The sequence below is a fragment of the Streptomyces sp. 6N223 genome (genome assembly GCF_052246635.1).
Classification (GTDB): Bacteria; Actinomycetota; Actinomycetes; order Streptomycetales; family Streptomycetaceae; genus Streptomyces.
Window position 1 is genome coordinate 1 of sequence record NZ_JBQQCA010000061.1, and the last position, 43,167, is coordinate 43,167.

Sequence of the window (43,167 nt, forward strand, 5' to 3'; positions counted from 1 at the left end):
GTGGCTGGACAACCTGGGCCTGGAGATGCCCACGACCACGGACGAGTTCCGCGAGGTGCTGCGCGCCTTCAAGAACGACGACCCCAACGGCAACGGCAAGTCCGACGAGATCCCGCTGAGCGGCAGCACCGCGGACTCGCTCATCCCGTTCCTGATGAACGCGTTCGCCTACGCCCCGGCCCCCCTTACCACCACTGATGTGAACCCCACCCTCTTCCTGAACGACGGCCAGGCCGACATCCAGGCCAACAAGGAAGGCTGGCGCGAGGGCCTGAGGTACATCCAGTCCCTCTACGACGAGGGCCTGTTCGACGACACCGTCTTCACCCAGAACCCTGCGGCGTACCTCCGGCAGGGCGACCACGCGGGCGACGTCATTCTGGGCGCTGGCGCGGGATTGCAAATGCCCCTGACGCGCGAGCAGGAGGACGGCCGCGACCTGGACTACGCCGCGGTGCCGCCGCTGACCGGTCCGGACGGCGCCAGCTACACCACCTACTCCTCCGCGCCCGGCGGAGCGACCTTCGTCCTCACCACCCAGGCCACGCAGACCGAGCAGATCCAGGCCATCAAGATGCTCAACTACCTCTACAGCGACGAAGGCCGGCTCAACGGCCAGTTCGGCCTCGAGGGCACGGGCTGGGTCGAGCCCGACGAGGGCGACATCGCGCTCGACGAGACCATGGAGCCGACGCACCGCACCGCGGAAGGCGATGGTGGTGCCTGGGACGCACTGTCGCAGTACTACCACACCGAGGAGTTCCGCGGCTCGCAGGTCGTGGCCGCCGACCCGATGACGCCAGAGGGATACGAACGCCGGCTGTTCGAAGCCACCGAGCTCTACGAGCCGCACGTGGACCAGGAGCTGGTGTTCCCCATCGGGGAGACATGGGTCGACGGCACCGTGGCCAGTGAACTCGCCACACTCCAGACGAACCTCGGCACCTACATCCAGCAGAGCGCGGTGCAGTTCATCATCGGGGAGAAGTCCCTCGACTCCGACTGGGACTCCTACCTCGGCGAACTCGACAGTCTGGGGCTCGATCGCTTCCTGGAGATCTACCAGCAGTCCTACGACGCGTCACACTGAGCGTGCGGTGGCCGGGCCGCACATCCCAGCATGCGGACCCGGCCGCCACCCCGGCCACCTCACGGATCCCACAACGGTCAACAACGACGACCCGGCAAGGAACGACGTGCCGTCCCCGCTCGTAGCCCTGCCGCCTCGCCGGGCTGGCCGCCGATGGGCCGGCCCACCCCCGTTCCGTCCTCCATCCACCATCACCATCCACCGTGAGGAGAACCTTTGCCTGCCTTCATCCCGCATGCCGCGGGTCTGGAAATGCGCACCGCGCACGAGGTGTTGCGGATCGAACCATGGGGCCCCCACTCGGTGCGGGTCCGCGCCGCCGTCACCGCGATCGAGACCGGGCTGCCCGGCGCGCTGGAGGCGTCGGCGCCGGCCTCGCCCGCTTCCGAGCCGGCCGTCCTGGCCGACGGGTCCGCCCGTCTGGTCAACGGCCGGATCACCGCTGAGGTGGACACCGGCGGCCGGATCCGTTTCCTCCACACCGCCACCGGCCGGGAACTGCTCGCCGAGAAGCGGCCGTACACCTGGTACCCGGGCCCGCGGGTGCAATGGTGATCGACCTGGTGCAGGGGAACACGGTTGCCAGCATCCCATTCCTGCACTCCTCGCGGGGCTACGGGTTGCTGTGGCACAACCCGGCGATGGGACGGGTGGAGCTGGGTGGCGACACCACGCGCTGGGTCGCCGACTCCGGCCGCCAGATCGACTACTGGATCACGGCGGGTGACACGCCTGCCGACATCATGGCGTCCTACGCCGACGCGACCGGCCATCCGCCGCTGCTGCCGGAGTGGGCCACCGGGTTCTGGCAGTCGAAGCTGCGCTACCGCACCCAGGAGGAACTCCTCGCCGTCGCCCGCGAGTACGCCCGGCGCGAGCTGCCGTTGTCCGTCATCATCTGTGACTTCTTCCACTGGCCGAGGATGGGCGACTGGCGCTTCGAGGACAGCGAGTGGCCCGATCCGGAGGCGATGACCAAGGAGCTGGAGTCGCTCGGCGTCAAGCTCGCGGTATCGGTCTGGCCCCACGTCGAGCTGACCAGCGAGAACTACGAGGCCCTGCGGGCGGACGGGCTGCTGGTCCGTGACGCCGGCGGCGGGCTGCTCACCGTCCGCTGGCCGGCTCGCGGCCACGGGGGGAACCACCAGCCGATGGCCCTGTACGACGCCACGCATCCGGACGCCCGCCGGTTCCTGTGGCAGCAGCTGAGCGAGCACTACCGCTCCCGCGGGGTCACCGCCTTCTGGCTGGACGCCTGCGAGCCCGACCTCGCGCCGGCGCCGGACGCCCGCCCCGTCTACGCCGCAGGTCCCGGAGCCCAGGTCGGCAACATCTATGCGCTGCTGCACGCGCAGGCCGTCGCCGACGGCCTGCGCTCGGTCGGCGACGACCGGCCGCTGTCCCTGATCCGATCCGCCTGGGCAGGCAGCCAGCGGCACGGAGCGGCGCTGTGGTCCGGCGACATCCATGCCACCTTCGAGTCCCTGGCCGCGCAGATCCGGGCGGGGCTGAACGTCGCGATGAGCGGCATCCCGTGGTGGAACACCGACATCGGTGGCTTCGGCGGTGGAGATCCGGACGACCCGGCCTACCGCGAAGTGATGATCCGCTGGTTCCAGTACGGCACCTTCTGCCCGATCATGCGGCTGCACGGCGACCGCGCGCCCAACTACCCCACGTTCTCCGCGGACATGACCGGCGGCCCGAACGAGGTGTGGTCCTTCGGGCAGGAGGCGTACGAGATCCTCACGGAGCACCTGCGGCTGCGGGAACGCCTGCGCCCATACCTCGCGGAGCTGTCCGAGGCCGCCCACCGCACCGGCGCCCCACCGATGCGGCCCCTGCTCTTCGCGTTCCCCGAGGACGAACGGGCCTGGGACGTGGACGACCAGTTCCTGCTCGGACCGGATGTCCTGGTCGCACCGGTCGCGGAGGCCGGGGCCCGCGGCCGGACGGTCTACCTGCCGACCGGGACCCGCTGGCTCGACCCGGCCACCGCCACCCTCCACGAGGGCGGCACGTCCGTCGAGGCCCAAGCCCCGCTGGAGCGCATCCCCGTCTTCGTGCGCGAGGGCGCGGCCGTGGCCGCCGCGTTCGGCACGTGGACGTGAGCACCCGCCCCGTCGAAACGGTGATCGAGCTCGGCGCGGCCAAGCCCGTGGCCTACGCCACCGCCTGCCGGCGGATGCGGACGGACCCCGCGCAGGCGGTCAACGTGGGCGACATGCTGGAGAGCGATGTGAACGCAGCCGCCCTCGCCGGGCGGGCTCACCGGCATCTGGCTGGACCGCGGTATCGACGTCGTCACCGGTGGACCATCGCCGACGGCAGACGAGACGGTGCTCCGCATCGAACGGCTCACCGACCTCCCCGACCACCTGTCACTCACGGACGCCTGACCGGCTCTCACGGCCGCCGTAAGTGAGCAGCGACCCGGGTCAACGCCTTCCCCGGGGGCAGCGTCAGCTGGTTCCAAGAACCATCGCCGCGGAGCTGGCCGAGTCCAGGCGCCGTGGGCGGCAACACGGCGCCGCGACCGACCTTGGCGCCGGCAGGTGCGCCGGCGCCAAGGCGGCTGGTGTCAGGCATGAGGTGTCAGACGTCAGGCGTCAGGCGTCAGTAGCCGTAGATCATCTTGTAGGCGACCTCCGGCAGAAACGTCCCGGCCGTCGAGCCCGCTCCGACGCCGCAGTCCCCGTCGGATTCCCCCGGGGTCTTGATCCACAGGAGCATCTCGGCGCCGCCGCCCCCCTCCTGGGTGGGCGTGCCGATCCTGCGGCCACCGGGGTTGCACCACTCGCCGTTCGCGCCGTTGCCGTTGCGGCTGGTGTCCACGACGAACGGCTTGCTGTAGCCGTAACGCTGGCCCAGCACCTGGTTGACGCTGCCGGCGTAGGACGCGTTCTCGGAGGTGGTGAAGTAGTTCGAGACGTTGAGGGCGAAGCCCCTGGCTTGGCTGAGGCCGGCGGCGTGGAGACGGTCGGCCATGGTCGAGGCGTCGACCCAGCCGGGGTTGCCCGCATCAAGGTAGACCCAGGCGTTCGGCGCCGCGGACCGGAACTGCGAGAGGGCGTTGGTGAGCATGCCCTGCCGCTCGTCGATCTGGGCCTGGGACATGCAGCTGTAGTCGCCGAGGGCGTCGGGCTCGAGTATGACAACGGCCGGACGGCTGCCGATAGCACGTGCGAAGGCGGCGATCCAGTTGGCGTACTCGGACGGGGAAGCGGCTCCGCCCCCGGAGTGCCCACCGCAGGCGTCGCGGCCGTACATGTTGTAGGCGACAAGGATGGGCAGCTTGTCGGCGGACTCGGCCGCACTGACGTAGGAGCCGGCGGCGGAGCCGATGTCGCCGCTCCAGGAGCCGAACCAGCGGGCCATGGGGGTGTTGGCGATGGAGTCGCGGATCGCGGAGGCCCGTCCGTCACCGGGGTTGGCGGCCGACCAGGCCGCAGGGCTGGAATTCGGGTCGACGTAGAAGCCGCTGGTCTGGGCGAGCGGGGTGGGTGCCGCCTGCGCGGATGGCGCCGAGGTCAGGAACAGTGGCAGAGCGAGGAATGCTGCCACTGCCCCGCGTATGAGTCTTCGCATGGATGAACCTCATTCATGGGGGGAAGCGCCGCGCGGCTTTCGTCCTGAGCCGGCGGCGTGAGGGTGCGAGGGAGCCGAGCCGCAGCCCCCGAGCGGTGGCGCTTCGGGAGCTGTGGGCAGAGGAACTTGGGAGCGCTCCCAGCCGCCGAGGCGATGCGAGGGTAGTGCTGTCGGTATGGTGTGTGCGCTGCTGAAGCCTGTCAAGGGCTGCCGCGCGACGGCCCTTCACCGGAGGACGAGGAGCCGCTAGGGTCCGGAAACTGGAAGCGCTCCCAAATCCGAGGGCATCCCGGCAACGCCAGCGACGAAAGGGCCCGCCGTCCATGTCAGATGTTCCGCGCCGGCAGCCCACACTCGACGAGGTGGCCGAGCGTGCCGGCGTCTCCCGTTCGGCGGCCTCCCGGGTGCTCAACAACGCGCCCCACGTCAGCCCCGCGAAGCGTGAGGCGGTCCAACGGGCCATCAGGGAACTCGACTACGTACCGAACACGACGGCGCGGGCGCTGGCGACGCGCCAAAGAGGCGTGGTCGCTCTCGTCATCTCGGGAGAGACTCCGTCGATCTTCGCAGACCCGTTCTTCGCCAAGGTGATCGTCGGCGCGTCCGCCGCCCTGGAGGAGGCCGACCTGCATCTGATGCTGTGTCTGGCGGCTTCCGATCGCAGCCGGCAGCGCCTGGCGGAACTGCTGCGCGCCCGGGGCGTCGACGGCGTCATGCTCATGGCCGTCCGGGAGAACGACCACGTGCTCCGCATCGTCCGGGAGGCGGAGATACCCGTGGTGTTCGGCGGGCGCCCGGCGGGTTCCGAACCGCCGTGGTACGTAGACGTCGACAACGTCGGTGGCGCGCGCCAAGCCACGGAACACCTGCTCGCCCGCGGGCGCAGGCGGGTGGGCATGATCTGTGGGCCGCCGGACACCCAGGTGAGCCGAGCGCGCCATCGCGGCTACCGGGAGGCCGTGATCCTCGCCGGGCTGGAGCCCTTCCTCCCGGAATGCGGAGACTTCACCGAGCCCAGCGGCGCCGCCGCCATGGCCGAACTGCTGAAGCGGCATCCGGATGTGGACGGGGTGTTCGCCGCCAACGACAACATGGCGGCCGGCGCCCTGCGCGCGCTGCGGGGCGCGGGCCGGGCGGTCCCCCGTGATGTCGCGGTCGTGGGCTTCGACGACCTGGACGTCGCGCAGATCGCCGAACCGCCGTTGACCACGGTCCACCAGCCCATTCAGGCCCTGGGCAGCGAGACGGCGCGCATGCTCGCCGGGCTCATCGCCGGCGAGGAGCCCAACTCGCTGATCCTTCCGACCCATCTGGTCGCGCGCTCCAGCACCTGATCGGCATCAGCGGGCCGGGAGCGGACACGGCGGCGAGTTCCGTCCACTGCCCTGCTCGCGCGACCGGACTGAGTCGTGCCCAGCTTCGCACCTTCGCGCGAAAAATAGGTACGACGTATGTTGAATCTGACCCTGCTGTGCCTACCATCTGTAGATCTGATGACCCGCCTGGCGTTCGATGTGCCGACCGCCGGCCGGCTGTACCGGCCTGTGCCCGTCCCACAGGCCATCACAGAGCAGTACGTGCGCCATCATCCGTTTTGTTCCGGTGAGGCTCCCCCACCGCACGCCAGGTCGCCGGGCTCCTGAGGACAGGGTTGCCGTGTGGGTGGGCCTTCCGGCTGAGCCGCCATGGAGTTCGCCCGTGCCTTCCTCAGCACGTCGTACTGGCCCGCTGATCGCCGCGCCCCGCACAACCGCCGCAACCCCCTCACCCCACACGAGGAGCCACCCATGTCGATGAGAAGACGCTCGTTCCTGAGCCTTGGCACCGCCGGAGCGGTCGGCCTGGGCGCGACCCTGCTCGGCTCCGCGCCGGTGCAGGCACGCGCCCCGCGCAGCACCAGACAGGCGCCCGCTCAGTCCTTCGCCATCGGAGTCCGGGAGTACTCCTGGTCCCGCGGCGGCCGTTCGCTGTTCACCAAGGTCTACTACCCGACCCCCGGCAGCCCCGGCGGCACGCCCATCCGCAACGCGCCCGTCGCCGACGGCGTCTTCCCCGTCGCCGAGTTCAGCCACGGCATGGGCTGCAACTCCGACTGCTACGCCTCGCAGACCAACGGTCTGGCCTCCGCGGGCTTCATCTGCCCCGCCCCCTCCTTCTCCGACAACACCAACATCCAAAGCGTCTACGGCGGCGAGTGGTCCCGGGACGTCTCGGAGGTCATCACCCGGACACTCGCGCTGAACAACGCCTCGGGCGACCCGCTCGCCGGGCACATCGACACCGAGGCCGGCGTCGGCGTCTCCGGCCACTCCATGGGCGGCATGACCACCCACGGCCTGGTCAGCGCGTTCCCCGACGACCGCATCGCCGCCGCCGTCCCCATCGCCTGCGTGGACATCGGCAACCCCGACGGCACGGTCACCGCCAACGTGCTGTTCATCCACGGCGACCAGGACCCCACCTGCAACATCAACTCGGCCCGCACGGCGTATGACGAACTCGCCGCGCCCAAGGCCTTCCTCACCCACCTCGGCGCGGACCACGGCGCCTACCTCGTCCCCGGCTTCCGGACCTACCCCCAGACCGAGAACACCTTCCTGGACTGGTTCCGCTGGAGCCTGTACGGCGACACCGCCGCCCGCGACCGCCTCGCCGCCGACGCCACCAGCGGCGGAACCCGCTGGGAGGCCGCGCTCGCCACCTACCCGTCGTCCATGGTCAGCCTGCGCTCCCGGGCCAACAACCAGTACGTCTGCGCGGAGAACACCGGCGCCTCCCCGCTCATCGCCAACCGCACCACCATCGGCGCCTGGGAGCGATTCGACCTGGTGGACCTTGGTGAAGGTGCCATCGCGCTTCGCTCCCGGGCCAACAACCAGTACGTCTGCGCGGAGAACGCGGGCGCCTCCCCGCTCATCGCCAACCGCACCGCCATCGGCGCCTGGGAGACCTTCCAGCGCGTGAACAACGCCGACGGCTCCATCAGCCTGCGCGCGCAGATCAACAGCCAGTACGTCTCCGCCCCGAACGGCGGAGCCGACCCCCTCGTCGCCAACCGTGCGTCGATCGGCTCCGAGGAGTCGTTCGACCTGATCAACGGCTGATCAGCCACAGCTCTCCCTGAAGAACGCCCGTGCAGGGAAGTCACGTGGTCTCCCCGCCCGGCTCGGCGGCCCTGTCCGCCGGGCCGGCTTCGGCGGGGGAGAGCGCTCTGGTGTGCTGCTTCCCCGTCAGATGCCTCTCGAATACCTCTCGAATACCTCTCGAACAGCGCCACGAATCCGCCCCCTACTGTGGCGACCCCACCGTGGCGACCCCACAGCTCCGGAAAGGGACACCATGCGCACTCGATCTCGATCTCGATCACGCAGACGCCTGCCGCTGCTCGCGGCCCTCGTCTCCGCGCTGGCCCTCTTGCTCTCTCCGACGCAGGCCACGTCCGAGGCGCAGGCCGCGCCCGGCAGCCCGGCGCTGACCCCGCCCATGGGGTGGAACAGCTGGAACAGCTTCGGGTGCGGCGTCACCGAGTCGATGGTCCGCGAAGCGGCCGACGCGATGGTGCGCTCGGGGATGCGGGACGCCGGTTACGAGTACGTCGTGGTGGACGACTGCTGGTTCGACCCCCAGCGAGACGCCCAGGGCAACCTGCGCGCACATCCGACGAAGTTCCCCAGCGGCATGAAGGCGCTGGGCGACTACATTCACAGCCTCGGGCTGAAGTTCGGGATCTACCAGGTGCCCACCGAACGCACCTGCGCCCAGCGCGTCGGCACGCATCCCGGCTCCACCGGGAGCATGGGGCACGAGGTGCAGGACGCGAACGCCTTCGCCTCCTGGGGCGTCGACTACCTCAAGTACGACTGGTGCTCCCCCGACGGCACCCGCGAGGAGCAGATCGCCCGGTTCACCCTCATGCGGGACGCCCTTCGCGCCACCGGCAGGGACATCGTCTACAGCATCAACCCCAACAGCTTCCACGCCATCACCGGCTCCACCTACAACTGGGGCGAAGTCGCCGACCTGTGGCGCACCACCGAGGACCTGCTGGACATCTGGCAGAACGGCAACACCAACAGCTACCCCATGGGCGTGGGCAACGTCGTTGACATCAACGCCCCCCTGGCTGCCCAGGCGGGGCCCGGCCACTGGAACGATCCGGACATGCTGGTGGTCGGCAGGCCGGGGCTCACCCTCACCGAGTCGCGGTCGCACTTCGCGCTGTGGGCTCTGATGGGCGCGCCGCTGATGGCGGGCAACGACATCCGCACCATGTCCGCCGACGTCAGCGCGATCCTTCGCAACGCGCGGCTGGTGGCCGTGAACCAGGACGAGCTGGGCGCGGGCGGCCGGCGGGTGCGCGACGACGGCGACGTCGAGGTGTTCGCCAAGCCGCTGGCCGACGGCTCGGTCGCCGTCGGACTGTTCAACCGCGGCAGCGGCACGACCACCGTCAGTACCACGGCGGCGCAGATCGGGCTGTCGGGCTCGTCGTTCACACTGACCGACCTGTGGACCGGCGCCACGTCCTCCACCAGCGGCCAGATCACGGCCAGTGTGCCGGCGCACGGCGTCGCGGTGTTCGAAGTGTCCGGAGGCACCCCGCGGGCCAGCGAGACCGGCCAGCTGCGCGGCGTGGGCTCGGGCCGTTGCCTGGGCATCGACAATGCCTCGACAGCGCCCGGCGCGGCCACGTTGATCTGGGACTGCCACACCGCGGCGAACCAGTTGTGGACGACCTGGGAGGGCGGAGAGATCCGCGTCTACGGCGACAAGTGCCTGGACGCGTCCGAGCAGGGCACCACCAGCGGAACGCCCGTGATCATCTGGTCCTGCAACGGTCAGGACAACCAGAAGTGGACCCTCGCCGACGACGGCACCATCCGCAACGTCCACGCCGGGCTCTGCCTGACCGTCGACCAGGGCGGCACCGCGAACGGATCGAAGCTGGTCCTGGCGACCTGCGACAACCAACCCAACCAGAGGTGGACACGCGCGTGAGGGCGAGCGCCCGGCCACCGGCGCACGGCCGTGTCGGCGACGGTCCGATGCGGCCGGGGTAACCCCTGGTGGCGGGGGCATTGCTCCGCTGGGTGCCGGGATGCCGCAGCCCCACACCTTCAGGTGACGACAAAGGCAATCGTCATCCGGCAAGACTCGCCCGATTCCCAACCCGCTTGACGTATTCCGATATAGGCATATGATCGCTGCCATGGCACGAGCAGCGACGACGTCGGACGCGTTCAACGCGATAGCCGAGCCGCAGCGCCGGGACATCCTGGCGCTGCTGCGGGCGGGTGAGTGGCCGGTGACCGACCTGGCCCAGGAGCTGGGGATGAGCCAGCCGCGGGCGTCCAAGCACCTGCGGGTGCTCCGGGAGGTGGGGCTGGTGCGGGTCCGCGGGGCGGGCAAGCAGCGCCTCTACGGCCTGGACGCCCGCGGGTTGCGGCCGGTCCACGAGTGGGTCGGCGGATTCGAGCGGTTCTGGAACGAGAGTTTCGACCGGCTGGACACCTACGTGCAGGACCTTAAGCAGACACGGCAGGAGGGATGACCGATGGCAGGGGAAAGGCAACAACCGCGGGCGGAGCCGGCGACGGCCGACCGGGAGATCGTGATCTCCCGGGTCATCGACGCCCCGCGGGAGCTGGTGTTCGAGGCGTTCACCGAGGTCCGGCACCTGTCGCGGTGGTGGGGTCCGGAGGGGTTCACCACCACCACGCGGTCCTTCGAGTTCCGCGAGGGTGGGGAGTGGGACTTCGTGCTGCACGGGCCGGACGGGACCGACTACTCCGAGTGGATCCGCTGGCTGCGGATCGCCCCGCCGGAGCGGATCGCGCTGCTGCACGGTGAGTCCCGCGACGACCCGAACGCCTTCGAGTCGGTCCTGACCTTCGCGCCGGACGGCGCGGCGACCCGGATCGTGATGCACACGGTGTTCCCCACCAAGGAACTGCGCGACGAGGCGGTCGAGAAGTACCACGCGATCGAGGGCGGCCAGCAGACCCTGAGCAGCCTGGCGGCCTACGTCACCGACCTCGCGCGGAAGGGGGCGGAGGGCTGATGGCCGGGAAGGTGTTCTTCAGCGTGACGATGTCGCTGGACGGCTTCATCGCGCCCGAGTCCGTGCCCGTCGACGACTTCTTCGCGCCCGACAAGCAGGACGACCCGGCCGTTCAGCGCTGGATGGCGCAGTGGATGGAACTGCAGCAGTGGGCCTTCCCGCTGCGGTTCTTCCGGGAGAACCTGAAGCTCGGCGAGGGCGGCGAGGAGGGCCGCGACAACGACATCGCGCGGGAGACGTTCGAGCGCACCGGCGCGAGCGTCATGGGCAAGCGCATGTTCGACGCCGGCGAGCAGGCATGGCCGGAGGAGGCGCCCTTCCACACCCCGGTCTTCGTCGTGACGCACACCAAGCGTGACCCGTGGGAGCGGCCCGGCGGCACCACGTTCCACTTCGTCAACGACGGCATCGAGCACGCCCTCGACCAGGCCCGCGAGGCCGCCGGCGACCGCGACGTCCGCATCGCCGGCGGCGCCGCGACGATCCTGGAGCACCTGAACGCCGGCCTGATCGACGAGTTCTCGATCACGCTGTCACCGGTGCTGTTCGGCACCGGCACCCGCCTGTTCGACGGCGTGGACGCGTCCAGGATCGCGCTGAGACCGGTCCGTTCGGAGCCGTCGTCGCGGGTGACGCACCTGACCTACGCCGTGCACCCACGGTAGCCGCGCGCGCCACCACTCCACCCCAGCGACCCGACCACCCACGGCGCACACGCTTGCATCAGCAGGCCACCACGGCAGGTGGTCGAATGCTCGCTCCACGACCGAGTTGTTGGGTGCCGAGTCCGGAGCCGTGCTCGGTGCCCCGGCGGGCGATCAGCGGCTTCACGCCGAGATCCCAGACCACGCGGCGGCACTTGCCCTGGTCGTAGCCGCGGCCGCCCAGCACCACGTCCGGGCGGCACCGGGGTCGGCCTCGCTTTCCCCGCACCGGTGGAACCGCCTGAAACAGTGGGATCAGCTGGGTGACGTCGTCGCGGTTGCCGTCCGATCCGGCCGCAAGGCCGAACACTTCCTCGCCTTCACCGCCATCGCCTGCACCCTCATCTGCTACCGCAGACTCACCAAATGTTCCAGTACGCGGTCGCCGAGGGGCTGCCACGCCGCTGTATGCGCACTCGCCGCCGTTCCGCAAGGGCCGGGCCCGCCAAGGTGAGATCCCTGCAGATGGGCTGGCCTAGGCAGGCTTCGAGGTCTTCCGCTTGCAGGGGACGTACGTCATCACCACCGACATCGCGGTGTTCCCTGACTACGCGGACGGGATCGCAATCTGCCGGAGCCTGCCGGAACGCTGAGGCGGCGTGGTCGCCGTCCTCAACGCCGGTTTCTGCGACGGCCCAAGGCCAGCCGCCGCCAGGTCCGCCGCGTGTTCGGCAAACGCGAGGAGGTGCGCGCCTCAAGGGTTTGGCCGGAAACGCGGCAAGCTGACGTCCGCCTGCGACGGCGAAGGTCGGCCCCGGCAACGACGAGGAGTACGAGAACTGACACGGACGGGGGAACGGCCTTTCATCAAGACCGGCCCCGCTCAGGGAGCACGGTAGCTCGTGCCGCCTCGGCGACGATGGGCGAGGTGGCGAAGGCACGCGAGACACGAGCGAGCCATTCCCGTTCGTCCAGCCCGTCAACGGCACTGGCCGTGCGGGCGGACTCCGGTGCAGTGTCCGCCAGGACCGCCGCCGGGCCCCGCTGCGGCTCACCACGCCGGGCGGCGAGGTCGGCCAACGCTCCCTTCAGCAGGGCGGCCTCGATCACCACTGCCAGGTCGACTGGGGAGAGGCATCTCTGGTGGCCCAGCGCCCGAGCGCGTCGGGCGACGTGCCAGTCGGTCCGCGACCACAGGGCGAGCCGTCCGTCGTTGATCTCGGCGAGGCGCCGGGTCAGCCGCACATGCAGGTCCCACCAGGGGATGCGGGCGGGGAGAACGATCGTGGGCACGGCCGTGCGCAGTGCGTTCCACAGTGGGTACAGGGCGCGGTAGTCGCGGTAGGACTCGACCCCGCCCCGGATGCGCGTCAGGTGCTCGCCCCACGCTGGGAGCGCGAAGCCGAGCGCGCCGAGGGTGAGTCCGGCCATGGCGCAGACGACGGAAGCCACGGTGTTCAGGGCGTCCCAGTTGGCGCCGAACCAGCGCGCCGCCATGGCCGTGCCGCGCAGAGCGCTGACGCCGAGTCCGAAGACCGAGCCGGCGATGATCAGCCGAAGCCCGCGCCTGAGCCACGGATCGCCCGCCAGCCGGGCCCAGCGCAGGCACCCGCGGATGACGCTGACCAGCGCGACGGTTTGGGCGGCCAGGTAGAGCAGGATGAACTCGGCTATGAAGGAGGTGGTCGCGTAGTAAGTCTCGAAGTCGGTGCGCCGCTCGACGGGTGCGTCGCCCACCCAGAACAGGACGGCCATGGCGAGCACCACGAGGCCGTATCCGAGGATCCAACGTCTTGCGACAACATTTGCGTTCGCCGCATCGCCCGGTTCCTGCCAGTAGACGATGAGGATCCTCACCGAGGCCGCCATGACGACCACGAGCGAGAATGAGACGAGGAAGGCCACGTTAGGCAGCCCGACGAGGTCGTTGATGGCACCGAGTGTCGTGGGGGCGCTGACGGTGAGGATCGCCGCGCAGGAGAAGATCGTCGCGCACACCGCCTGACGCATCAGGTCGCCGCGCGCCCGCCGCAGACCGGCCAGCTTCCCAGCGAAGAGGATCCACAACGGCAGGGCGCACGCCCAATAGCCGAGGCTCCGTGCCATCAGACGGCCTGTCTCGTCATAGGAACTCCTCGTCCCGCTGACTGAGCAGCGTCCGCTCCACCCGGTGCACGGCCGCGTCGGGTGGGTCGACGTGGGCGTCGGTGCCGTGCCGGTCCGGCCTTGGCAGGCGGCGGGTCAGGCGGGCGATGAGCAGGGAGGCAAAGAGATCCGCCTCTCGCTCGGCCGCGTCGTCGAAAGGGCCGCGCGTTCCCAGGATGCGGCCGAGCGCCGAGTCATCGAGCGAGGTCAGTTCCACGCCAGTCAACGCTGACGCGCCGGCTAAGCCCGAGCGGTGCGCCTCCATGATGTGCCAGATCTCGTGACAAGTGATGAGGAGTCGATGCCACGGGCTGGTGTTCTGCTCGCACAAGATGTGGTCGGTGCTGTCCGTGGCGACCCATAAGCCGCTGACGGTTTGCGGCGGGAACGGCACCAGCGTGTGGCGCACCTCGCGTCCCGTTCACTGCCCCAGCCGCCCGCACAGGGCGCTGATCAACTGGCCGGGCTCGGCTGGCGGTCTGACGTCGAGGCCACGGACCAGCGATGCACAGGTCCGGCGCATGGCTCTTCGGTTCATCAGTGCACATTCCCCCCATCCGCCGTTGCCGAGTCACCTAGGTAACGCCGACCGGGTCGAGCGGCTCGGGCCGTCGCTACGAGCCACTCCGCTCCCCCCGCTCCCCCCGCTCCTCGCGCCTGCCGGACGACGGCGAGGCACCGTCACCCCGCAAGGCAGCATCGACGATCTGAGTGACCGCGGCCAGAGTCTCGGGGGAGAGCTCAAGTGCCCGCAAAGCGAGGTTCCTGACGTCGTGGTTCTGAGCGACCCTCGCGAGCGCGATCTCCGCGTCCACATGCCGGGCGGTCCCTTCGTCGAGGAAGTACGAAGCGGGCACTCCAAAGAAGTGTGCCAGAGCCCGCAGCAACTCGGTCGAGGGATTCTTCTTCGAGCCGCGGCGCAGAGCGGAAAGGTAGGCGCCGCTCACCCGGACCACGGGCGCCTCCTTCTTGATCGCGACCGCCACCTCTTCGTTGGTGTACCTGCGACCGTGCAGGCCCTCGGGCCGAATGTTCTCGAACAACCGTTCCAGGAGGTCCGACAAAGCTGGCTGTTCCTGGCGTTTCGTCACATGGACCACCATCACTCGTGCAGGAGAGACTCGCAGTCTCAGACCCATGCTGCCACTCAACTCAGGGTTGACAACCCTACCGTGAGGGTGACTAGCCTTCAGATGATTCAACTAACAGTCGAGCTGCATGAGGCCCAGTCAACTGCCTAGTTGTTGTTTGGGGGGGCGAATGCCCCAGGGGGAGGTTCACGTTGAGATTCGGCCTGTTGGGTCCCGTCGCCCTGTACCGGGAGACCGGGGACTCGATCACGCCCAGTGCGTTGAAGTTACGCGAGCTGCTTGCACTGCTGCTGCTCAACGCCAACCATGTCGTCGTCGCCGATCACCTCGTCGAGCAGCTCTGGGACGCGGCCCCGCCGCGGACGGCCAGGGCGGCGCTCCAGGTCTACGTCTCCAAGCTGCGGGGACACCTCGCTCAGCACCGGGAGGGCCAGCGGGACCGGGACCAGCACGCACGACTGGTGACGGAGTCCTCCGGATACGCCCTCGTCCTCCAGGGAGACGAGTTCGACGCCGGTCAGTTCGAGGCGCTTCGACGCCGCGCGGTGATCGCCGAAGACGCCGGGGACCTCAAGCGCGCCGCCGCGCTTCTCGGGCAGGCGCTGAACCTGTGGCGCGGGCCAGCCATGGCTGATGTCAGGAGCCTGTCAGAACTCGACGCGGGAGCCGAGCGCTTCAACGAGGCCAGGATCTCCGCCCAGGAGCACCACATCGCGATCGAGTTGCGGCTCGACCGCCACCAGGAGGCCATACCGCGCCTCACCGAACTCATCAAGCAGCACCCGTTGCGCGAGAGCTTGTACAGGCACTTGATGCTCGCTCAGTATCGCTGCGGCCGTACCGCCGAGTCGCTCTCGACGTACAAGAGGATTCGCAGCCTCCTCGTGTCAGAGATCGGCATGGAGCCCGGCGCCCGTCTCCACTCTCTCCACCAAGCCATTCTCAACCGCGACCCCGCCCTGGAGACCAGCCTGGCGCTGGTCTCATGACGACATACTCCCGTGAGAGGACCTCGCCCATGGAGAGCAACACCTTCCGCAAGGCTGTCGAGGCGCTCGACATGGCGGCCCTGGAACGGACGCTGGCGCCCGACGCGACGTTCTTCAGCCCAGTGATGGTTCACCCCTACCGCGGACGCGAGAAGGTCGTCGCGTTCCTCCGCATCCTGTCAACGGTATTCGAGGACTTTCGCTACACGCACGAGCTACGCGGCGAGGTCCTGGACGGGGGCGGGCGCACCCACGGGCTGGTCGTCGCGGCGCGGGTAGGGGAGAAGCCCTCCAGGGGCTCGACCTGCTGACGTACGACGCGGCTGGTCTCGTAACCGACCTGACCGTCATGGTGCGCCCGCTGCCGGCGGCAATGACGCTTGCCCGGACCGTCGGGGCGCGCATCGAAGAGAGCACCGCCCGATGACCGGCCACGCGCTGCGCGCCGCGCAGCCGTTATCGCTGCTCTTACTGCCGGCGCTGCTGCCACAGATGGTGTGGGTGAAGCGGCGGACACCGCGCCTGGCCGAGGCGGAGGGCACGAGCGGGAGAGTCGAGGGAACGGAGCCTCGGCTGCGGCTGCTCGCGGTGGGCGACTCGATGGCCGCTGGGGTGGGAGTGGCGCACCACAGCGCCGGGCTGGCCGGCCAGCTCGCCGAGCGTCTTGCAGCCAAGACAGCGCGCGCCGTGGCATGGCGGGTGATCGCGCGCAGCGGCGCGACCGCGCGGTCCACCACGCGGAAGCTGGCGAAGGGACCGATCGGCTTTGCCGGATCCCCGGACGAGCCGCCGGATCTGGTGATCGTCGTGGTGGGGATCAACGACCTGCTCCGGTTCCGCGGGCTCACCGACTGGCGGTGCGACATCGGGGACCTGGTCGACACGATCCGGGGCCGGCTCGGCCCTGACGTTCCCATCGGCTTCTCCGGCATGCCGCCGGTGCGACGCTTCCCCGCCCTCCCTCAGCCTCTGCGCGCGGTCCTCGGCTTGAGGGCCCGACTCATGGACGGGGTGCTGAGGGAGTGCGCCGAGGGGCGTGGTGCGTTCTGCGTCGCGCTGCCGATCGAGGCGATGGCGGACCAGCCGCACGTCTTCTTCGCCAGGGACCGCTTTCACCCTTCGGAGCGCGGCTATGCCGAGGTAGCCGCCGCATTCCTGCCACACGTCATCGACGCCTTGCATGACAGTTGAGCCCTCGACGTATGACGACGGCCGGGCCTGTCCACCGGAGGGCGGAAGAACGGTGGACAGGCCCGGCGCCGCCGTGGGATCACGTCCCCATGCCGAGGCCCAGCGAGAGCCGCACGGACGCCTCCAGCGGCAGGCGTGTCCAGACCGCTTCGATGCTCTTCCCGCGGCGGGTGACGTTGGACTCTACGTAGCCGGAAGCGGCCCGGGAAGACGCCAACCCCACCCAGCCCGGCGGACACGGGTCGTAACGTGGCCGTCGCGCCTGGCCCCGGTTTTGCCGCAGGTTGGCCGCGAATCCGGGCGGCAGCGGTCGAAGGCGTCGACCACGCCCCCAAATGCAAACCCGCCCGCCGGCCGCCTGGAGTGGAAGCCACGCGATGCCACGCGTTCGGCCAGGTACCGGGCTGCTCCACACCGGGCAGGCCGATCGCCGTCGTGGGCGCGGCCGTGGTCTCACGCATCGACGAGCACCATCCGGACCCGGCCGTGAGGTTGGCCCCTGTCGAAACCGGCAAGAGCCATCCCAAGTCCCCCAAGCGCCGCCAGCCGTGGTGAGGCCTGTCGCCCGTCAATCCTGGATGATCTCGTTGTTGCCGGGGCCGCCGTCGATCTCGTCGGCGCCCGGGCCGCCGTGGAGGACGTCGTCGCCGTCCTCGCCGTAGATCCTGTCGTCCCCGCCCTCTCCGTGGACTGTGTCGTCGTCGACTCCGGCGTGGACCTCTTCCGGAAGGTCGCTGCCGGTGAACGTGTCGTTCTCGTCGTTCAGGTCGACATAGAGATACGAGTCCTCCAGTTCCTCTGCGGGTATGGTGCACATCACCCGCCCGGGTTCGTCCGGGTCGGGGTGTGTGCAGCCCTCGAACGCCTCGATGTACAGGCCAGGGTCCTCGATGATGAACTCGGTGGGGTCGGCGCCGTGGGTGACGGTGACCTCGTTGACCACATCGGGGCCCCCGTCGTAGACGAGGTGCGTCGCCGGCGAGATCTCCGAGCGGTAGACGATGTAGGCCATCGCCCCCTGCTGGGCGGAGGCGGGCGGAGCCGGCCACAGGGCGACGCTCGTGCCCGTGAGGGCGGCAACTCCGAGGGTGGTCAGGTGCTTTCGCATGGTCTTCCCTTTCGCACGTTCGCATGTTCCCGCCGGCGCGACGCGCATCGACGTGAGTGACGGATGGTGCCCCTGGTTACCCATCGTAGGAATGCACGCCTTCAGCTCGCCCCTCCCGCCGTATCTTTGGCCGTAAAACATCGCAGGCTTGAGGCGGTTGATGACGCATTCGACCGCGCGGTGCTCGCGGGTACGTATAAGTGCGAATTGACAAGCCCCAGGGAGATGTGGCCTTCCGTGCGCGGTTACGGTCGCCGCATTTTATGGACGGAAGATATTCGATGTGAGGCGCCAAGCGATTCGAGCGCGAACAGATTGCCCCTCGGACGCACCACGTACGCCGGTGGCGTGGCAGCCGTCCACGTTGGCCAGGGCGGGACGTCCTGGCGGCGGAGGGTCCCACGTCCCACGCCCAGCCCGACGCTACGCGGTCGCCGCCCGCGCCGCCGGGGAGAACTCTTCCACCGGGCGTAAGAGAAACGCCAAGGGCACGTCAGGCCCGTCCGAGGCCCCCTCAGCCGGGCGGGAGCACGCCGGCGCTCTCCGCCACGCGAAGCGTGGTGATCCCGTCGGAGGACTCGCAGGCGGGCAGCGTGCACAGCAAAGCACCGCTGGAGCGGCTACGGATTTCCAGGAAGTGGACGTCGGCGTCGGCCCATCGGTTCTTCGGAGCGGTGACCCTCTCCATACCCCACAGGGCCAGCACGCTGGACCAGGGACGCACCGTGAACGGCTCCCTCGAGCCTCCGGTCACCAATCCGCCGTCAAAGACGTGCACCCTGGGGCCACGCTCCACGGCGCGATCGATGCGCCGGCCCAGAACGAACAGAGCGACGGGGACAACCAGCAGCATGCCGCCGACCACCCTGACGGCTGTGGGGTACGGGCCCAGCGGCAGGCCGATGCCCGCGGGGACGAAGAGGAACGCGCCCACGCCCCCCAGGACTTTACCGACGGTGCCGTCGCCGAACCGGTAGGTCGCCACATGCTCGCCCAGCTCCCGCTCGCCGGCCAGTCGCGCCGCCTGCGGCGGCAGATCCTCGACGACCGGTCTGACCCGTCTCCTCGCCATGCACGTTCCCCCCGGCACCGGCATGCCCATGCGATCTGTCCATGACTGCCCCGCGCTTCCGCTCCGAAACAGCCCCACCCCGCCTTGACCGCGGAAGCCGCAGAAGCCGCAGAAGCCGCAGAAGCAAGACGACATCGACTCCATGGTGCGAGCTGGTTCGTCTCCACATTGAACGAGGAGCCCTGCGAGGGGGCGGGGATGCGGGCCGCGAGGGGTGGGGGTGACATGAGTACGGCATCGCTACCGCGGGAGTACCGCACAACGCCGCGTGAGCTCACGGTGGATACCGTGTGCGTCGCCACGGTCATGGCGGGTCCGGTGCTGGCCGCGTGGTTCCAGCCGGCGGAGGACGGGTACGGGTGGCTCCGGCCGCTGGTGACCTGCCTCTGCCTGGGCGTCCTCAGCTGGTTCGTTCCGGCCATCCGGCGATCCCGGACGATCGTCGACGCGGCGGGCATCCAGGTGCGGGGCGTCCTGCGCATCCGGCGGCTGCCCTGACCGGCGGGTTCGAGGCGGGGAACCGGTCGCTGGGCAGCTTCAGTGCCGCGCTCGTGGTCTCTGCCTTCGACGCTGTCGCGGTGAGGGTCGCGGCCGGCCGCCGGCTCGGTGTCGGTGTCGGCGTCGGCGTCGGCGTTTGTGGGGTTGTCCGGTTCGGTTCGGGAGGGGTGCCGGGCCTGGCGGGGTAGCTTCGCGCGGTCTGCCCCCGTCCATCGGGGGTCTGCTTGCGGAGGGAGCTGCTTTAGGTGTCACCAATGTCACCACGTGGACATCGCGTCATGTCGTGGGGTCGGGCGGCGGTCGCCGGGTTCGCTGTGGCCGTCCTGGCGGCGGCGTCGCTGGGTGCTGGCCAGGCGCAGGGTGCGGCGGACTCGCTGCAGATCCTGCCGGGTCACCTGATCGGGTCGGGCTATGAGCCCGACAAGTTCTATGTGCGGCAGGGAGATGGGGAGTGGCAGCTGACCTACACGCCCGGCTGGCAGGGTGAGGGGTTCAGCGAGCAGGTGCGCGGCACGCTGCCGAACCTCCGCGCCGCCAACGGCGTCTTCGACGACGAGAGCGGCCAGATCCTCGAGTACGACCCGGACTTCACCGCGCAGGCCAACACCGACGAGTTCATCGCGAACCTCGACTCCTACCGGCAGCACGGGCTGCTGGCCACCGATGTCAACCTGCAGGGCGGTAACCCCGGGTACGGCGGCGCGCAGAACGCCGCGTTCACCAGCGACGGATCGCTGCGTGAGGAGTGGATGGACCGGGCCGGGCAGGTGATCGAGGCCCACGCGCAGCGGAACATGGTCGTGGTGCTCGGCCTGTTCTACTTCCACCAGGACCAGGTACTCGACGACGAGGACGCGGTGCGGCGGGCGGTGACCGAGGCGACGGACTGGCTGATCGACAACGACTACCGGAACGTGATCATCGAGATCGCGAACGAGTACAACGACGACGACGCCTACGACCACGAGATCATCCACTCGGACGAGGGCATGGCGGAGCTGATCCGGCTCGCGCAGTCGCGGTTCGAGGCCGCCGACTTCCGGCTCGCGGTGAGCGCGTCCCGGTTCGGGGACGGCTCGTGGCCGGACGACGCGGTCGCGGACGCGGCGGATCTCGCGCTGCTGCACTGCAACGGGCTGGACGCGGCCGGCTGCGCGGAGGCGGCCGCCGAGGCCCAGCAGGAACACGACTACCCGATCGTGGTCAACGAGACCAACAACACCCAGGGCACCTACACCGACGAGACGCTGGACGAGGACAAGGCGGCCATCGACGAGCTGACCGCCACCGGCGCCAGTTGGGGGCTGATGCTCAACCAGTGGAATCAGTACGCGACGTGCGTGTACGACGACGACTGCGGGTCGGCGGGCTTCGACTGGGCGCTCGGGCCCGACCCCGGCGCGAACGGCAGCGGCGCGCAGCTCCTGCGCAACTACGCCCACGGCGTCCTCGACCACCTCGAAGAGGTGGTGTTCCAACCGGGCCGCTGAGCAGAGCCACCGGCGGGCCGTCCAGGTCAGATCGTGACGGCGTCGATCACAGGCCGGCAGCGGCCATGGCGGCGGGCACGCCCTCGCTCGCCTCGTTGACCTGGACGGCCCGGACGGGCTCGATATCGGCACCCATGCCGCGCCGGGCGCAGAAGCCGAGCCCGTACCCGTACCCGTACCCGTACCTCATCCTCATGCGCCAGGCCGGGCGTCGGCCCCGCACGGCTCACGGTCCGGTGCCCCAGCGAGGCCGAGTTCGCTGAGCGGGAACCGCGTTCGGGCGGGCGAGCGGCGGGACAGCAGGCGTCCAGTCAACGCGGCGGCGAGGCCGGCCAGCCCGGCCGCCGCGAAGCCGCCCGCCGGCACGGAGGCGTCGATCGCCACCCCGACGATCGTGGATCCGAGCGCGAGACCCGCGCTCTGCGCCGAGGACTGCAGACCTGTCGCCTCACCCCGCACGCTGGCCGGCGCCAGGCGGCTCACCGCGTCGGCCACCGCGGAAAGGGTCGGCGCGGTGAGAAGCCCGGTGCCGACAACGGCCACGCACAACCAGGGCCAGTCGTGGGCGAGTCCGGCGGGAATCGTCACGAGCCCGAGCAAGCCGAGCAGCAGCCACGTGGGCAGCGGCCGGGGCAGCGCGCCATACATCAGCCCGCCGGCGACGGACGCCACGCCGAACACGGCTACGACCACGGCGGCCCAGGACACCTGACCTGCTTCTTCGAGCGTGGCGACAATGGCGAGGTCGACGCCGCTGAGCAGCGTCGTGGTACCGAACGCCATCGTCAGTACGGCAATCATGCCGACGCCCAGCCACTCCCGGCGCGGGGGCCGTCCGGCCGCGCCGGCATCCGCCTCGACCTCGGCCTCGGCCTCGGCACGCAGCGGCGGGTTGAGCAAGGCGATCCCGGCTCCGCCGACCACGATCGCGACGCCGACCCCCCACGCCACCACACCGGGGGACATCTTCGCGGCGCACAGGATCACCACCGCCGGGCCCACCATGTACGACAGCTCGCCCTGCACCGCTTCCAGCGCGAACGCGGGCCGGCGCTGTCCCGCCGTCGTCATCGCGGCGATCGCCTGCCTGGTCACCGACTGGGCCGGCACCATCAGCAGACCCGCCGCAAGGGCGGCGCCCAGCAGGATTCCGTAGGGCAGGATCGGAATGCTCAGCCAGAACACGACCTGCGCCACGACAGTGGCCAGCAGCACGGTACGCGGGCCTCGCCAGTCGATCACGCGGCCGAGCAGCGGCCCGCCCAGCGCCAGCCCGGCGGTCAGAGCCGCCGCGACGCCACCCGCTGCCGCGTAGCTCATGTCCAGACCCAGCACGACATGCATCGTCAGCGCCATCACGGCAGCCGCGATCGCGGCACGGGCGAGCAGCGAAACGCCCAGCAGCGATGCCATCCCCGGCACGGCGAGTACCTGTCGGTATCCGGTCACCGGCGTGACGCTAGATCACCCCCGCACGCCATAGGAAGTGGTTAATTGGTGAGGGCTGACATAATGAATGCTTATGGCCAGGGATCTTGAGATCGCGTTGCTGCGGTCATTCGTCACCGCCGTGCGAGCCGGCAGCATCAGCCGCGCCGCGACCGCGCTCGGACAAACCCAGCCCGCGCTCAGCCAGCAACTGCGCAAGCTCGAGAACGCCGTCGGCCGTCCGCTGCTTCACCGATCGCCGTCCGGCGTCTCGCCAACCCGGGCGGGCGAGGAACTCCTGCCGTACGCCGAACGCATACTCTCGCTCTGCGCACAGGCACTCACCGAAACCGGGCGCGCGCTTACCGGCCACTGCGGCGTCGGGTTGCTAGAAGACCTCGCCGCGTCCCAGCTTCCGCAGGCCCTCGCCGACCTCGCCCGGCTGCACCCCGGCGCGACGCTGGAGGTGCTCAGCATGTCCGACGCCGCGATGCGGGAGGCCTACGACGCGGGCCGCGTCCAACTCGTTCTCAACGAGGCGCCGGCCATTCCCGGACCGCCGCTCTGGACGGTACGCCGCCCGCTGGTCTGGGCGATCGGCCAGGGTGTGGACGTGGCCGCCGATCCGCTGCCGGTGGTGCTGTTCTCGAACCCGTGCTCCTGGCGTACGTCAGTGCTGGAAACGCTGAAACGCGCCGATCGGCCCTGGCGTGTGGCGTTCGAAAGCAGCAGCCTGGTCGGCGTGCTCGCCGCCGTCCGGGCCGGGCTCGGCGTCGCTGCGCTCATGCCCACGAACCTCGAACCGGCCATGGCCTGCCACGACGCGGACGCCCTGCCCACCCTGCCGGACGTCGAGCTCGGCCTCGCACGGCACCCACGGACCGAAGGTGATCCGCTGATCGATGCCGTGGAGACCGCGCTACGCCGCACGATCTGATGCGCTGCGCCCCGGGGTTGAGTAGTGTGCACGCTCCGCACCACACGGGACTGCCCGGCGGTCACGTGGCCTGGCCAGCGGACCTGGCCGCCTGCCTCCCGGCTCCGGTATAAGGCCGGTGAGCAGATCCGACTGGCTGCAGACTGGCTGTGGGAATTGGGGGGAAGCGTGGCCGAGGACGGCGAGAACGACGGGGAGCCGGGCCCGGATGGGGACAACCCGGACCCGGATGGGGGCCCGGCGTCTCCCGGGCGGATACGGCGCGCGGTGCGATGGCACGGCGAACTCAGCACGGCGAACAAGTTCGGGCTCTACGGTGTGCTGTTCGCGGCCTTCGGCGTCGCTGTGCCGCTCGTGACCATGCTGTGGCAGTGGTTCTTCCCCGGTCCGTCGTCCACGCTGCTCGTCGAGCAGTCGCACAGCATCTGCACGACGTCGTGGGTGGTGTCGGACGAGGACTTAGCGGACGGCCTGCGTCTGGGGATGACGGATGAGCGGCAGATCGAGCGGTGGGAGCGCGAGGGAGACCTGGTACGGGCCGACGGCGCCACCGTGGCGGTCAGCCTCTCTGCGGACACGGACAAGCCCATCGAGATCCGTGACCTCACGATCACGGTCGTCCGACGCGACGACCCGGTGCCCGGCACCTTTCAACCCGGAGGCGGTTGCGGCGGCGAGGGCGATGACGCGGAGCCCCGCTATCTCGTGGTGGACCTGGACACACTGCCTCTCCACGAGGAGGTCCCGGTCACCTACCTTCAGGGGAGCGAGCAGCAGCGGGAGGCCCGCGAGGCCGCGGAGCAGGCCGGCAGGGCCCTCACCCTGCCCTACGAGGTAAGCGCGGGCGGGTACTACTCGTTCTTCCTCGTCGGCCGTTCCGCACTCCACGACTGCGACTGGTACGCCACCCTCACCTGGTGGGACGGCGTGGAGACCCACCGCGACGTGATCGACGACGACGGCCGGCCCTTCCGCGTGACGGGGTCGGGCGAATGAGGCTGCGCGGTGCGTTCGGCGGCATGCTGGTGATGGTGGTGATCGGCGCCCTGCCGCAGCAGATCGAGTGGGCCGACGGCCTCATCATCGAAGATGGTGCTCTTCTGCCGGGGCAGCACGGCCTGGCAGACGCCCTCCGCCTGCTGACGGTCTCGCCGACGCTGCTCTACGACGAACACACCGGGGCGAGGGCCCTGCTCCACGAGACGCTCTGGGCGGCGGTGTTCTTCACCGTCCTGCTGCTGGCGGCGTCGCTCACGGCCCGGCGGATCGCAACCCCGGCGGCCCGGTCTCTGGTCGCCGCCATCGCGTTACCCGTCTATGCCCCCCTCGCCAACGTGGTGGCTCTCGCTCTCACCAGCGCACCGGACGTGGTGGGGGCGGCCGATCGTGGTGAGAACACCGCCCAGTTGATACGGGACGCCCGGTTCGGTGCGGCCCACGCGCTGGTCCTGGGGACGGCGGGCGCGCTCGGGATTTTCGCCGCCACGGTCCTGGCGAGCGAGTCGGGCCGCCGCCGCCCGTCACCGGTCAACCTGCTGCTCCGTCTTCCCGCCGCCCTCTGGCACTCCCCGCGCCTGGTGCTGGTCAGGGCTGGAGTCGCGCTGATGGCCGGGTGTGGCGGGCTGCTGGCCCTTGGCGTCCTGACGCCGAGCCTGGTCGGCGAGATACTGGCGCCCCTCGCCCGTGGCTGGTGCGGTGGCAGCCAGTATCCCGAGACATGCGCGGACGACCTGATCAGTGGGGTGACGGACGGCGCCAGACCGCCAGGGCCACAACCGTGGGAGGGACGGATCAGCCACGTTTTCTGGCGCTACGCCAGTGTCTACGCCTTCCTGGGCTTCTTCCTCAGCTTCTGCGGCATCTCTTTCCTGCTGCGACTGGTGCCCGGCATCGCCTCGCATCCGGTGACGACCGGGCTGTTCGCGTGGGCTGCGTATACCTATGCTCTGGCCTCCCACACGGCGCTCCTGGAACAGGGCGAGGAGCTGGTGTCGGAGTCCCAGAGCATGTCCGACCTCCTCGTCCTCGTCGTGCCTCCCCTCGGCCTGGAAGAGGCCCTGCTGACCGCCCCTGTCGTGGCCGTTTCGTTCGCCGCCTCTCACGCGCTGTTCCGCCGCGTGCGGGCCAGGCTCCCACGCCGATCCGGCGCGACCTACGTCGCGTCCGCGACGCCAGGCACCTGATCCGTTGATTGGGCAGCGCCGGAGATCGAGGACCAAGTGGACTTCCGCTACGTTCCCGGGCCGCCGCTCGCGCGGCGGGCCTGGTCAGGGGGTTACGCCGTCGAGCGCCGCCAGTTCCGCCGCCACGGCGCGAAGCTGCCGCACCGACAGCCGTGCGGCGGGGAGCGCGGCCAGGCCGATCAGCGAGAAGGTGCTGGTGAACTGGAGGTTCTCGGAGTCCGTGAGGCCGGGGATGTGCCGGCGCAGGATCTCGGCGGCGGCCGGGTCGGCGGTCAGCACGTGGATGGGGGTGCGGACCGAGTAGCGGACCCCGGCGGGGAAGTCGTCGGGCGGCGGCAGCGGGCGCAGGGCGGCCTGGGCGCTCTCCCGCTGGGCGCGGACCAGGAGGTGGGCGTGGGTCACCGGGCCGTGGCGGGGCAGGCCGAGGCGTTGGTACTGGTCGTCGGGGGCGTCGGTGGCGCGCAGCAGGTCGGTCAGCAGCCCGGCCATGCGCAGTTCGGCCGCGTCGTCCACGAGCGGCGCCTGCTGCCCGGGGTCGGCGGCCAGGTCGAACAGCAGGGTGCCGAAGGCGGCCGGGTTGATCATCGACCGGCCGGGGACGCGGATCGTGCGGACGCCCTTGGTGAAGGGGAAGGGCTCGGCGAGCTGGAGGCCGGCCAGTTCCTCCGGCGTGAAGCGCCCGCGCATGTGCGTGGGCATGAGGGTGTGCTCGTACAGCGGGGCGTTGGTGTCGTCGGCGCAGGCGCGCATGTAGACGTAGCGGCCGTCGGTGACGTTGACGTGGCCGCCGAACATGCCGAACAACCCGGCCTCGCGGACGGGGGTGTCGTCGGCGAGGACGCCGTCGAGGGGGCGGCCCTGCATGTCGGGGCAGGCGGTGGCGGGTATGCCGAAGTACTCCAGCAGGGTGGGCGCGAGGTCGATGGTCTGCACGAGGCTGGCGCGGCGTTGCCCGGCCGCGTCCGGCTGCCGCGGGTCCCAGACGAAGAGCGGCAGGTGGACCAGCTCGTTGTACCAGGGCATCACGCCCTTGGCCCACCAGCCGTGCTCGCCGAGCAGGAAGCCGTGGTCGGTGTTGACGATGAGCAGGGTGTCGTCCCACAGCTCCAGGTCGTCCATCAGGTCCAGCACCCGGCCCAGCGAGCGGTCGCACATCGACAGCAGCGCGGCGTACTCGTAGCGGGCGTGGGCGACCTCGTCGTCGGTCTCTGCCACGCGTTTGTAGTCGGGCCAGTCGAAGTGGGGGCCGTCGTAGGCGTGCGGGTAGAGGTCCTTGTAGCGCTGGTGGGAGAAGAACGGCTCGTGCGGGTCGAAGGTCTCGATCTGGACGAACCACCGGTCGGCGGCGGCGTTGGTGCGGATGAACTCCGCTCCGGCGTCGAAGGTGAGGGTCTGGGGGTGGCGGTCCTCGGTGGCCATGTGCTGGCGGTTGACCCAGTCCTGCCGGTAGACGGGCCGCCAGCGCGTCTCCTTCAGGTCCGCCGGGATCTTGGGATCGGCGACCTGGCCCTTCCACGGGTCGCCCTCCTGGCCGCGGAAGTTCTCCCAGGTGGTGTAGCGGGTGTGGTACGTGGCGCCGCCGTCCTCCCAGTAGTGGGGGTGGTCGCTGGCGAGGTGGGTGTGGACGCCGTGGCGGCCCAGGATCTCGGGGACGGAGTCGTCGAACGGCTCCAGCGGGCCCCAGGAGCGGTGCAGGAAGTTGTGGCGGCCGGTGTGCAGCTCGCGGCGGGCGGGCATGCAGGGCATCGACCCGGCGTAGGCGTTGTCGAAGGTCGCGGTGCGCTCGGCGAGCCGCGCGAAGTTCGGCGTGTGCGTCCAGTCGGCTCCGTACGGCGGCAGCATCCGCCGGTTGAGGCTGTCGAACATCACCATGATGGCCTTCATGCGGGCTCTCCCTCTTCAGGCGGGCGTGGCGAGGTCGCCGGCGGGGTCCCCGGCGGGGGCATCGGCGGACGCATCGGCTGTGCCGCCCGACAGGGCATCCGCTTCCAGGCGGCGCAGCGCATCCTGGAGCCAGGCCACCCACCCGTCCACGGCCCCGGCGCCGTACTGGTGGACGAGATCGGCGGCGGCCTGGTGGCGCGCCGGGTCCAGGCCGGGCATGGGGCCCTCGAACGCGATGGTGCGGTCGCGCGGGCGGAAGCGGGCGATCTGCTCGCGGCGGTGGGCGAGTTCGGTCGTCACCAGGCGGATCGCGAGCTCGCGGTCGAGTGCGGCGGCGATCAGGAAGCGGTTGAGGAAGTCGGAGTCGGTGAAGCGGCTGGTGGGCTGGTAGGGGGAGCGGAGCCAGTCCAGCAGGGCGGCCTGGCCGCGCTCGGTGAGCCGGTAGACCTTGGCGTCGGGGCGGCCGTCCCGGGGGTCGGTGCGGTAGACGACCCAGCCGCGGTCCGCCATCCGGGCCAGGGTGCGGTAGATCTGGCTGTGGTGGAGCCGGGAGCTGACGAACTGGCCCTCGCCTGCGAGCCATTTACGCAGGTCGTAGCCGCTGTACGAGCGTGTGGCGAGCAGCCGCAGCAGCACGTGTTCGAGCTTCACCCGGCCACTCTCCGCCCTGGCTCTATGTGCGAATGCACCTATGTGCGGAGGACCATACGACGATCGGCCACGGGCGTCAATGCGGGCTACGGTGTCCGGCATGCGTACCGAGAACGAGGCCGGGAACGAGGCGAGGCGCGGCTACGCCAAGGGCCGCGCCCGGCGTGAGGAGATCGTGCGCGCGGCGTTCCGCGCCTTCGCCGAGCAGGGCTTCCGGGCGACCTCGATGCGGGAGATCGCCGAGGCCGTGGGCCTGAGCCAGGCCGGGCTGCTGCACCACTTCCGCTCGAAGGATCAGCTGCTCGGAGAGGTGCTGCGGCTGCGGGACGCGGAGCAGACCGAGTACACCGACACCGTCTGGGCGGCGGAGGCGGACGCGGTGGACGGCGAGCTGGCGGCGTTGCGGCACGGGCTGGTGGGCCTGGCCCGGCACAACGCGCGGCAGGCGGGCCTCGTCCGGCTGTACACGGTGCTCGCGGGGGAGTCGGCGGGGGCGGATCACCCGGCGCGGCCGTACTTCACCGACCGCTACGCGACGGTCCGCGAACGCGTCGCGGAGCGGGTGCGGCACGTCCGCGACGCCGGGCAGCTGCGGGCGGACGTGGAGCCGGTGACGGTGGCGGCCGCGATCGTGGCCGCCATGGACGGCCTGCAGGTGCAGTGGCTGCTGGACCCGGAGTCCGTGGACCTGCCCGAGGTGTTCGCCGGGTTCCTCGACGACTACCTGCGTGGCCTGGGCTGACGGCCCGCCGGCGCACCGCGCGGGAAATCCGCGACCGCAAAACCATTCACATGACCGGTTTTGGCTCGTACAGTGCTCCCCACGCTCCGCCAAGGACGGCGGAACTCCAGATGGGGTAGCCCATGACAGCCGAGGACACACCGCCCGGACCCGCCTCCACCTCCACCTCCACCTCCACACCCCGGCCGGCCGGGGGAATCACCCGGCGCACCACCCTGCGAAGCCTCGCCGGCGCCGCTGGGCTCGCCGGGCTCGCCGCCGTCAGCGGCTGCCGCCTCGCCGTCGACGAGGCCCGCGGCGCGGGCGGCGGCGGCGCCCGCCGGGGCGGGAACCTCGTCGTCGCGCTCGGCCTCGACGCCCAGCCGGTCATGGTGCAGGCGCAGACGGCCTCCGCCTCCGCCTGGCGGCGCCTGGTCTTCGAGACGCTCACCGCCGCCGACACCAGCGGCCGACCCCGCCCGCTGCTGGCCACCGACTGGAGCCTCGGCGACGGCGGCCGCACCATCGCGATCCGCCTCCGCGACGACGTGCGGTTCCACAGCGGCCGCCCCATGACCGCCCAGGACGTGGTCTTCTCCCTGGAACGGACCCTCGATCCGCTGGCCGGCACCCAGGCCCGCGCGGTCAGCTCCCTGATCACCGACATGTCCGCCGACGGCGACCACGCCCTGCGCGTGCGGCTGCGCCAGCCCGCGGGGAACATCCACGACCTGTTCGAGCTGACCGCCATCGTCGACCGGGAGAGCGCGGGCGGCCTGGCCGAGGGCCGGGACGTCATCGGCACCGGCCCGTTCACCTGGCGTTCCTGGACCCCCGGCTCGCAGCTCACCCTGGCGCGCAACCCGGACTACCGGGTCCCCGGCCGCCCCTACCTCGACGGCGTCGAGATGCCCGTCATCACCGACCCCACCGCCCTGGTCACCGCGCTGCGCAGCAACCGCGCCGACATCGCCTGGACCGTCGTGCCCCTGGACGCCAAGGGGCTGTCGGAGGACGGACGCTACGACGTCGGTTACAGCGCCACGGTCGCCTACGCGGTCAACATGAACGTGACCGCCCCGCCCTTCGACGACGCGCGGGTGCGCCGGGCCGTCGGCTACGCCATCGACCGCGACCGCATCGCCGACCAGGTCTTCGCCGGCTACGGAGACGCCTCCAGCCTGTGGTGGAGCCGGAAGGAGCCCGGATACAGCCGCCGGCAGGCGGAGGCGTACACCTACCAGCCCGCCCGCGCCCGTCGCATGATCGAGGAGGCCGGGGCCGCCGGGGCCGAGGTGACGATCCACGTCATCGGCATCCAGGCCGCCCGCAGCACCGCCGAGATCGTGCGCTACGACCTTCAGGCCGCCGGCCTGCGCCCGACGACCCGGGTGCTGGACGTCAACGAGTACTCCGCCCGCCAGGCCGCCGGGGACCTCGGCGCGATGTACGTCAACGGCTACGGCACCGCCGACCTGGCCGCCGCCACCCTCGTCGTCTCCCACCCCGCCTTCGGCACGGGGAGCAACGCCTCGCACTTCACCCCTCCCGCCTACGCGGCCGTCGGCCAGGCGGCCGCCTCCGCCTCCGCCGGCGAACGGCCCGCCGCCGTGCGCGAGCTCGGCGCCTACATGCAGCGGGAGGCGTTCAGCCAGGCCCTGGTCACGACGTCCGCGATCTTCCTGCGCTCCAAGCGCGTCCGCGACACCGCCACCACCTTCCTCGGCGCCCTCAACCTCGACGACGCATACCTGGTGTGATCAGCATGGTTCGATTCCTCCTCCGCAGGGCGCCCTCGGTCGTCGTCGTGCTGTTCGCGGCCTCGCTGCTGGCGTTCTTCCTCCCCCGGCTGGCCCCCGGCGACCCGGCCACCGCCGTCGCCGGCCCCGACGCCACCCGCGAGCAGATCGCCGCCGTCCACGCCGAACTCGGCCTGGACCGCCCGATGCCCGCCCAGTACGCCTCCTGGCTGCGCGACGTGGTGCTGCACGGCGACTTCGGCACCTCCTACGTCACCCACCGGGAAGTGACCGGACTGCTCGGCGACCGCCTCGGCAGCACGGTGCAGCTGGCGCTGCTGGCCACCCTCCTCATGATCGTGATCGGCGTCGCGCTGGGCGTGGCCGCCGGCTCCAGCCGCCGCCCCTGGGCCCGGTCCCTGCTGGACCTGGCCTGCACGGTGCTGCTGGCCATCCCTCCCTTCCTCACCGGCCTGCTGCTGGCGCTGCTGCTGGGCGTCGCCTGGCGGGTGCTCCCGGTCAGCGGCGAGGTCTCACTGCTGGAGGACCCGGAGATCGGCATCCAGTACCTGGCGCTGCCCGCGCTGGCACTGGCGCTGCCGTCGGCCGCGGCCATGGCGCGGCTGATCCAGACCGCCATGCGCGACGCCCGCGCCCAGGAGTACGTGCAGACGGCCGTCGCCAAGGGCGCCTCGCCGCGCCGCATCACGGTGCGGCACGTGCTGCGCAACTCGCTCGGCAGCGCCCTGGTCTCGCTCGGCATCCGGCTCGGCGACCTGCTCGGCGGCGCCGTCGTCATCGAGTTCGTCTTCGCCCGCAACGGCCTGGGCTCGCTGGCGGTGACCAGCTCCACGCAGCGCGACTACCTCGTCATCCAGGCGCTGGTGCTGCTGGCTGTCGCCGTCGCCGTGCTGATGCAGGTGCTCACCGAGGTCGGGCTGTCCCTGCTCGACCCCCGAATCCGGCTGGAGGGCGCCCGATGACCGCGACCACGAACGCCACCACCACACCGGCCGAAACAGCGGCCGAATCGGCGGCCGGGACACCGGCCACGCCGCGTGCACGTTCCGCCGAGGGCCGGCGGCGTTACCTCGCCGCGCTACGCCGCCCCCGCGGCATCACCGGCCTGACCCTGCTGGTGCTGCTGGCCGCGGGCGCCCTGCTCGTTCCCGTCCTCAGCGACGGCTACGACCAGCAGACGGCCGCCACCTTCGCCTCCCCCTCCTGGCAGCACCCCTTCGGCACCGACGAGCTCGGCCGCGACATCTTCGTCCGCACCCTCTACGGCCTGCGCGCCGACCTGGTGCTGCTGCTGGCCGGCGTGCCGCTCGCCGCGGTCATCGGCACGCTGCTGGGCATCGCCGGCGGGCTCTCCCGCCCGCTCGGCATGCTCATGCAGCGGACGTTCGACATCATCCTGGGCTTCCCGGCCCTCGTGCTGGGTATCGCGATCGCGCTGATCCTCCAGCCCGGCACCACCGCCCTGCTGGTGACGATCGTGATCGTGCTGCTGCCCGGCTTCGGCCGGCTGGCGCGCGCCGGGCTGATGGAACAGGAGCAGCGCGAGTACGTGCTGGCCGCCCGGGTCCTCGGCGTGCCGCGCTGGCGTGTGCTGCTGCGTCACGTGCTGCCCAACGCCATCGATCCGATCATCGTGCACACCGCGATCGTCATGGTCGTGGCGATCTTCCTGGAGACCGGCCTGTCCATCATCGGTCTCGGCCTCCAGCCGCCGGAGCCCTCGCTCGGCGTCCTGCTCAACAGCGGCGTCCGCTTCCTCTCGCTGGCCCCCGCCTACGTGCTGGGCCCCACCGTGGTCCTGCTGATGCTGGCCCTCGCGTTCACCCTGCTCGCCGACGCGCTCAACGAGGCGGTGACCCGCTCATGACCGAGACACTTCTGCACGCACGCGACCTGACGGTACGTTTCGACACCCCCGACGGGGCGGTGACGGTGGTCGACGGCGTCTCCCTGACGCTCCGGCGCGGCCGGATCACCGGCCTGGTCGGCGAGTCCGGCTCCGGCAAGTCCATGACCGCGCTCACGCTGATGCGCATGGTGCCCGCGCCGGGCCGAGTCACCGGCGGCAGCGTGCGGTTCGGCGGCTCCGGCGACACCGACAGCACCGACGGCACCGACCTGCTGGCGCTGCCCGAGAACCGGATGCGCCGGCTGCGCGGCGACCGCATCGCCATGGTCTTCCAGGACCCGCAGGCGGCACTCAACCCGGTGCTGACCGTCGGCTACCAGGTGGCCGAGGCGCTCGTTGTGCACGGCACACCGCGCGCCACGGCACGGGAGCGGGCGGTGGAGTTGCTCGACATGGTCGGCATCCCGGACGCCAGGCGGCGCGCGGCCGAGTACCCGCACCAGTTCTCCGGCGGCATGCGGCAACGCGTCGTCATCGCCACGGCACTGGCCCGCAACCCCGACCTGCTCATCGCCGACGAGCCGACGACGGCCCTGGACGTCACCATCCAGGCGCAGATCCTGCGACTCCTCGCCGAACTGCGGGACCGCACCGGCGTGGCGGTGCTGATCATCACCCACGACATGGGGGTGGTGGCCGAGCTGTGCGACGACATGGCGGTCATGTACGGCGGGCGGATCGTGGAGGCCGGCCCCGCCGCCACGGTGTTCGGCGCGCCCGCGCACCCCTACACGCGAGACCTGCTGCGGGCCATGCCACGGCTGGACTCGGCGGGCGGCGAACGCCGGGACCGCCTCTTCGCGATCCCCGGCCAGCCGCCGGACCCGGCGCGGCTGCCGTCCGGCTGCGCCTTCCACCCCCGGTGCGCGCTGGCGGAGGACGCGTGCGCGGCAGACGCGCCGCGGCTTGAGGACGTCGCGGGTGACCGGACGCACACGGCCGCGTGCTGGGTGACGGTACCGGAGGGTCTGTCCCCCTCCCCGCCCCTTCCCGAAACTGGGGGCTCCGCCCCCAGGCCCCCGGCCGCCCTCCCCCAGGCCCTCGGGGGCCTGGGAGGTGCCCCCATCCCGGCACCGCACCCAGGGGCGGGCGGAGCCCCGGGCGCACGCCCCATCCTGGAGCTGGGTGACCTGCGCGTGAACCTGGGCGGGCGGCGCGCCCCCGTCTACGCCGTGGACGGCGTCAGCCTCCAGGTCGGCGCGGGGGAGACCCTCGGCCTCGTCGGGGAGTCCGGCTGCGGCAAGTCGACACTCGCCCGCACGCTGGTCGGCATCAACGCCCCCACCTCCGGCACCGTCCGCATCGACGGCCAGGACGTCACGTCCCTGTCCCGCCGCGAGGCGGCCCGCGCACGGCGGCGCCTCCAGTACGTCTTCCAGGACCCCTACGCCTCGCTCAACCCCCGTCGAACGATCCGTCAGGCCCTGGACGAGGCGCTGCAGATCCGCGGCGTGCCCGTCGCCGAACGCGCCGCGCGCGCCCGTGAGCTGCTGGAGACCGTGGGCCTGGCCGAACGCCATCTCGACCGGCTGCCGCACGCGTTCTCCGGCGGCCAGCGGCAGCGCGTCGGCATCGCCCGCGCGCTGGCCGTCGAGCCCGAGTGCCTGGTACTCGACGAGCCGGTCTCCGCCCTGGACGTCTCCATCCAGGCTCAGATCATGAACCTGCTCGCCGAGCTACGCGACCGGCTGGGCCTCGGCTACCTCTTCATCGCCCATGACCTGGCCGTGGTGCGCCACATCAGCGACCGCGTGGCCGTGATGTACCTCGGCCAGATCGTCGAGACCGGCCCCGCCGCCCAGCTGTACGCCGCCCCGCTCCACCCCTACACCGTGTCCCTGCTGTCCTCCTCCCCCGTCCCGGAGGTGGGCGCCAGGCGGGAACGCATCGTGCTGCGGGGCGACCTGCCCAGCCCCAAGAACCCACCGTCCGGTTGCCGGTTCCGCACCCGCTGCCCCATCGGCCCGCTCGCTCACCCCGACCGCACGATCTGCGTCGAACGGGCCCCCGCCCTCCCCGCCGACGGCCCCGGGGGCCACGGCGCGGCCTGCCACTTCCCCGGAGAGCTCAAGGAAGGACGCCGATGACCGACCTGCCGGAGAACGCGGAGAGCGCGGAGCGCGCTGAGAGCGCTGAGAGCGCGGAGACGCTGATCGCCTCCCTGCCGCTGGAGCGCAAGGTCCGCCTGCTCACGGGGGGTAGCTTCTGGCGCACCGCCGCCGAGCCCGCGCTCGGTCTCGGCTCGCTGCTGCTCTCCGACGGCCCCTCCGGGGTGCGCGGCGAGCAGTGGGACGAGCGCGCACCCTCGCTCTGCCTTCCCTCGGCCACCTGTCTGGCGGCCTCCTGGGACACGGAGCTGGCGGACCGGTACGGCGAGACCCTGGCCCATGAGGCCCGGGCCAAGGGCGTGCACGCGGTGCTCGGCCCGACCATCAACCTGCACCGCAGCCCGCTGGGCGGCCGGCACTTCGAGTGCTTCTCCGAGGACCCGCTGCTGACGGGCGCCCTCGCCGCGGCCTACGTGCGCGGCGTGCAGCGCCACGGCGTGGCCGCCGTACCCAAGCACTACGTCGCCAACGACTCCGAGACCGACCGCATGACCGTGGACGTCCGCGTCGACGAGCGCACCCTGCGCGAGGTGTACCTGGCGCCCTTCGAGACCGCGGTCACCGAGGGCGGTGCCTGGATGGTGATGGCCGCCTACAACGCCGTCAACGGCACGACGATGACCGAGAACGAGCTGCTGCGCGACCCGCTGTGCGAGGAGTGGGGCTTCGACGGCCTGGTCGTCTCGGACTGGACCGCCGTGCGCTCGACCGAAGCCAGCGCCGCCGCCCGGATGGACCTGGCCATGCCGGGTCCGCACAGCCCGTGGGGTGAGGACCTGGTCGCCGCCGTGCGCGCGGGCCGCGTCCCCGAGGACGCCATCGACGAGAAGGTGCGGCGGCTGCTGCGGCTCGCCGCCCGGGTCGGCGCGCCGCGCGGGGAGACCCCGCCGCCGCCCCCGCCGCCCGCTGACCTGCCCCGGGAGGTGGCGGCCGAAGGCATGGTGCTGCTGCGCAACGCCCCGCGCGAGATGGGCGGGCTGCCCTGGGGCGGCCCGGGCCCCGCCGCAGCGGCCCCACGGTCCGTCGCGCTCATCGGCCAGGCGGCGCGTTCCCCCCGCGTCCAAGGCGGTGGCAGCGCCACCGTCCAGCCGTCCCACGTCGCCACGCCGCTGGAGAGCCTGCGGGCGGCGTTCCCCGGCACCGCCGTGTCGTACGAGCTCGGCGCCGCCCCCGCCGACGCACCCGTCCCGCTGCCCCCGCACACCCTCACCCACCCGGTCACCGGGGGCCCCGGCGTGCTGGCCCGCTTCCTCGACGAGCGGGGCGAGGAACTGCTCACCGAGGACCGCCTCGCCACCGAGCTGGTCTGGGTCGGCGGTGTCCCGAAGGGGTCACACACGCTGGAGCTGACCACCCGCTACCAGCCCGAGGACACCGACACCGAGGCGGCGGAGATCGTGGCGGAACTGGCGGTGGCCTGCGCCGGGGGCGCCGTCCTCTACGCGGACGGCGAGCCCGTCGTCGCCAAGGACCCGGCGGACCCGGACAAGGCACCGGAGGCGGGCGCCGATCTGTTCGCGCCGCCCCATGCCTCCAGCCGGGTGCGGCTGGCCACCGGCCGGGCGACGGAGCTGCGCGTCGTGCAGGAGCTGTCGCCCCGAGCCCGCCGCTTCGGCGCCACCGCGCTGACCTTCGGCCGGCTGCCCGTCGTGACCGATCCCGACGCGGCGATCGTCCGCGCCGCCGAGGCCGCCCGCGCGGCGGAGACGGCCGTGGTCGTGGTCGGCACCACCACACGGGCCGAGACCGAGAGCCGCGACCGCGCCTCGCTCGCCCTCCCCGGCCGCCAGGACGACCTCGTGCGCGCCGTCGCCGCCGCCAACCCCCGCACCGTGGTCGTCGTCAACGCCGGCAGCCCCGTGCTGATGCCCTGGCGCGACGACGTCGCGGCGGTGCTGGTGTGCTGGTTCCCCGGCCAGGACTTCGGTCAGGCGCTGGCCGACGTGCTGCTCGGGACACGCGAGCCCGGCGGGCGGCTGCCGACGACCTGGCCCGCCGAGGAGGAGGACGTGCCGGTGCTCTCCACCAGCCCGGTGGACGGCCGCCTCGCCTACGCCGAGGGCCCGCACCTCGGGTACCGGGCCTGGCTGCGCTCCGGCCGCAAGCCCGCGTACGCCTTCGGCCACGGCTGCGGCTACACGACCTGGCACCTGGACGGCCTGGCCGCACCGGAGCGGATCACCCCGGTTGACGGGCTGACCGCCACCGTCCGCGTCACCAACACCGGCGACCGGCCCGGCAAGCAGGTGGTGCAGCTGTACCTGTCGCGGCCGGACCGCGCGGGCGACGCCGTGGCGCGTCCGGTCCGCTGGCTGGCCGGGTTCCGCGCGGTGCGGCTGGCCCCGGGCGAGTCGGCCGAGGTCGCCGTGGACATATCGCCCCGGGCGTTCGCGCACTGGGAGCCGGGCGAGGCGGGCACGCCGGGCGGCTGGCGCCACGAGCCGGGCCCGTTCACCCTCCACGCTGGCACCTCGAGCGACGAGCTGCCCCTGTCCCACGAGGTCCGACTGGCATGACTGGCATGACACCATCCGAGAACGCCCCCAACTTCGTCATCATCGTCCCGGACCAGCTCCGCGCCGACGCGCTGGGCTGCTTCGGCAGCCCCATCGCCCGCACCCCGCACCTCGACGCGCTCGCCGGGGCCGGCACCGTCTTCGAGCAGGCGTACGCGCAGCACCCGGTCTGCTCGCCCAGCCGCGCCTCGTTCCTGACCGGCTGGTACCCGCACGTGCGCGGCCACCGCACGCTCACCCACCTGCTGCGCGCCGACGAGCCGAACCTGCTGCGCATCCTGAAGGACGCCGGCTACCACGTGGCCATGGCGGGCACCCGCGGCGACCACTTCGCTCCGGGCGTGACCGAGCTGAGCGCCCACGAGTACGGCTTCGCCGAGGGCGCGGAGCTCACCCGGGAGCAGCGCCCCAAGGAGTACCCCGACGAGGTGTCGGCCCGCCTGTTCTACCGGGGCCGGATCCCGGACGACGGGCTGATCGACCACGACGAGGGGGCCGTACGGACCGCCGAGCGCTGGCTGGCCGAGCCGCCGACGCGGCCGTGGGTGCTCTTCGTGCCGCTGTTCTCCCCGCACAACCCCTTCCAGGCGCAGGAGCCGTGGTTCTCCCTGCACGACCGCGACGCCATCCCCGACGCCGTGCCGCCGCAGCCGGACGAGCCCGGCTTCAAGGAGCTGATCCGCCAGCGGTACGGCCTCGGCCGCGTCACCCCCGAGATGTGGCGCGAGGTCACCGCCGTCTACCACGGCATGGTCTCCCGGCTCGACGACCACGTCGGCCGCATTCAGGCCGCGCTGCGCGCCTCGGGCTCCTCCGACGACACCGTCAGCCTCTTCTTCTCCGACCACGGCGAATACATGGGCGACTTCGGACTCATCGAGAAGTGGCCCTCCTCGATGGACGCCTGCATCACCCGCGATCCCCTGATCATCAGCGGCGGCCGCCTGCCCGCCGGACAGCGGTACCAGGGCATGACCGAGCTGGTCGACGTACTGCCGACGGTGCTCGAACTGGCTGGGGTCCAGGCCCCGCACAAGCACTTCGGCCGAAGCCTGCTGCCGGTGCTGCGCGAGCCGGGGCGCGACCCGCGCGAGCACCGCGAGTACGCCGTCACCGAGGGCGGCGGCCTGGCGGATGAGGGGCCGGTCCTGGAACAGGTGCCCTACCCCTACGAGCTCAAGAGCGAGCTGCTGCGCACGCACCCGCGGCTCGTCGGCAAGGCCGTGGCCGTGCGCGACATGGAGTGGACCTACTTGTGGCGGCTGTACGAGCCGCCGGAGCTGTACCACCGCGGCGACGACCCGCACGAGACCGTCAACCTCGCGGGCCGCCCGGAGCACGCCGAAACCGAGCGGCGCTTCGAACGGGAGCTGCTGCGCTGGCAGGTCGCCACCTCCGACGTCGTCCCGGCGGACCGCGACCCGCGGTTCCCCGAGGTCGCGCTGCCCCGACCGGCCACGGGGGCGTACGAGAGGTGAGCACGCGGTGAGAACGGAGGACGGGCAGGAGCCGGACTACCGGTTCTCGCTGGCCAACGAGCGCACGTTCCTGGCCTGGATCAGGACCGGCCTGGCGCTGCTGGCCGGCGCCGTCGCCGTCGCGCAGTTCGTCGCGCCGCTCGCCCACCGGTTCTCGGGCGCGGCGCTCGGCGCGCTGCTCGCGCTCACCGGCACGCTGCTGTGCGTCGGGGCCTACCGGCGCTGGCAGCGGGTGCAGCGCGCGATGCGGCACGGCGGCGCGCTGCCGGCGACCCGGCTCCCCCTCCTGCTCAGCTGGGGCATCGCGGCGGTCGGCACCGCCGTCGTCCTGCTGGTGCTGGCGGAGCGGTGACGGCGTTGACCGCGCGCGAACCCGGTCTCCAGGCGGAGCGCACGGCGCTGTCCTGGCACCGCACGGCGCTGTCCGCGCTGGTGACCGCCGTGCTCGTGCTGCGCGGCAGCCTGACCGGCCAGGCCTCGCTGGCGGGCGCCGCCGGTGTGTGCCTGGCCGCCGCCGCCCTGGCCGCGGCACGCCACCAGCCGCTGTCGCTGGCGTTCACCACGAGCCTCGCCGGCCTGCTGCTGGCACTCGACGCCACCTGAGTGAGAACCCGGAGGTACGGAACGCCATGCGCATCATCTACGTCGACGTCGACACCCTGCGCGCCGACCACACCCAGCCCTACGGCTACCGGCGCCCCACCACGCCCAACCTCCAGCTCCTGGCCGACCGGGGCGTGGTCTTCGACCGCTACTACGCCTCCGACTCGCCGTGCCTGCCCTCCCGCACCGCGCTGACCAGCGGGCAGTTCGGCATCACCAACGGCGTCATCGGCCACTTCGGCGAGGCCGCGCGCTTCCGCCTCGACGCCGGGCACGGCCCGCACCGCGACCGCCCGCTGCTGGGCCAGCGCCTCCAGCAGCACGGCTGGTACACCGCCGCCGTGTCGATGTTCGCCGAGCGCCACCGGGCGTACTTCTTCCACGGCAACTTCCGCGAGTCCATCCGCGCCACCGGCCGCCTCAACGACGAGGAGGCCCACGAGATCAACGCCGTCGCCTTCGACTGGCTCCGCCGCCACGCCGACCAGGACGACTGGTACCTGCACCTGACGTACTGGGAGCCCCACACCGACTACCTCATCGGCCCCGAATGGGTGCGCCGGGCCGCCGAGTCCGGACCCGCGCCCGCCTGGCCGGACCAGGCCGCCATCGACGACCACGCCGCCCGCGTCTACGGCCCGCGCGGCGCGCTCGACCTGCACTACGCCGGCTTCCTCGGCGGCCCCCGGCCCTCCCCGCAGCCGCACTCGATGCCGGACGCCATCCGTACCCGCGCCGACTTCGAGCTGCTGGTCAACGGCTTCGACGGCGCGATCATGTACTGGGACCACCACTTCGGGCAGCTCCTCGCGCTGCTGGAGGAGCTGGGCATCGCCGAGGACACCGCGGTCATTGTCAGCGCCGACCACGGCGAGTCCCTTGGCGAGCAGGGCTCCTACGCCGAGCACGGCCTGGCCAGCGAGCCGACCCACCGGCTGCCGCTGGTCGTGTACTGGCCGGGCCTCACCGACACCCTCCCGTCCGGCGCCCGCCGCTGCGACTCCCTCCTCTACCACATCGACCTCGCCCCCACCCTCTGCGAGCTGCTGGGCATCCCCGTACCGCCGGGCTGGCAGGGCGAGTCCTTCGCCCCGGCGCTGCGCGGCGAACCGCTCGCCGAGCCCCGCCCCTACCTCGTGTTCGGCCACGGCGCCCACACCTACCAGCGGGCGGTGCGCACCCGCGACCACCTCTACATCCGCACCTACCACCCCGGGGCCTTCCGCGCCGAGTGGGAATCGCTCTTCGACGTCACCGCCGACCCGCACCTCACCCGCGACCTGCTCGCCGACGGGCAGGAGCCGGAGCTCACCGCCCGGATGCGCTCCCACCTCGCCGAGTGGTGGCACCGCTACGCCGGCGGCCCGGGGGCTCTGCCCGACCCGATGCAGGCGACGCTGCAGACCGGCCCGACGTTCTACAACGACCCGGCCCAGTACGCTCGGCACCTGCGGAGCACCGGCCGCGCCGCCCTGGCCGACGACCTGGAGGCCAGGCTGGCACCGATCGGCGCCGCGACGCCGGTGTCCTGGCACGCCCCGCAGTTCCCCGCCCGATCGCGCTGACGTCCGAAGGGAGCCCGCGCATGTCCGCCCCCCGGTGCTGCCCGCCCAGCCGCTCCGGCTCCACCTCCGTCACGCTCACCACACTCGGCGGGTCCGAACCATCCCAGGGGCCCCAGGGATCCCAGGCGTCTCAGGACGGATGGGGTGAGTGGGTCCGACTCCCCGGCGGCACCTTCCGCATGGGCAGCGAGGACGAGGACGCCAACGCCGGCGACGACGAGGGCCCCGTCCGGGAGGTGGCGGTGGCGGCGTTCGAGATCGACGCGCACTGCGTGACCAACGCCCGCTTCGCCGCCTTCGTGGACGCCACCGGCCACCGCACCGATGCCGAGCGCTTCGGCTGGTCGTACGTGTTCGCGAAGTTCCTCCCGGGCCACCTGCGGCGCGACTCCCCCCGTCCCGAGGCCACCCCCTGGTGGTGTGGCGTCAGGGGGGCGTACTGGGCGGCCCCCGAGGGACCCGGCAGCGACCTGTCCGGCCGCGCGGACCACCCGGTGGTGCACGTCTCGTGGGCCGACGCGGTCGCGTTCTGCCGCTGGGAGGGCTCGCGGCTGCCGACGGAGACCGAGTGGGAGTACGCCGCCCGCGGCGGCCTGGACCAGAAGCGCTACCCCTGGGGCGACGAACTCACGCCCGGCGGCGAGCACCGCTGCAACATCTGGCAGGGCCGCTTCCCCACCCACAACACGGCCGAGGACGGCTACGCCGGCACCGCGCCCGTCAACGCCTTCCCGCCCAACGGCTACGGCCTCCACAACGTCTCGGGCAACGTGTGGGAGTGGTGCGCCGACTGGTGGACGAAGGACGTCTCCCGGGTGATGCGCGGCGGCTCGTACCTGTGCCACGCCTCCTACTGCAACCGCTACCGGGTGGCAGCCCGCACCAGCAACAGCCCCGACAGCACCGGAGGCAACACCGGCTTCCGCTGCGCGCGCTCGGCGGCGCGGTGATCGTTCGACGCCGTGTCGCGTGAAGAAGCGGGGAGCCCGAGAACCGGGCTCCTCTTAACCTGATTGGACTGCACTATCTTCAGAATATAGAAGTCACTTATCGGCCTCGCTCTCTCGATCGCCAATTCTGCCATGAGGGCACCAATAAAGCGAAAAAACCTTTTACCACGCCTCCCCGGAGTTGGCCGAGAAGCATTACCCCGAACGGGGGACGGATTTCCGTGAAAAACCCCGGGTAATCAATGGACGGGCACTCCTGACACAGCGGAGCCCGCCCGACCATTCCCCAGGAGGTAACTCAGTGCGGATCATCCGAAACGTGATGGCCGTCGCGGCCGCGACGGTCATGCTGCTGGCCGGCGGGGCGGCGGTCACCGCGACGGCACAGACACCGGCCCAGGCCGAACCGGCGGCGGACGCCACGTTCACACCACCGACCAGCATCAACCGGAACGGTGCGTGGACGTCCGGAAACGGCGACACCACGCTGCGGCTCCAGGAAGACGGCCACCTTGTCCTCTACTACAAGGGCGAGCCCCAGTGGTCCTACGCGGGCACCTGGGACAGGGGCCACCAGGCCGTCTTCCAGACGGACGGCAATTTCGTGGTCTATGACGAGAGCGGCACGACGGTCTTCAACGGCGACGACGAATGCATCAAGTCGGGTCAGCGACCCATCTGGGACCAAGCCACGAGCATGCGCCTCACGGACAACGGAAAGCACCAGTTCCTCGACCGCAACGGCGAGGTGCTCTGCCAGTTTCCCCCGCCGTCAAGGTGATTCCGAGCCGGCTGGTGCTCGGCAGATCGCCGGTCCATGGAAGTGACCGCGCAGCCAGAGCGCTGTCCGCATCCGCAGAGCCGACTTCGCGCTGCGCTGGTTGAGCGCCGCCGTCCGGCAGCGGACCCAGGGCCGTCACCCCGCCGATACCGGGGTGACGGCCCCTTTGGCGCGCCCGCTGCACCCCGGGCCACGTCGACCACACGCTCAACGTGACCGAGCACAGCCACCACCAGCACAAACACGCTAAGTCGCGGCCAGGAGACGTCGAGTCGGTCTCGCGCTCTTGAAAAAATCGTACGACGTACGTTGACTAACGTCTTGGGATGCCTAGGATCCCTGTCTGACACTCCGGTCGGCGTTCGGCATGACGAACGCAGGGCGGGTGTGAGCGGCCTGTGCCCGCCCCACGGTCCGCACACGACACGTACACGCACCATCCGTTTTTGTTCCGGTGAGGTCCCCCCACGCGCCACCGTGCCGGACACCATGGACAGGCGATGTTCTTGTGGGTGGGTTCACCGGCCGAGCCGCCACGGAGTCCCCCCATGCTTGCCTCAGTACGCCGCTCCCGCTCCCGGCCCCTCCACGCGGCCGTCATCGCGCCTGCGTCGGATCTGAACTCTGTCGCGGCGAAGGACCCGTCGGTGGTCCAGGACGAGAACGGCGTGTGGCATGTGTTCTTCACCAAGGTCGTCGATGGTGACTGGGGTCTGGCTCACACGA

Annotated in this window: 39 protein-coding genes and 1 pseudogene; 29 read left to right on the top strand and 11 right to left on the bottom strand. The window is 71.3% G+C overall.

All coding sequences use genetic code 11. The features are described 5' to 3' along the window. From ACTWQH_RS27700 to ACTWQH_RS27710, 3 genes are all read left to right on the top strand, one after another. Positions 1–1,090 (top strand): ABC transporter substrate-binding protein (locus tag ACTWQH_RS27700; protein WP_443289507.1); only part of this gene is annotated, 1,090 nt, incomplete at its 5' end. Positions 1,091–1,306: 216 nt separating this feature from the next. Further along, complete coding sequence (locus ACTWQH_RS27705; RefSeq protein ID WP_443289508.1) at positions 1,307–1,645, top strand: hypothetical protein; 339 nt, start codon at positions 1,307–1,309, stop codon at positions 1,643–1,645. Then, the gene (locus ACTWQH_RS27710; protein ID WP_443289509.1) at positions 1,639–3,201 is read left to right on the top strand and encodes a glycoside hydrolase family 31 protein; all 1,563 of its coding nucleotides are present in this window, start codon (positions 1,639–1,641) and stop codon (positions 3,199–3,201) included. Before ACTWQH_RS27705 ends, ACTWQH_RS27710 begins: the two co-directional genes overlap by 7 nt. A gap of 505 nt (positions 3,202–3,706) precedes the next feature. On the opposite strand, the gene ACTWQH_RS27715 is transcribed toward ACTWQH_RS27710, so the two are convergent. Next, a complete protein-coding gene (locus tag ACTWQH_RS27715; protein WP_443289510.1) occupies positions 3,707–4,678 on the bottom strand; it encodes a glycoside hydrolase family 6 protein in 972 nt (323 codons plus the stop codon). A gap of 323 nt (positions 4,679–5,001) precedes the next feature. Between ACTWQH_RS27715 and ACTWQH_RS27720 the strand changes: the two genes are divergently transcribed. The 6 genes from ACTWQH_RS27720 (at position 5,002) to ACTWQH_RS27745 (ending at position 11,404) form a co-directional block, all read left to right on the top strand. After that, a complete protein-coding gene (locus tag ACTWQH_RS27720) occupies positions 5,002–6,012 on the top strand; it encodes a LacI family DNA-binding transcriptional regulator (RefSeq protein WP_443289512.1) in 1,011 nt (336 codons plus the stop codon). Positions 6,013–6,465: 453 nt separating this feature from the next. Beyond that, the gene (locus tag ACTWQH_RS27725; protein ID WP_443289513.1) at positions 6,466–7,782 is read left to right on the top strand and encodes a poly(ethylene terephthalate) hydrolase family protein; all 1,317 of its coding nucleotides are present in this window, start codon (positions 6,466–6,468) and stop codon (positions 7,780–7,782) included. 235 nt (positions 7,783–8,017) lie between these two features. Beyond that, positions 8,018–9,676, top strand: a complete 1,659-nt coding sequence (locus ACTWQH_RS27730) for a glycoside hydrolase family 27 protein (protein ID WP_443289514.1) — start codon at positions 8,018–8,020, stop codon at positions 9,674–9,676. A gap of 211 nt (positions 9,677–9,887) precedes the next feature. After that, on the top strand, positions 9,888–10,229 hold the full coding sequence (locus ACTWQH_RS27735) for an ArsR/SmtB family transcription factor (protein WP_443289515.1): 342 nt from the start codon (positions 9,888–9,890) through the stop codon (positions 10,227–10,229). A gap of 3 nt (positions 10,230–10,232) precedes the next feature. Next, entirely contained in the window at positions 10,233–10,739 is a 507-nt protein-coding gene (locus ACTWQH_RS27740) for an SRPBCC family protein (RefSeq protein ID WP_443289516.1), read from the top strand. Then, positions 10,739–11,404, top strand: a complete 666-nt coding sequence (locus ACTWQH_RS27745) for a dihydrofolate reductase family protein (protein ID WP_443289517.1) — start codon at positions 10,739–10,741, stop codon at positions 11,402–11,404. The genes ACTWQH_RS27740 and ACTWQH_RS27745 overlap by 1 nt, the downstream gene beginning before the upstream one ends. 106 nt (positions 11,405–11,510) lie before the next feature. On the opposite strand, the pseudogene ACTWQH_RS27750 reads toward ACTWQH_RS27745, so the two are convergent. The 4 genes and pseudogenes from ACTWQH_RS27750 to ACTWQH_RS27765 all read right to left on the bottom strand — a co-directional run. Next, positions 11,511–11,726, bottom strand: a pseudogene (locus ACTWQH_RS27750) (IS5/IS1182 family transposase); the annotation flags it as partial. Positions 11,727–12,250: 524 nt separating this feature from the next. After that, positions 12,251–13,489, bottom strand: coding sequence for an MAB_1171c family putative transporter (locus ACTWQH_RS27755; RefSeq protein WP_443289518.1), 1,239 nt, complete (start codon positions 13,487–13,489; stop codon positions 12,251–12,253). A gap of 16 nt (positions 13,490–13,505) precedes the next feature. Next, positions 13,506–13,937 carry a hypothetical protein gene (locus ACTWQH_RS27760; RefSeq protein WP_443289519.1) on the bottom strand — a complete coding sequence of 144 codons (432 nt, stop codon included), beginning with the start codon at positions 13,935–13,937 and terminating at the stop codon, positions 13,506–13,508. A 205-nt stretch (positions 13,938–14,142) separates the two neighbouring features. Then, the gene (locus ACTWQH_RS27765) at positions 14,143–14,619 is read right to left on the bottom strand and encodes a helix-turn-helix domain-containing protein (RefSeq protein ID WP_443289520.1); all 477 of its coding nucleotides are present in this window, start codon (positions 14,617–14,619) and stop codon (positions 14,143–14,145) included. Between the two features lie 191 nt (positions 14,620–14,810). On the opposite strand from ACTWQH_RS27765, the gene ACTWQH_RS27770 reads away from it, so the two are divergent. The 3 genes from ACTWQH_RS27770 to ACTWQH_RS27780 all read left to right on the top strand — a co-directional run bounded on the left by ACTWQH_RS27770 (position 14,811) and on the right by ACTWQH_RS27780 (position 16,799). Next, positions 14,811–15,608, top strand: a complete 798-nt coding sequence (locus tag ACTWQH_RS27770; protein WP_443289521.1) for an AfsR/SARP family transcriptional regulator — start codon at positions 14,811–14,813, stop codon at positions 15,606–15,608. A gap of 29 nt (positions 15,609–15,637) precedes the next feature. Further along, the gene (locus ACTWQH_RS27775; RefSeq protein ID WP_443289522.1) at positions 15,638–15,919 is read left to right on the top strand and encodes a nuclear transport factor 2 family protein; all 282 of its coding nucleotides are present in this window, start codon (positions 15,638–15,640) and stop codon (positions 15,917–15,919) included. Between the two features lie 112 nt (positions 15,920–16,031). Beyond that, positions 16,032–16,799 (top strand): SGNH/GDSL hydrolase family protein, encoded by a 768-nt coding sequence (locus tag ACTWQH_RS27780; RefSeq protein ID WP_443289523.1) that lies wholly within the window; start codon positions 16,032–16,034, stop codon positions 16,797–16,799. A gap of 568 nt (positions 16,800–17,367) precedes the next feature. On the opposite strand, the gene ACTWQH_RS27785 is transcribed toward ACTWQH_RS27780, so the two are convergent. Both ACTWQH_RS27785 and ACTWQH_RS27790 read right to left on the bottom strand, forming a co-directional pair. After that, a complete protein-coding gene (locus ACTWQH_RS27785; protein WP_443289524.1) occupies positions 17,368–17,907 on the bottom strand; it encodes a hypothetical protein in 540 nt (179 codons plus the stop codon). A gap of 514 nt (positions 17,908–18,421) precedes the next feature. Continuing rightward, positions 18,422–19,009, bottom strand: a complete 588-nt coding sequence (locus ACTWQH_RS27790) for a hypothetical protein (RefSeq protein ID WP_443289525.1) — start codon at positions 19,007–19,009, stop codon at positions 18,422–18,424. A 195-nt stretch (positions 19,010–19,204) separates the two neighbouring features. Between ACTWQH_RS27790 and ACTWQH_RS27795 the strand changes: the two genes are divergently transcribed. After that, positions 19,205–19,477 (top strand): hypothetical protein, encoded by a 273-nt coding sequence (locus tag ACTWQH_RS27795; protein ID WP_443289526.1) that lies wholly within the window; start codon positions 19,205–19,207, stop codon positions 19,475–19,477. Positions 19,478–19,755: 278 nt separating this feature from the next. Further along, the gene (locus ACTWQH_RS27800; RefSeq protein ID WP_443289527.1) at positions 19,756–20,967 is read left to right on the top strand and encodes a hypothetical protein; all 1,212 of its coding nucleotides are present in this window, start codon (positions 19,756–19,758) and stop codon (positions 20,965–20,967) included. 46 nt (positions 20,968–21,013) lie between these two features. Here ACTWQH_RS27800 and ACTWQH_RS27805 read toward each other — a convergent pair whose 3' ends face one another. Then, positions 21,014–21,163 (bottom strand): hypothetical protein, encoded by a 150-nt coding sequence (locus ACTWQH_RS27805; RefSeq protein WP_443289528.1) that lies wholly within the window; start codon positions 21,161–21,163, stop codon positions 21,014–21,016. After that, positions 21,160–22,416: an MFS transporter gene (locus tag ACTWQH_RS27810; protein WP_443289529.1), complete on the bottom strand. Its 1,257-nt coding sequence runs from the start codon at positions 22,414–22,416 to the stop codon at positions 21,160–21,162. Before ACTWQH_RS27810 ends, ACTWQH_RS27805 begins: the two co-directional genes overlap by 4 nt. A gap of 73 nt (positions 22,417–22,489) precedes the next feature. Between ACTWQH_RS27810 and ACTWQH_RS27815 the strand changes: the two genes are divergently transcribed. The 3 genes from ACTWQH_RS27815 to ACTWQH_RS27825 all read left to right on the top strand — a co-directional run bounded on the left by ACTWQH_RS27815 (position 22,490) and on the right by ACTWQH_RS27825 (position 25,515). After that, the gene (locus tag ACTWQH_RS27815; RefSeq protein WP_443289530.1) at positions 22,490–23,332 is read left to right on the top strand and encodes a LysR family transcriptional regulator; all 843 of its coding nucleotides are present in this window, start codon (positions 22,490–22,492) and stop codon (positions 23,330–23,332) included. 168 nt (positions 23,333–23,500) lie between these two features. Next, entirely contained in the window at positions 23,501–24,328 is an 828-nt protein-coding gene (locus ACTWQH_RS27820) for a hypothetical protein (protein ID WP_443289531.1), read from the top strand. A gap of 23 nt (positions 24,329–24,351) precedes the next feature. Beyond that, positions 24,352–25,515, top strand: a complete 1,164-nt coding sequence (locus tag ACTWQH_RS27825; protein ID WP_443289532.1) for a hypothetical protein — start codon at positions 24,352–24,354, stop codon at positions 25,513–25,515. A gap of 84 nt (positions 25,516–25,599) precedes the next feature. Here the strand turns inward: ACTWQH_RS27825 and ACTWQH_RS27830 are convergent, their stop codons facing one another. Both ACTWQH_RS27830 and ACTWQH_RS27835 read right to left on the bottom strand, forming a co-directional pair. Then, positions 25,600–27,399, bottom strand: a complete 1,800-nt coding sequence (locus ACTWQH_RS27830) for a sulfatase (protein WP_443289533.1) — start codon at positions 27,397–27,399, stop codon at positions 25,600–25,602. 15 nt (positions 27,400–27,414) lie between these two features. Next, entirely contained in the window at positions 27,415–28,050 is a 636-nt protein-coding gene (locus ACTWQH_RS27835; RefSeq protein ID WP_443289534.1) for a PadR family transcriptional regulator, read from the bottom strand. A gap of 100 nt (positions 28,051–28,150) precedes the next feature. On the opposite strand from ACTWQH_RS27835, the gene ACTWQH_RS27840 reads away from it, so the two are divergent. The 12 genes from ACTWQH_RS27840 (at position 28,151) to ACTWQH_RS27895 (ending at position 42,441) form a co-directional block, all read left to right on the top strand. Next, positions 28,151–28,792 (top strand): TetR/AcrR family transcriptional regulator, encoded by a 642-nt coding sequence (locus ACTWQH_RS27840; protein WP_443289535.1) that lies wholly within the window; start codon positions 28,151–28,153, stop codon positions 28,790–28,792. 122 nt (positions 28,793–28,914) lie between these two features. Then, a complete protein-coding gene (locus tag ACTWQH_RS27845; protein WP_443289536.1) occupies positions 28,915–30,531 on the top strand; it encodes an ABC transporter substrate-binding protein in 1,617 nt (538 codons plus the stop codon). Between the two features lie 5 nt (positions 30,532–30,536). Then, the gene (locus tag ACTWQH_RS27850; RefSeq protein ID WP_443289537.1) at positions 30,537–31,493 is read left to right on the top strand and encodes an ABC transporter permease; all 957 of its coding nucleotides are present in this window, start codon (positions 30,537–30,539) and stop codon (positions 31,491–31,493) included. Further along, positions 31,490–32,398 carry an ABC transporter permease gene (locus tag ACTWQH_RS27855; RefSeq protein WP_443289538.1) on the top strand — a complete coding sequence of 303 codons (909 nt, stop codon included), beginning with the start codon at positions 31,490–31,492 and terminating at the stop codon, positions 32,396–32,398. The genes ACTWQH_RS27850 and ACTWQH_RS27855 overlap by 4 nt, the downstream gene beginning before the upstream one ends. Beyond that, positions 32,395–34,527, top strand: coding sequence for a dipeptide ABC transporter ATP-binding protein (locus ACTWQH_RS27860; protein WP_443289539.1), 2,133 nt, complete (start codon positions 32,395–32,397; stop codon positions 34,525–34,527). Before ACTWQH_RS27855 ends, ACTWQH_RS27860 begins: the two co-directional genes overlap by 4 nt. After that, positions 34,524–37,064 (top strand): beta-glucosidase family protein, encoded by a 2,541-nt coding sequence (locus tag ACTWQH_RS27865; protein WP_443289540.1) that lies wholly within the window; start codon positions 34,524–34,526, stop codon positions 37,062–37,064. The genes ACTWQH_RS27860 and ACTWQH_RS27865 overlap by 4 nt, the downstream gene beginning before the upstream one ends. A gap of 5 nt (positions 37,065–37,069) precedes the next feature. Continuing rightward, positions 37,070–38,542 (top strand): sulfatase-like hydrolase/transferase, encoded by a 1,473-nt coding sequence (locus ACTWQH_RS27870; RefSeq protein WP_443289541.1) that lies wholly within the window; start codon positions 37,070–37,072, stop codon positions 38,540–38,542. Positions 38,543–38,549: 7 nt separating this feature from the next. Further along, a complete protein-coding gene (locus ACTWQH_RS27875; RefSeq protein WP_443289542.1) occupies positions 38,550–38,894 on the top strand; it encodes a YidH family protein in 345 nt (114 codons plus the stop codon). Continuing rightward, complete coding sequence (locus ACTWQH_RS27880) at positions 38,891–39,145, top strand: DUF202 domain-containing protein (RefSeq protein ID WP_443289543.1); 255 nt, start codon at positions 38,891–38,893, stop codon at positions 39,143–39,145. The genes ACTWQH_RS27875 and ACTWQH_RS27880 overlap by 4 nt, the downstream gene beginning before the upstream one ends. A 26-nt stretch (positions 39,146–39,171) precedes the next feature. Then, entirely contained in the window at positions 39,172–40,710 is a 1,539-nt protein-coding gene (locus ACTWQH_RS27885; RefSeq protein WP_443289544.1) for a sulfatase family protein, read from the top strand. A 20-nt stretch (positions 40,711–40,730) separates the two neighbouring features. Continuing rightward, positions 40,731–41,660: a formylglycine-generating enzyme family protein gene (locus ACTWQH_RS27890; protein ID WP_443289545.1), complete on the top strand. Its 930-nt coding sequence runs from the start codon at positions 40,731–40,733 to the stop codon at positions 41,658–41,660. Positions 41,661–41,961: 301 nt separating this feature from the next. Next, positions 41,962–42,441 carry a hypothetical protein gene (locus tag ACTWQH_RS27895; protein WP_443289546.1) on the top strand — a complete coding sequence of 160 codons (480 nt, stop codon included), beginning with the start codon at positions 41,962–41,964 and terminating at the stop codon, positions 42,439–42,441. Positions 42,442–43,167 lie beyond the last annotated feature (726 nt).

Coding starts and splice junctions, on each gene's coding strand:
- ACTWQH_RS27740 (WP_443289516.1), top strand. CDS start 10,233: ATGGCAGGGGAAAGGCAACAACCGCGGGCGGAGCCGGCGACGGCCGAC.
- ACTWQH_RS27825 (WP_443289532.1), top strand. CDS start 24,352: ATGCTGGTGATGGTGGTGATCGGCGCCCTGCCGCAGCAGATCGAGTGG.
- ACTWQH_RS27890 (WP_443289545.1), top strand. CDS start 40,731: ATGTCCGCCCCCCGGTGCTGCCCGCCCAGCCGCTCCGGCTCCACCTCC.
- ACTWQH_RS27870 (WP_443289541.1), top strand. CDS start 37,070: ATGACACCATCCGAGAACGCCCCCAACTTCGTCATCATCGTCCCGGAC.
- ACTWQH_RS27745 (WP_443289517.1), top strand. CDS start 10,739: ATGGCCGGGAAGGTGTTCTTCAGCGTGACGATGTCGCTGGACGGCTTC.
- ACTWQH_RS27805 (WP_443289528.1), bottom strand. CDS start 21,163: ATGAGGATGAGGTACGGGTACGGGTACGGGTACGGGCTCGGCTTCTGC.
- ACTWQH_RS27795 (WP_443289526.1), top strand. CDS start 19,205: ATGAGTACGGCATCGCTACCGCGGGAGTACCGCACAACGCCGCGTGAG.
- ACTWQH_RS27755 (WP_443289518.1), bottom strand. CDS start 13,489: ATGGCACGGAGCCTCGGCTATTGGGCGTGCGCCCTGCCGTTGTGGATC.
- ACTWQH_RS27815 (WP_443289530.1), top strand. CDS start 22,490: ATGGCCAGGGATCTTGAGATCGCGTTGCTGCGGTCATTCGTCACCGCC.
- ACTWQH_RS27720 (WP_443289512.1), top strand. CDS start 5,002: ATGTCAGATGTTCCGCGCCGGCAGCCCACACTCGACGAGGTGGCCGAG.
- ACTWQH_RS27885 (WP_443289544.1), top strand. CDS start 39,172: ATGCGCATCATCTACGTCGACGTCGACACCCTGCGCGCCGACCACACC.
- ACTWQH_RS27865 (WP_443289540.1), top strand. CDS start 34,524: ATGACCGACCTGCCGGAGAACGCGGAGAGCGCGGAGCGCGCTGAGAGC.
- ACTWQH_RS27840 (WP_443289535.1), top strand. CDS start 28,151: ATGCGTACCGAGAACGAGGCCGGGAACGAGGCGAGGCGCGGCTACGCC.
- ACTWQH_RS27780 (WP_443289523.1), top strand. CDS start 16,032: ATGACCGGCCACGCGCTGCGCGCCGCGCAGCCGTTATCGCTGCTCTTA.
- ACTWQH_RS27775 (WP_443289522.1), top strand. CDS start 15,638: ATGGAGAGCAACACCTTCCGCAAGGCTGTCGAGGCGCTCGACATGGCG.
- ACTWQH_RS27790 (WP_443289525.1), bottom strand. CDS start 19,009: ATGGGCATGCCGGTGCCGGGGGGAACGTGCATGGCGAGGAGACGGGTC.
- ACTWQH_RS27860 (WP_443289539.1), top strand. CDS start 32,395: ATGACCGAGACACTTCTGCACGCACGCGACCTGACGGTACGTTTCGAC.
- ACTWQH_RS27735 (WP_443289515.1), top strand. CDS start 9,888: ATGGCACGAGCAGCGACGACGTCGGACGCGTTCAACGCGATAGCCGAG.
- ACTWQH_RS27730 (WP_443289514.1), top strand. CDS start 8,018: ATGCGCACTCGATCTCGATCTCGATCACGCAGACGCCTGCCGCTGCTC.
- ACTWQH_RS27785 (WP_443289524.1), bottom strand. CDS start 17,907: ATGCGAAAGCACCTGACCACCCTCGGAGTTGCCGCCCTCACGGGCACG.
- ACTWQH_RS27845 (WP_443289536.1), top strand. CDS start 28,915: ATGACAGCCGAGGACACACCGCCCGGACCCGCCTCCACCTCCACCTCC.
- ACTWQH_RS27710 (WP_443289509.1), top strand. CDS start 1,639: ATGGTGATCGACCTGGTGCAGGGGAACACGGTTGCCAGCATCCCATTC.
- ACTWQH_RS27715 (WP_443289510.1), bottom strand. CDS start 4,678: ATGCGAAGACTCATACGCGGGGCAGTGGCAGCATTCCTCGCTCTGCCA.
- ACTWQH_RS27725 (WP_443289513.1), top strand. CDS start 6,466: ATGTCGATGAGAAGACGCTCGTTCCTGAGCCTTGGCACCGCCGGAGCG.
- ACTWQH_RS27800 (WP_443289527.1), top strand. CDS start 19,756: ATGTCGTGGGGTCGGGCGGCGGTCGCCGGGTTCGCTGTGGCCGTCCTG.
- ACTWQH_RS27830 (WP_443289533.1), bottom strand. CDS start 27,399: ATGAAGGCCATCATGGTGATGTTCGACAGCCTCAACCGGCGGATGCTG.
- ACTWQH_RS27855 (WP_443289538.1), top strand. CDS start 31,490: ATGACCGCGACCACGAACGCCACCACCACACCGGCCGAAACAGCGGCC.
- ACTWQH_RS27850 (WP_443289537.1), top strand. CDS start 30,537: ATGGTTCGATTCCTCCTCCGCAGGGCGCCCTCGGTCGTCGTCGTGCTG.